The sequence below is a fragment of the Sinobaca sp. H24 genome (genome assembly GCF_023845525.1).
On record NZ_JALBWT010000005.1, the window covers coordinates 1 to 57,671 of the forward strand.

Sequence of the window (57,671 nt, forward strand, 5' to 3'; positions counted from 1 at the left end):
CGTCATGATTACGTTTTTTGTGTCTATTGCCTTGCTTATCGCAGGGTATATTTTTTATGCTTCTTTTGTCGAAAAAGTCTTCGGGATCGATAATAATAAACAGACTCCCGCCTATGAAAATCCCGGCGATTCTGATTATGCGCCGCTCAGCTGGTGGAAAGGCAGCCTAATCCAGCTGTTAAATATTGCCGGACTCGGACCGATTTTCGGAGCACTTTTAGGTGCGCTGTATGGGCCTGTCGCTTTTATCTGGATCGTCATTGGCTGTATTTTCGCAGGAGCCGTCCACGACTATTTCTCAGGAATGCTCTCGCTTCGCCATAACGGAGCCCAGTACCCGACGCTTGTCGGTAAATATCTGGGGAAACCTATGCAGGTCGGTATTAACATAGTGAGTATCTGCTTAATGATTCTAGTCGCCGCCGCTTTTATTGCAGGACCTGCGCAGCTAATTGCTGAGCTGTCCCCGCTTTCATTTGGAGCCGCGATTGCAATTATATTCGTTTATTTCTTTTTCGCTTCGGTACTTCCGGTTAACCGTATTATCGGGAAAATTTATCCGATCCTCGGCGGTATTCTTATTTTTATGGCCGTATCTATTGCGGGGGCTCTTGTTTTTTCCGGGCAGCCGATTCCAAATTTAACGTTCTCCAATCTTCATCCGGAGAGCCTGCCGCTATGGCCGCTCCTTATGGTTACTATTTCCTGTGGTGCTATTTCCGGATTTCACAGCACCCAGAGCCCGATTATTGCCAGAACGATGAAAAAGGAGTCAGAAGGCAGAAAGATTTTCTTCGGTGCGATGATCGCTGAAGGCATTATTGCGCTGATCTGGGCTGCAGCCGGCATGACTTTTTTCGGCGGAACAGACGGATTAGGTACAGCTCTTGCCAACGGCGGACCGGCTGGTGCTGTTAATGATATTTCCATTTCTCTTCTTGGAGGGCTCGGTGGCATCCTCGCTATACTTGGTGTTATTATACTTCCTATTACAACAGGAGATACCGCGCTCCGCTCTTCACGAATGATGCTTGCTGAATTATTAAGCCGTTTTTTCCATACCAAAGGCAGAGTGGCGCTGATGCTGCTTACCATCCCGGTCGTAATTCCTACTATCTTTTTATCGTTGATTGATTACACGTTCTTATGGAGATATGTGGGATGGACCAACCAGCTCGTTGCGACGGTTATGCTCTGGACGGCATGTATGTATCTGCTCAAATCCGGCAAACTTCACTGGATATGCGGGATACCGGCTATGTTTATGACCGCGGTTGTCTGCACGTATATCTTTTACGCACCTGAAGGGCTAGCCATGCCTTACCAGCCTTCCATGCTGATCGGGGGCGGGCTGACGCTTCTCGTACTGGCCTGGTATATTAAACAAATTGTAGTGACTAGAAAAAGACTGGCTCAGGAAGATAAAATCGCCAGAGCTTCCTAAACGAAAGCTGTATATTACTAAAAAGGGGCTGTCCCAAAAGTCCATTAAGAGACGAAACCTTTACATCGTGCTTTGATAAAAAAAGAGAAACAAGGCCAGGCGGAAGCTTTCGGCAGGCCATGCCTCAGCTAAAGAGAAAAACACCTCTTTATCTTCACCGATGGCTGTTCTGCCAGAGTCTCCGCCTGGTCTTTGTTCCATTTAAGGTTTTCCTTCGTTTCAGCAAAGGTACCCACCATGATAATACAAGAAACCTCGTATTCCCTTTGAAAGGAATACGAGGTTTCTTGATGTCCCTTTTTTTCTAATGAAATGGAAAATCAAATCCACAAAATAGGTTTTGGGACAGCCCTTTGATTTATTCTTTTTCTATTCCTTGTATCATTGTTGATTCTACATGCGTTAAATGCTCCAGCATTTTCTCACGTGCGGCGGATGCGTCCCGGGTTTTTACCGCCTCATAGATATTTTCGTGCTCTTCATACAGCCGCTGTAATGTTTTCTTTTCTGAATACAGCCAGATTCTTCGTGTTTCAAACATCGTTTTTTGAAGCGTGTCAGAGAGCTGGTGCATCATATCCGCCATAATGCTGTTACCGGTGCCGGAGGCTAGAGCCATATGAAAGGCCATATCGGCGTTTTCTCCAAGGTTTTCCCCGCCGGAGGCCCGTTCCATAGCAGCAAGGGCTGCTTCCATCGCTTCGAGGTGCTCTTCTTTTCGATTCATGGAAGCCAGTTCAGCCGCCCCGACTTCAATGATCTTCCGAATTTCAAACAGCTCCATCATTTCTTTTTTCGAAATAATACGTTCTGCTTTCATTGAATCAACCACACCGGAAAAATCATATTTATTTACAAACGTGCCGTCTCCCTGTTTGATTGTTACAAGACCGACAGCCCGAAGTGCACTCAACGCCTCCCGGACGGCTGAACGGCTGACCTGAAACTGACTGGCAAGCTGTACAACTGAATCAAGCTTTTCGCCGGGCTGAACGTCGCCGCGTTTAATCATTTCTTCGATCTGCGCCCGTACGATTTCCGATATTTTTTTCGTTTCTATCTGCTTAAATGCCATCCGTCTTTACTCCCTTTTCTGTTGGTTACTCAAAAGTATATCACAGAAGAAATCCCGTTCTACATATCATCAACTAATATATAGCAGGCCCGGACGGGACCGTGAACGCCTACGACCAGATTCATTTCGATGTCGGCGCTGTTACTTGGTCCTGATATGAAGTTGATACAGGAAGGTATTCTTTCTCCCTTCTCCACGCGGCGGTGAATTTCTCCAGCAGCCTGGGTTATTCTCGGCACAATCGTACTGTACGGAATTATTGCGATGTAATATGTTGGCAGCAGGCTGACTGACTGGCCTCTGCCTCCTCCGTTCATCAAAACAACGGTACCGGATTCTGCCAGCGTATAATCTGCAAATGTAATGCCGGCCTCCGCCTGTTCCGTGATCCTAATATTATCCTCATCCGGTCCGCTTCCCCAGATTGTCATATTAGGCCGCTCCAGAAAGGATTCCAGACCGTATTCGGTGAACCTGGGGTCGTCCCAGGCTACCGCTTTATCCGCCCCATACTCTTTCATTACTTCCTCAAGAACGCTTTCCAGATCTGCTTTACTCGATTCTTTTACATCAGTATGAATAGCGAGACATTGTTCTTTTAATACATCGACCAGCTCTTTTGTTGTCGCACCGCGCAGAATATCATGCTGCGGACTGTGTTTATACTGAGGACGCTTTACCCCTTCTGAACGGCGTTCCCGCCCGAGCTTATCTGCAATGTTCTGCAGAAAAGCCTCCTGGTTTTGTACCGTGCCTTTTGCCATTATGACTCCTCCTTGCCGCGGTTTTGAAACCATTTACGAAAGCTTTCTTTTTCCGGAACGGGAAAATCCCTGACGTTCGTCCAGTCTTTTAACGGGCCCGGACCACTTTCTATTTTTCCGTTTTTAGTAAATGGCGACATCATTGCCGGGGCCGCCTGTTCAGCCATATGAAACAAAGCCGGAGAGCTTGCCAGCATGCCAAACCCTTTCATCGCAAATCGTTCAGAGAGCGTCGTCATTTTTTCCTGCTCGGTAATTACTTTTCGGTGTTCGATCAGCAGTTCATGAAGCGGAATTTTCACGGGACAGGCGTCTGTACAGGCAGCGCAGAGGCTTGAAGCATACGGCAGATCTTTATGATCGTCATACCCTTCCAGCAGCGGCGTCAGCACAGCGCCGATTGGTCCCGGATAGATAGAGCCGTAGGAATGCCCGCCGACATGGCGGTATACCGGACAGACGTTAATACAGGCCGCACAGCGGATGCAGTGCAGGGCAGATTGAAAGGCGGTGCCAAGTATGTTGGACCTTCCATTATCAACAATCACCAGATGGAATTCTTCCGGACCGTCCAGATCTCCTTCTTCTCTCGGACCACTCAGCCCTGTCACATAACTGGTCAGCTTTTGGCCGACCGCGCTGCGGCAGAGCATCGTGACAAGAACCTCAAGCTCCTCCCACGTCGGCACAATACGCTCCATTCCCATCACGGCAATGTGGGTTTTCGGAATGGTCGTAGAAAGCCGTGCATTTCCTTCATTAGTAACCAGCGCGACACTGCCTGATTCAGCTACGGCAAAATTACAGCCCGTGACGCCGATATCGGCGGTCAAAAACTCCTCACGGAGCTGTTCTCTCGCAAATTGGGCCAGCTCCTCCGGTTTAGACGTTTTTTCGTATCCTTTTAAATTGGCAAACGTTTCCCTTATCTGCTCTTTATTTTTGTGAAGGGCCGGCGTCACAATATGGGAGGGGGGATCATGATCGTCAAGCTGGAGAATATATTCACCTAGGTCAGACTCAATCACTTCACAGCCGACACTTTCAAATGCTTCGTTCATGCTGATTTCTTCGGTGACCATCGATTTTGCTTTGATGACTTTTTTAGCCTGCTTTTCCTGGGCAATTTTTTTCACATAGTCGTTGGCCTCTTCTCCTGTAGAAGCAAAAAAGACATGACCGCCGTTTTTGGTAACATTTTCACTAAGCTGTTCCAGATAAAAATCAAGATTTTCCAGCGTGTGGGCACGAATTTCTTCCGACAGCTCCCTCCACTCTTCCCAGTGTCCCAGCTGTTCTTCCGCTTTTGCCTTATTGGATTGAAAGCGGGCCTGGGCAGAGCTTACGGCATCGCGCATAAACGTGTTGTCGATTCCCTGCTTGACGCGGTTATCAAAAGACCGTTCGCCTATTTTCATCGGCATGATGCATCTCTCCTTTTCTATTCTCTGCTGTTAAGTACCTGGGCAATGTGCATAATTTTGACGGGTTTTCCGCCACGCTGCAGTCTTCCGCCGATATTCATTAAACAGCCGGAATCAGCGCCAATCAGTATTTCCGCTCCCGTTTCTTCTACGTGTTCTACTTTTTCCTCTACCATCTGCTCGGAAATGGCTCCCATTTTCACAGCAAACGTACCGCCGAATCCACAGCAGTCATTCTTATTGGGAAGTTCATGAAGCGTAAGCCCTTCTACATTGGAAAGCAGCCGGAAAGGCGCCTCGGTTTCCCGGAGAAGCCGCGACATGTGACAGGAGGAATGATAGGTGGCATTGGCATGCAGAACAGCTCCAGTGCTCTCCACCTTCAGCACCCGGACGAGAAACTGGGTGAATTCATACGTTTTCTCTCTGAGCTCCCGGGCTCTTTCCTTCCAGGCTGGATCGTCTTCGAGAAGATGCTCATATTCCCGGAACATCGCAGCACAGGAACCGGAAGGCGCTACTACATATTCTGCCGAATCAAATGTCTTGATCATATGTTTGGCGGCTTTCTTTGCCTCTTTGTGATAGCCACTGTTGTAAGCCGGCTGTCCGCAGCAGGTCTGGGCATCCGGAAACTCGACCTCACAGCCCTGCCTTTCCAGAATCTCCACTACGTCTTTTCCTACTCCCGGGTAAAACACATCGCCGAGACAAGTAATAAATAACGATACTTTCATGTCTTTCTCTCCCTCACTGCATATTTAGTGATAAGGTCATCTGATGACTATTAATGTAAGTGTTTACATCATACAAAATTTCGTTGCATGTTTCAACAATTATTCTTATTCTTCCATGATCCGCTCATCTGATCAATTTTACCTGTACTATTCAGCTCTGATGTTGGTATGATAGAAGATAATACCGTTCTTTCTATTTTTTAAATCAATATGTAACCGTTATCTTATATTAAGCAAAGCGACTATGAAGGAGGATTTATGATGCAGACTTCTCTACTTTATGGAAAACAGCATCTCGAGGTGAACGTTCCGGAGGATGCTTATATTATAGAACCGAATAATCTCCCGGCTTTAGAAGACCAGAATCAGGCTGTACGGGATGCCCTGCGCAATCCAATAGATACGCCTCCATTGCAATCCATGGCGAAAGCGTCTGATAAAGTAGCTATCGTTATCAGCGATATCACCCGGCCGACGCCAAATCACATTCTCGTTCCGCTTCTTATTGAGGAACTATCCCATATTCCCCATGAGCAGTTCGTTATTATCAACGGTACCGGTACCCACCGCGATCAGACGGAAGAAGAGCTTGTCGGCATGCTTGGTCAGTGGGTCGTTGATAACATCCGTATTATTAACAATCACTGCCACGAAAAAGACGAGCTCGTAAACCTGGGCCGCAGCACATTCGGCTGTGATATTTATTTAAACAAGGAATATGTAGAGGCGGACTTCCGTATTAACACCGGCTTTATTGAACCGCACTTTTTCGCCGGATTCTCCGGAGGCCCGAAAGGAATTATGCCGGGAATAGCCGGGATTGAAACGATTATGACTTTTCATAACGCCAGAATGATCGGCGATCCTAAATCGACCTGGGGCAACATGGAAGACAATCCGGTCCAGAACATGACCCGGGAAATCAACCGGGTCTGCCCTCCTGATTTCCTTCTTAACGTCACCCTCAATGGCGATAAGGATATTACCGGCGTATTTGCCGGGGAACTGTTTGCGGCTCACGAAAAAGGCTGTGCGTTTACAAAGGAACATGCAATGATTCAATGCGAAGAGCGGTTTGACGTCGTGATTACAACGAACTCCGGCTACCCGCTTGACCAGAATTTATACCAGGCGGTAAAAGGCATGAGCGCCGCCCATAAAATTGTAAAAGAAGGCGGAGCTATTATTGTGGCCGCCGAATGCTCAGACGGCATTCCCGATCACGGCAACTTTGCGGAAATTTTCAGCATGGCCGACACTCCGCAGGCACTGCTCGATATGATTAATGACCCGGAATTTAAAATGTTTGACCAGTGGCAGGTACAGAAGCAGGCGGTCATTCAAGTATGGGCGGACGTATACGTGCATTCCAAACTGAGCAATGAGCAGATTGAACAGACCATGCTGTATCCATGCAGCGACATTGAAAAAACACTGGAGGATTTAAAGCAGAAATACGGCCCGGACATGAGCGTGGCAGTGCTTCCGCTCGGACCTTTAACGATTCCGTATGTATAATTTTTTATGGTAACGAAAGGAGAGATTCATCTATGATTGAAAAAAAGCTGGAAAAGCTGGAATCCATTCTTCTGGAAATGAAAAGCGTCGTCGTGGCTTTTTCGGGCGGCATTGACAGCACGTTTCTGCTACACGTGGCCAACCGGACGCTCGGACACGAAAATGTACTTGCTGTTACTGCTGATTCGGAGACCTTTCCCGACCGGGAGCTGGCTGACACAAAAGAGCTGGCTGCCCATCTGGACGCCGCCCATGAGATTATTTCCACGTCGGAGCTGAACATTCCGGGCTACGTGGAGAATACAAGCAGCCGCTGCTACCTATGCCGCGATAACCTGTTTGAAAACCTGAAGCCGCTGCTTGAAACACGTCATTATAAAAATATTGTTTTTGGCCTGATCGCAGATGACATGGGCGAACACCGGCCCGGCATTATTGCCGCCAAAGAGCACGGCGTCCGCGGTCCGCTGCAGGAAGCTGATTTATATAAAAGTGAGATTCGTGAGCTCTCAAAGGACATGGGTCTTCCGAACTGGAACAAGCCTTCCTACGCCTGTCTTGCTTCACGAATTGCCTACGAGGAAACAATCACTATTGAAAAACTGAACCGGGTGGATGCGGCGGAACAGTACATCCGCGAACTCGGCATGGCTCAGGTCCGGGTGCGGTCTCATGATGAGATAGCCCGCATCGAAGTAGCACCTGAGGACATGCAAAAGCTCGCTTCCCTGCACAGCCGCATTTCCGAAAAGCTGGAGACGCTGGGATTCAAGTTCGTTACGATGGACCTCGCCGGTTACAAGAGCGGGAGCATGAATAAATCGCTGTCTTTATCCTCTCCTGTTTCCGTTGATTAAAGACAAAAAGGAGACTGCTTGATGACATTCGAAGATCTCGGCCATACAAAAGTCGATTACGACCGGGAAAGCCGGAATGGCTATCCGGAAATTATATATGGTGAAAGCAAAACGGCAGAACAGACAGCTGCTATTATAGAAAAACTGGTCCAAAAGCATGGCAGAGCCATGGCTACCAGAATGTCCCCCGAAAAAGCAGAAGAGGTTCTTGCTCTTCACCCCAACGGTGCATACAAGAAAAACTCCCGCCTGCTTATTTATGGAGAACCAGCTGTATTATATAACGGAAAAATTATCATTGTGTCGGCCGGCACGTCGGATCTGCCTGTTGCTGAAGAGGCGGAATGGACGGCAAAATGGCTCGGCTGTGAAACAGAAACCATTCACGATGTAGGCGTAGCCGGCATTGACCGGCTGCTTTCCTACAGGGATGTTCTCCAGGAAGCCTCGGTTGTTATTACTGTAGCCGGCATGGAAGGAGCGCTTCCAAGCGTCGTATGCGGTCTTGTGAAGCGTCCGGTTCTTGCAGTGCCGACATCGGTCGGCTACGGTGCCCATTTTGACGGGCTCACTCCGCTTCTCAGTATGCTGAGCTCGTGTTCTTCCGGAATGAGCGTCGTAAATATCGATAACGGATTCGGCGCCGCCTACCAGGCCGCTATGATTTTGAAACTGGCATCGGAAGGGGCTTCCTCATGAATACAATCTATCTGGACTGTGTGTCCGGCATTTCCGGGGACATGACGCTGTCCGCCCTTATTGACCTGGGAGCCGATATTTCCTATATACGCACCGAATTGGAGAAACTGCCGCTCGATCCCTTTACGATGGAAATCGTACCGGTGATCAAGCAGGGCATTTCTGCTTCCTATCTGCATCTGGAAATAGAAGAACCTCATCACCATCACCACGATCATGACCATCATCACCGGAAAGCAGCTGATATTCTGGAGATGATTGAACAGAGCGCACTTGCGGCGCGGGTAAAAGACAGAAGCCGGCTTGTATTTGAACATATTGCGGAAGCAGAAGGTCATATTCACGGAATACCTGCCGCTGATGTGCATTTTCATGAAGTCGGTGCCATGGACTCGATTATAGACGTTATCGGCGTCTGTCTTGCATTGGAAAGTCTTGATGCAGCACGAATTATTGCGTCCCCCGTGCCGACCGGCCAGGGGAAGGTCCGGATGGCGCACGGCCTGTATCCCATCCCGGCGCCTGCTACAGCTGAACTGCTGACAGGCATCCCGCTTGCCTCACTCGAAGCAGAGGGAGAACTAACGACGCCGACCGGAGCTGGATTTCTTAAAGCTCTAGCTGAGTCATTCGGAAGCCTGCCCGCCCTGCCTCTTCAAAAAATTGGATACGGTGCCGGCAAAAAAGATTTTGCCCACCCCAATGTGCTACGTGCTGTATTATTTGAAGAACAGGCTGTTTCAGATGAAACGGTCTATACCCTGGAATGCCAGGTTGATGATATATCCGGAGAAGCACTGGGCTCGACGATGGACCGTTTGTTTCAGTCCGGGGCTCTCGACGTCTATTACACCCCGGTCTATATGAAGAAAAACAGGCCGGGTACACTGCTTACTGTATTATGCAGGGAGTCAGACAAAGCTGTATTGGAAACTATACTTTTTAGAGAGACGACTACTTTTGGCGTAAGGAGCAGCCGGTGGGAACGCCGTATCCTTTCCCGCCGTTTTGAAACTCTGGAGACGCCTTACGGCCCTGTTTCCATTAAATTGGGCTTTGAAGGAGACATCCTGTATCAGATTTCCCCTGAATACGACGATGTTGAGAAAGCTTCGAGCCGCAGCGAAAAACCATTTGTTGATGTTTATGCGGAAATTAAAAATCTCGCGCAGCAGACTTTTTCTCCATAAAGCAGCAGCTCCTCTTTTTATGAGGGGCTGCTTTTTCTTTTGAGATAAAAGACGTATACTTTGGAGGGAAAACACATAGAAAGCCGGGGATATTCATGAATAAACGATTCGGGCCGCCAAGTGTTCTACTGGCCATAGCCGCGGGTGCCATGCTCGGAACCCTTCTGCGCTATTCCATTAATGTCGCTGCATTCGATTCTATTTTCCCTTTCGGTACGCTTGTGGAAAATTGGAGCGGAAGTGCGCTTCTCGGGGCTCTGACTGGATTTTTTGCTATTTTTACCGTCAGAGAATGGATCAGCGCCGGTCTGGGTGTCGGACTGTGCGGCGGCTATACTACTTTTTCGACCCTCGTATCAGACACTGTCCTACTGGGGTCTGCCCTCTCCCCACTCTACATAGCAGCCTACATTCTACCTACTATTGTTGGCGGAATTGCCTTCGCCTGGGCTGGGTTTGCAGGCGCCCAGCGTCTTGGTAGAAAACTCCGATCTTCTGAGAGGGGCGGCCGCCGCTTATGATCATTTTATTAATGATCGGGGGAGCAGCCGGGGCAGTCTGCCGCTATCTTCTTGGAAAGTTTATAGACTACACGTTCGCTGATCCTCCTTTTCCAATAGCTATGCTTACGGTTAATATTCTTGGTTCTGCGGGTCTTGGTTTGTTTTTGGCTTTATTTTACGGCTATGTGCCGGGGGATGCCTACGAGGATCCTTTATTTCTTACGGCAGCCGTTGGCTTTTTTGGAGCCTTTACCACATTCTCCACCTTCAGTATGGAGTCATTCCGCCTGATTGAACGAAAAGCATACAAACCTCTGATTCTTTATGTAACGTTAAGCGTTGTTGGCAGCTTTGCAGCGTTTCTGCTGTTTTACCTGCCGTTTTTGTAAAAAGAACTCCTTCTAAAAAAGACCTCTTTTCGAAGAGGTCTTTAATGTTACTTTAAAGAAAAAAAGACACAGTAATTGTAGAAGTTATTCTATTGCGGATAAAAAAATGCAGAAACGTACCATATAAGAAATCATCCCTCATTGTGAATCTATTTTTTCCGCTGATATGATTAAAAACATCGGTCTGCGGAATTCATCCTTCATTTGCGGCATATGTTGCAGCATCTCATCAGAAGGAACCGGCTCTTTGACTGACTTTATACAAAACCCTGCACCAATTAGGCTGTTAATGTACGTCGAAAGCGTTCGATGATATTTAATTACATTTTCTGTAAGAAATGTTGTTTGACGCGGTCCTTCCTCTTGATAATGATCTACAGGCCAGTGCAGGATATTTCCCTGCTTATCGTAATACCAATCTTGTTTATTTTGAGAAGTAAAGACAGGATGTTCTACTGAAAAAAGAAAAGTACCCCCATTTTTCAGCCAACCGTGGACTTTTTGGCACATCCTTTCAAATGGCTCAATGTAGTGAAAAGCTAATGAACTTATAACTACTTCAAACTGGGCACTATCGAATTCTACATCTTCTATTGGCATCTTTATAAATGAAATGGCGGGATCATTCGTGCTGTCACGAGCTTTTTTAAGCATATTTTCGGAAATGTCTACACCTATTACCGAATCAGCCTGCTGTTCTCCTGCATAGCGGCAATGCCATCCAAAACCGCATCCCAAATCGAGAACATTTTTATTACGTAACGCTGGCATTAATGCTTTCAAAACGTGCCATTCACCGGCAGCTTCCAGACCTTTAACAGATCTCGGCATTTTTTGATAAGCAGTGAAGAAATTGGTATCATCATACTTATTTTCTTTCATACTATTGTTACACCTCCATTAACAGAAACGTTAAAAATAATCGAAACTACGTATTTTAATTTAAGAAATAATCCTACCATTTTTACACACTGCAGATGGTTTACTGTGTTCTGTAAAAAGGCTGAATAGGTTATTTTCTTTGTAAAGCAGAAATTCTGCAGGGCCATTTTCCTGTATTCCATAATGCTGTATGTTCATAGCCTTTGCTCCGTTGTAGGTAAGCATCTCTACTAAGTCGATAAGCTCCGGCTCTGTTGTAAACTGGGCTAAGTGAGCCATCATGTACCCTGCCTGAAGCATATTTCCGTTACCAAATGGATAAAAGGGCGTTTTGATATCATCGTGCGCAACACATACATTCACCCCTTGATCTCTTAATGCTTTAACTCTGGTAATTCCTCTGGCCGCATGCCTGCTGTCCAGTGATTTTCCAATAGTCGTACTGTTGATTAAAGGGCAGCTGATAACGTGAATGCCGGCCTGCTTAATTTTTTGTATTGTTTCAGCTGCTTTCGTTTCTTCATAGTAGCTCAAGGCATTAACGTGGCTTATAGTAATGGATGGATTGTGATATTCTCCTTTTACAGCAGCTTCAGCAATTTTGCTTGAAGACATGGAATCCGGATTCTCTGTTTCATCGCAGAAAATATGAATTCCTTTTTTATACTGTTGGGCCAGCCTGAAACATTCCTGAACAGCGGCGTCTTCCTGTTCTTCGGATTCTTCTAAATGTGGTACGGCACTAACTTGATCTGCGCCCATCTGTAGAGCTTTTTCAAGCAGCTCCCTTTTCCATGGTTCTTTCATTCCAAGCTGAGGAAATGCTGTTATTTCTATAGCTAATGTATTTTTGTATTTTTCTTTTACAGCAATTGCACAGGAAAGAGCCTTCAAACCAGACTCTGAGACGTCAATCATCCATCGGGTATATAAAATCCCCTGGCCGATAAATGTAGAAATTAAATCTTCCATTTGAGCTGTAAGTTCTTTTTTAATCAATTGGGACTTAGCGCTGTCCCATATAGCAATACCTTCCTCAATCGTGCCGGACTTGTTTTCTCCGACTCGTTCACCTGCCTTGTACGTGTCGGCATGATGGTGCATTTCTACAAAAGGCGGCAGCACTATGCCGCCTCCCCTTCCACTGTTTTTGATGCCCGAGCTGAAGAGGATACAAACTGAAGGCGGTTATTTTTCACTCCTAAATGAAATAATACGGGACTGCTGTGCGTCCGGACATTTTTAATTAATAAATCAAGCATATATATTTCCTTTCTTCCATACACTGACCGTTTCCTGTCTTTCACTGACCCAGCGGCTGTTTCTGTACACCTTTCTTCCCCCGGGCTGTACAGATAATAATTCTACTTCTCCCTTTCCTTCTATTAAAACAAAATCAGCTTTTTCTCCTTCTTGAATATGATTGGTTTGACCGAATATTTCAGCCGGCTTCGTCGTTATCATTTGAAAGAGCCGGCTGATGTCTTTTTGGCTGGTTAAATGATTTGCATACGCAGCTACCAAAGCTGTCAGCAGCATATCGCCATCTCCAAATGGATGAAACGGATCGTTGACATTATCTGATCCTACCGCTATTACAGCTTCTTTTTCCAGAAAGGATGTAACTCTTGTTGTTCCTCTGCGGACATTTTTTTTATCGTCTCTTCCCTGCAGACAGAGGTTTGCTGCTGGAAGCGTAACTGCGTATATTTGTTCTTGAATCATTTCATCTATAATAGAAAAAGCAGCTTCCTCTTCCATTGCTGACAGCGAACAAAGGTGTCCGGCAGTTGTTTTCTTTTGATAATTATATTTTTTAACCTGCTTTATTATATGACAAATAGATCTTACCTCTGGATCATCCTGCTCATCCGCGTGAAGGGTCGATGAGAAGATCCCGGGAAGAGGCAAACGCAAAGAGATCGTCTATTTCTTCATTGCAGGATTCCGACAAATGAGGTGCGCCGCCGATTCATCAATATTGTTGGAAAGCAGCACGTCCTGCAGCTCGATATTCTTAGTCAACGGTTGAGACATATTTCCAAGCATCGCTATGATCTGCAGATCAAGAATACCTCTGTACTCTTCTTTTATTTTCGAGGCTGCCTGCAGTGCAATATTTCCTGCTTTATCTTCGCCTGCATTAATATGTGTTCTCATTCTGCCGGTGCCGTACGAAACAGCCCGGTCCATTAACCGCCGCATACGCTCCATCATAGCTTCTTCCGTAAATGCCGGAAGCGCAGATTGATAATTTGTGATAGCTTCCCTTAACGTACCTGAGTAATTGGGAACCTGTTCGTACGTAAAAGCTTTATCCAGGTGGGTATGTATATCCGTAAATGTAGGAAGGATGGTCCATCCACGTCCATCTACAGCTTTTTTGTTATCTCCCTCCCAATTCTGCGTAAAGATTAATGCCTCATTTGAAACAGCCGGTATGATAGTATCATACCGGCCGTTCTTAATTACAATATGAGCCTCGTCCAGATCCAGGCCTGGAACACAAACATTTTTTATTAAAAAATTATTCATTATGCGCTTCCTCCAGAAATTCCATATTAAAGGCTTCTTCAATATCTTCATCACTGTCAGTAAGTTCAAGGTGATTCATATTATCCTGAAGGCTTTGCCAGTTGTCTGCTTCCATATATCCAAATCCATTTTCTTCGGCATCTCCCCCATAGACAATCTCATCCATCGCTTCTTTGCTGTATTCCATTTTTTCCTCTGTTAAATCAGGATTCTGCTCCTGCAGATAATTGTTGGTCTCATCCGGATTGTCCCTGTAATACTCCCATCCTGCTACAGTGGCATTCATAAATGCCTGCACTTTTTCCGGGTTGTCTTCGATCATCTCCTCCGTTGTGAATATTACGTTTCCATATGATTCAAATCCGGAGTCACTCACTTTTAAGTAATCAATGTCCACATCCTGCTCGTCTAAAGAGTATGGTTCCGATGTCATATACCCTTGTGTTACTGCATTTTCATTATCTACAAATTCGGCAAGAGAACCTGTATAAGCCCGTTCCTCTACTTCTTCTAATTCATATTCTTCTTTAATATATTCCCAGTATCCAACAGCTGTTGCTGTGAATACGGTTTTCCCTTCCAAATCCTCAAAGCTGTCCACCTGGCCTTCATGTGAAATCAATACATAAGGACTTTCCTGAAAAATAGCTCCTATCGCTACAAGAGGAATTCCTTCGTCTCTGGCAATCACTAAATCTTCGCCGCTCGTATAACCAAAGTCGGCGTCACCGGAAGCTACAATCTGGGTGGCCGAAATCTCCGGTCCTCCCGGCTCGATTTCCATTTCCAATCCCTCTTCTTCATACATGCCTTCCACCAATGCTGCGTAGTTTCCACCGTGCTCGGGCTGAGCAAACCAGTTTGTTACAAGCTTTGCTTCTTCAAGCTCTGAAGAATCCGCCTCTGCTCCTGAATTCTCTTCTTCTGATCCACATGCAGCCAATACGGACAGACTTGTTAATCCCACAGCGTACATCATCCACTTTTTCTGTCTGCTCTTTTTCATTATGAGTATCCCCCGTTTTTTTTTAATCTTTATTGTTTAATTCTGATTCATGCCACGAACCAAGTACCCATTTAGAAAACATATTAATTAATAAGAAAAATACAATACCCAGCAGGGAGGCTGCTATTCCGCATGCAAATAAGTAGGCGGTTTCCATTCTTGCAGCGGACACTGTGATAGCATAGCCTATTCCCCCGCTTCCTCCGCCGATGCCCGCGATATACTCACCAACTATGGCTCCAATAACAGCTAATGTGCAGGAGATCTTCAGCCCTGCAGTAATATAGGGAAGGGCATAAGGAACACGAACTCTCCACATCACTTTCATCTTTGAAGCTTTGTAAAGCTTCATTAAATTGAGCATATCCTTATCTGTGGCATTCAATCCGATGAGTGTATTGGAAAGCATCGGGAAAAACCCAATGAGAAAAATGATAATGACAATAGAATTCATACCGGACCCAAACCAAATAACAATAATTGGTGCAATCGCCACTACTGGAATGGTCTGTAGAATGACCGCATAGGGATAAAGGCTTTTTTCCACCCATTTGGAGCTCGCCATCAGTATAGCTGCGGCCACGCCTCCAATCACGCTGAGCGTAAAGCCAATGACTGCTTCTAGAATAGTGACAGAAACGGCGGTTGTCAGGTTGGCTGCATTCTCTACTGCAGCCGTAACGATAGCGGTAGGCGTCGGCAGAAGATAGTGGGGAATCTGCAGCAGTCTTACAAGAAGCTCCCACCCCCCAACAAATATAATAAAAGCTGCTAAAGGCGGTAAGACTGAAATCAATTTACTTTTTCCCTTACTCATACTTTTCGCCTTCGGCTGTCCGCTTGTTCGTATAGAAGTGGTTTCCACATTACTATTATGCAGGGCATGCTCCTTTCTATTTTGATTAAATAACCTCTCTGGTTTTCGGTATTTTTCCAGGGTTGAGCAGGTCATAAGGATCATAGGCTTTCTTTTTCTTTTTAATTTCATCCATCCTCATGTTTGTAACCTCCAAACCCGAGCAGGTACGTATGAGGATCATTAATTTGAATACCGTGTTTTCTCAAAAATCATAATATCGTAAATACGTTCTTTGGACCGGAATTGAAGGACAGGAAGTGCAGCCGGAGTTATTTCTTCATCAATTTTTATAAATTCAAAATGGAGCTGTACTTCATCTCCATACTCCTCTTTTATCGTATCGATTTGGCTGTGGAGATTATTCTTGTCAAATCTCGCCTGTAAATACGTCATATTCTCCCCGTTTTTATGTGCCCAAAGCGTGGAATGATTCCATGTGAAATCAGAAAGCTTCAAGCCTTTTTGGTACTTTTCTGAGGGAATGAACAAAGACATATTTCCCTTTTGACTTTCCACTATCTTTTCCATAGTTTTTTTCATAATGGTTGATTCTATAATTACAATCGAGCTGCCTTGGTCAATATAGCTTATAAGAGGCTTGTAATGCTGCGGCAGTGGCCACTCGCAGGTAGACAGCAGCCGTAAAGGTACATTTTCCCGTTCAGTTAAGTACTGGCAGCAGTCCACGGCTTCTTGAAATGTGGGAAAGGTAAGCAGATATTGATTCCATTCCATTTTATCTTCGACAGGAAGCTCGGCTTCCAGTAGAATTCCCGTAGTTCCATATGTGTGGATAAATAAAAGAATTTCTTCTCCGCGTATATGAAGAATTTTCGGCTCTTCTTCAATAGTCATCATCTTGACGTACATAACATTGTTATCCCACAGGTTCCCCCATCGAATAGATCCAATTCCTCCCGATCCGCCGCATAAAAAACCGCTTACTGTTGACTTCATAAAAGTACTGGGGAAAATGCGGAGTTCCTTCTCTTTTTTTCTCAGCTCTTTCTCAAGAGTACCCAGCTTTTCCCTGCTTGAACGGTTACAGATGCAGAGGTTCTTTAACAGTCTGATTCATCTGGGTAATGTCGATAATAATTCCGCCGCTTAACGGAATAGACTGACCGTAGTTTCCTGTACCTGAGCCCCTGACCGTTAATGGTATTTTTTCTTTTACGGCAAATGCTACAACCGTTCTTACCTCTTCTTCATTTTTCGGAAAAACCGCACATTCAGCTTTCATGCCGTTTAATTCCTTGTATAAAATTGGAGAATACCAATAGGCATCTTTGGATAAGCGTTCTACCGTATCGTTATCACTAGTTATTTCCGTTTGATCCGCTATAGTGTTTTTTAACCTTTCCACCCACATACACTTTCCCACCTCAGTTTTTTAATTTTTCAGATATCTCAGCCACTAAATTACTGAATTCCGGGGCCGTACGAACATCCGAATTTCTCGGATAAGAAAGAGGAATATCAATCACATCATCTACTTTTCCTGGAGATGCAGTCATGACAGCTACTCTGTTGGATAAATACACCGATTCAAAAACGTTGTGGGTAATAAAAAGCACCGTCATTTTCTGCGTATTCCAAATGCGCAGCAGCTCTTCCTGAAGATTTTGTCTTGTGATCTCGTCAAGCGCTCCAAAAGGTTCATCCATTAAAAGTAATTTGGGTTTAGATACTAAAGCTCTTGCAATCGATACTCTCATTTTCATACCACCCGATAATTCTCTTGGCATGGCACGCTCGTATCCTTTCAGCCCTACTAATTCCAACGTTTCCTGAACCATTTTGTTTTGTTCTTCTTTTTTTATGGATTGAAAGGTCAAAGGCATCCGCACGTTCTTTTCAATATTCAGCCATGGAAGCAGCGTAGCGTCTTGAAAAACATATGCCAGATCCCGTGAATCGCGGTCGCTGGAGTCTATTTCTTTATTGAAGAGATGTATATGCCCTTCCGTAATAGTAGTCAATCCTGCGACCATTTTAAAAATTGTCGATTTCCCACAGCCTGATGGTCCCACAAAAGAAACAAAATCCCCCTCTTTTATAGTCAGGTCAACGTTTTGAACTGCCGTATGCCCGTTGTCGTAAACCTTACTGACATTTTTCATTGAGATCGTTTCAGCCGTATGCTTTTCTTGGTCTGTCTTTTGGATATCTGCCTGCATGGCGAATATAACCTCCTTAAGGTTTTGTTAACTGTTCTATTTCAAAATCTGCCATTTCCAACATTGCGCCGGCCAGTTCTTCACTGACAGCTTTATTGATTTTATCTCCTTTTTCCTTTGTCGCTTTTGTAGCATCTCCAGCAATGCCGGTTTTAGAAATGTCATCCATTTTCCATGCAAAATACCGATTGCCTTTCAAATTCAATGAAGTCTTTTTTTTAGGATCATGCAGAAACTCTTTATCTGCCTTATTCATGTCCACCCAGTTCTCTTTAAAACGAAGAACCATTGAAGTTTCCACGTCGCCTCCATGAATACCGTAGGAAGCTTCCTGCTCTGTAATCCATTCCTTCGTTTGTTCCGAATGCGGGTTTAATCGAAATACCATTAATCCGGTTTCTACTCTAATGTCTCTTGCCATCATATTTAGTAAATCATTATTCCCGCCATGCGTATTTAATATAAGAAGTCTTCTAAATCCACTGACTGCCGCGCTTTTACCAATATCCATCACGATACTCTGAAGAGTTGCTGCAGATAAAGAGAAAGTTCCGGGATGACTGCTGTGTTCCGTGCTCTTTCCATATGGAATAGAGGGCAGAAGCCAAATATTATCTTCTGTACTAAACTTTTCAAATGTCTGCATTAACAAACCTTCGCCAATCAACGTATCCGTAAATACAGGAAGATGCTTCCCATGCTGTTCTACCGCCCCAATATGCAGGACAAGCAAGGCTTTATCTTTTGGTATGTTATTCACTTCCTGTGTACTTAATCTAGGTAAAAAAAATGTTTCAAAGGCTTTTTGAGAGTATCTGGCATCTAACATACTTACTCCTTTCCGCTCCGCTTAAGATATAGTCACATTATAAGGTCAATTTTCTTAAATAACATTAGCGATGCTGTACAAATAATTATTCTCAAATCATAGATACATACAAAAAAAGAGCATTCTATGTCAGATTATTTGCAAAATTAACACTAATTTTATATAACTTACGTTTTCTGCTCATATAAAATAACCCCCACCATTCATTGGCGAGGGTTTATGCTTTGCGGCTTATTATCGCTTTGCTTCTAAATCTTCTTCGAGGCTGTGCGTTGTCTCCTCTGCCGACAATTCTTTCACAGCGAGAACAAACATGGCGTGCGACCAGGTAAGAGGCATAACCCATGCAGGTTCTGCCGTATGCTTATCTATCTGTTCCGGCAGCAGACCGAGATGGTTTGCATGTCCAATGGTCCACTGGAACAGTTCGTGGGCCTCAGCTGGTTTGCCGCTTCGTTTTTTGTAAATGGCAAGCCACAGCGTCGTAATAATCCATGGATTCCCGCCAATATATACATCACCTGGAAAGCGCTCAATACCGCCTATGTGAGCTGACGTACATTCCGCTTCAATCAGATCTGCGGTTTTCTGCATCCGTCTGTCACCGGCATCAAATACGTTAAACGGGTAATTCAACCCGAGCAGGCAGATATCTGTTACATCGTCTTCCCACAAATAGTATATAGGTGTGCCTTTTTGATTGTATTCAATGAATCCTTCTTTGCCTTCTGCTACTGCTTCTTCATATACGCTCGGGCTTACCGCTAGTTTAAGAGCACGCAGAAATGAACCTTTCTTCTCGCTCCACACTCTGGTTTCAAGCGCTGTTTTAATGTTAACCGCCACTTTTTCCCAGGTTTCTGCAAGATGAAACTCCCCTTCTTCTGCAGCCAGCTTCGAAGCACCCATCATTCCTCCATAGACCGCGGCTGCTGAATAGCTGTGCTCTCCATCGCGCTTCTCCCATAGATCTTTAGAAGGCTTTGGCAGATTTGTTTCTTTATCAATGAAATCTTTCAGGAAAAAGGCACCCTTTTTTACTGTCGGCCACATAATTTCCTTAAAATACTTGTCTCCGGTCTGAACATAGTGGTCGTGAATGCCCCAGAGGATCGAGCCTGTTTCGTCTATCTGCACCCCCCAGTTCGGCGCCACCTGCCCATCTGTATAATAGCGCTGTTCCCAGTGTCCGGCGTCCATCTGCCAGCTCGCAATTGTACGGTAATACTCATTCACAAGCTCCGGGTAGCCCGCTGCGTCCACCGCTGCTGCGATAAAGGCTGCATCCCGTCCCCAGCTGTAGGCATAGCCTCCGGAAAAGTCATAATTTTCGTCGCCTTCCGGCCCGGCAATAAAGGTACCGCTCTTTTTGTCTTTCAGCAGATGGAAAGTAAGTATCGACCGGTCATAAATTTCCTGAGTGCGTTCCCCGCCGTAGGAATACCGTTCCGCTTTTTCAAGAACCTTATACCAGTACTCCGCAGTAATTTCTTCAAGGTCCTCTTCTTCCCGCCTGCAGTACCAGATTGAATCGGTAACTTCCCGCTTATTCGTGCCGCATGCTAAATAAATGGAAACCGCATGCTCCTCCTGCGGTTCGATCGTATCAAAATCAAAAAACAGGCTCGATTCCGGATGATTAAACACGCTTCTTCCGTCAAACGGATCAGGAAGCGCCTGCAGATTTAGATTGCCTATGAAGTAATTTGTAATCGGATTAGGGCTGGCAAGAGCCATCCAGTCGCTCCGATTGTATTGATACAGGCAATCGGTATTCTCATCAAAATCAGAGGTCTGAAAATGATGACGCCCCCCTACGGAGCTGTCTGAGTTATACAGCAGCTGCACTTTCCGCGCATAGTCCGCCGTGTTCCTCACTTTAAAGCGCCGGATCCATACATCCCTGTCCGCCAGAACAAAATCTTTTTGTTCTACGACCCAGTTTTCATATTGGTGAACCGTTATAAGAACATTCGTATTTTTCCGATAATACTGCGTATGTTTCCAGCTTTTCCCGTGAAAGAAAAGGGTTTTTTCCGTTTCATAATCATAAAACCCTGCGGACTGCGCGTTGATCTGATCCGTATAGTCGATCTGCGGCCAATAGAGCCGATGAGCCTCGCCATCCTTTGTTAAAGAAATCAGCATATTTCCATTTCCAATGATTGCGTCGGTGACGTATGGTTTTTTTCTCATCGCTTCCCTCTTTCTTAGCTTGAACTTGTTATTAATTATACCTTATAGGAAGTCATAAAAAATGAAAAGAGCCTTTTTGGCACTTCTCGGTTTATTTTCCCTCTTTTACGGCTACTATCTTTAAATAAGGGGGAGATAGCTTTGGGTTTCGACTACAAGAAAGACTTTGACAATATTGATTTCCGTAAACACCCGGAAAAGTACGAAGTTGGACGCGGTGAGCAGGGATTATTAATGGTGGAGCTTACAAAGGGGAAATTCTCCCGCACTGGCGCTTTAAAACGCCGGAGATTGCCAGGGAATCCTCCGAAAAAATTTACGGGATGTTTCTGGAATATAAAAAACAGGAAGATTTTGTCGGAATGGATATGGCCCGCAAATACCTGCAGATGGGCTACACCCGCGCCAGGCGCTACGCCAATTATAAAGGCGGAAAAAAGTACGACAAAGACGGAAATATTAACGAAAGGCAGATTAATGAGGAAAAGGCGGAATCTGCAGCAATTTTTGAAGAAAAGTGGATAAAAGCAAGAGAAGATAAAACGTATCTCGCCTGGAAAAAGGAACATAAAGAGAAGTACGGATAATAGAAAACCCTGCCTTTCCACCCTCTAAATATGGTAACCTGTAAGGGCGGAAAATAGATATCAAGAGCGGAGAGGAAAGGTAAGACCTATGGAGAGAAAACTAATATTTTTTGATATTGACGGCACCCTGCTGGACCATAAAAAGCAAATTCCAGCCTCTACAAAACATGCTATTTTTGAGCTTCATAAAGCAGGCCATGAGGTGGCAATCAGCACCGGCCGGGCGCCTTATTTATTTCAGGACATTCAGCAGGAGCTTAACATTGATTCATTTGTCTGCTTTAACGGCCAGTATGTGCAAAGAAGAGGAGAAGCCATCCTCAAAAATCCGATTGACCTGAAAGCTATTGAAGAAATTAACGGCTTCAGCGAAAAACGGGATCATCCTCTTATTTATATGAGCTACGAGGGTATGCGTGCCAACGTTCCCCACCATAAAGATATCGAAAAGAGCATCGCTACGTTAAAAGCGGCGCATCCGGATCATGACAGCGATTACTATAAGCATCATAACATCTATCAAATGCTTATATTCTGCGGAAAACAGGAGGAAAATGAATACCATAAGTATTTTGACAACCTGAACTTTATCCGCTGGCATGAGCTCTCAATGGATATTCTTCCTCCCGGCGGCTCCAAGGCAAAAGGCATTGAGCGGTATATGTCTGAGACAGGGACAAAACCTGAAAATGTGTATGCATTCGGTGACTATTTAAATGATATTGAAATGCTTAAATTTGTTGAAAACAGCGTAGCGATGGGAAATGCACCCGATATTGTAAAAGAGTCGGCTAAGTACGTTACGTCAGGCGTAGATGAAGATGGCGTTTATAACGGACTTAAATATTACGGACTCGTCAAATAAATCAAGCACAGCCCTGGCTCTTTTATAAAGAGTGCAGGGCTTTCGTCTGCTCTGCTATTCTCCGGGCCGCTTCCTGCAGCTGTTCTTCCGACTCAAGAAGGCTGATCCGAATGTAGCCTTCCCCTTTACTTCCAAATCCGCTGCCGGGTGCCGTAACGATGCGGGCCTTCTCAAGCAGCACCTCCGCGTATGCAGCCGACGTCCATCCTTTCGGCACTGCAAGCCATACAAAGAAAGTGCCTGCGGAAGGTAATGCTTTAATGCCGCCCTTTTCCAGCTCTTCCAGAAACACATTACGGCGATTTTCATATATTACGGCCTGCTCGTATACCTCTGTCTGGTCCGATGTAAGAGCAAAAGCTGCCGCTTCCTGAACAGCTCCAAATATACTCACGTACATATGATCCTGCAGAAGGTTCAGGCTTTCGATAACAGACGCGTTTCCTGCCGCCACAGCTACTCTCCATCCAGCCATATTATAGGTTTTGGAAAGTGTATACAGCTCTACTCCTGTTTCCTTCGCTCCAGGCGTCTGCAGAAAGCTGGGCGGTTTGACGCCGTCAAACCCGAGTGCTCCATAGGCAAAATCGTGAATCACACATACGTGATGCTTTTCCGCGTATTTCACAGTGTCTTCAAAAAACGTCCGGTCAGCGCCGGCGGCCGTAGGGTTGTTCGGATAATTTAAAAATAAAGCCTTTGCTTTCTTCCACGTCTCTTCCGAAATGGCAGTATAATCCGGAAGAAAACCATTTTTCTCCAGCAGCGGCATAAACGCACTTTCTGCTTTTGCCAGCGCAATACCGGATAAATAATCCGGGTAGCCCGGATCAGGAAGCAAGGCTGTATCGCCTTCATTTAATAAACATTGGCTTAATTCCACCAGCCCCGCTTTGGAACCGAATAAAACGGCAATTTCTGTTTCCGGATCGAGATCCACATCGTATTCTTTTTTATAAAAGGCAGCCGCTGCCTGTTTTAAAGAGGCATAACCCCGGAAGGGTGAATATTTATGATTTACCGGATCTGCGGCCGCCTCCTGCATTTTTTCAACGATCGGTGCCGGTGCAGCACGATCCGGATTTCCCTGCCCGAGATTAATAAGCGTTACGCCTTCCTTCTGCAGCTTCTGTACTTTTCTCGTTAAGGAGGCAAAAAACTGCTCCGGGAGACGGTTTAAAAGATGGGACGGTTCAAACACAGCCATATGTATGCTCCTTTTTATTCAATATTGAATAATTATTTATTGTTGAATAACCATCGTCAGATTATCTTTCATCGTTCCGCATTCTGTATACTCTGCCTATTATACTGGTAAACATACGGCAGGAGAATATGCAGCCTGCTTTTTTGCCTGATTCAGCTGTTATTAATACTTGGCACGAATTTTGCAAATATTCTAATTACACATTCATAAGGAGGCTGAAACACCATGAAATCCATTTATATTAACGAAAGCTGGCAGGAAGGCAACGGCCCGGTCCGTTCGATCGTTAATCCCGCTTCAGAAGACGCCATTGCCTCTATTAAAGATGCGGACGCATTGCAGGTCGATAAGGCAGCATCTGCTGCGCTGGAATGTTTTGAGCATTCTTCCTGGCGGTTTGACGCTTCAGCGAGAAAGCAGGTACTCCTGCAGGCCGCTTCGATTCTTTTGAAACGAAAAGACGAAGCTGCCGCTCTGGAAACCCGCAATACCGGAAAGCCGATCCGGGAAGCAGAGCTTGATATTGAGGACACAGCCGCATGCCTGCAGTATTATGCCGGCCTGCTTCCCGACTTTCTTACGGAAACAAGAGAAATGGAAGATGGAACCACAAGTCTTGTAACTAAAGAAGCGATAGGCGCCTGCGGGTTAATTATACCGTGGAATTTTCCGCTTCTTCTTGGTATCTGGAAAGTTGCTCCTGCACTCGCTGCCGGAAATACGATCGTATACAAACCATCTGAACTCACTCCGCTTACTGCTGTTCTGCTCGTTGAAATATTAGAGGAAGCCGGGCTGCCTGCTGGTGTTTTTCAGCTGGTGACCGGAGACGGTACGGTTGGAAAAGCAATAGTTGATCACCCTGCGCTCACAAAGATTTCTTTTACAGGCAGCGTTTCTACAGGCAGAAGCATTTACGCTTCCTGCGCCGAATCGATGAAAAGAGTTTCTTTGGAGCTGGGCGGTAAATCGCCGCTGCTTGTATTCGATGATGTCTCTGTAGAAAAAGCGGTGTCATGGGCCGTCTTTGCCGCCTTTTTTAATCAAGGTGAAGTATGCGTGGCGGCGCCCCGTTTTCTCGTACAGGAAACGATACTGGACTCTTTTCAGGAAAAACTCGTTGAACAGCTGCTGCAGCTGAAAGCGGGTGACCCTCTGCTTCCTGACACTGAACTTGGTCCTGTGATAAGCCGCCGTCATTATGAGCAGGTATCCACAGCTGTAGCACAGGCCGAAGACGCAGGCGCGCAGCGTTTATGCGGCGGCCGGAAACTAGACGGACCCGGTTTCTATCTTGATCCTGTCATATTAACCGGCGTTACTCAATCAATGGACATTGTTCAGGAAGAAATTTTCGGGCCGGTGGCTACTATTCAGTCCTTTGCTGATCCCGAGGAAGCAGTGGCACTTGCCAATGGCACTCCATACGGACTGGCGGCCGGAATATTGACAGAAAATAAACAGCTCGCTGATTGGGTTCAGGCACGCCTCCAGGCCGGAATTATCTGGATTAACAGTTATCATACTCCCTATGTAAATGCCCCATGGGGCGGCGTAAAAGCAAGCGGAATCGGACGCGAACTCGGTCCGGAAGGTCTTACTTCTTATACGGAATACAAACATACGAATTATTCAAGCAGCCTGTCTTCACCGGGCTGGTACCATTTTGAAAAATAAATGCACATGGAAAGGATGAGCTGTACATGGAAGCGAAAAAGAAAAGGTTTGGCACAGATGATATTCGTCCTCTGCAGCCGCATGAGCAGAAGGTCAGTAATTTTGGGATATTCGCCATCTGGATTGCGGCTAACTTTGTTATTACCACAATCCTGACAGGTATGCTGTTTATTCCTGATATTTCGTTTCAAACTGCCGTTACGGTAAGTCTTCTCGGTTCAGCTGTCGGGGCGGTACCTCTTGCACTGATGGGCCGGATCGGCACGCGCACCGGTCTTCCCACCATGGTACTTTCCCGGGGCGCATTCGGTCAGAAAGGGGCGGTGCTGCCGGCGCTGGCAAATACTATCGTTCTGGTCGGCTGGAGCTGGATTCAGGCCTACATGGCCGGGCTCAGCCTGAATTATGCAGTGAATACGGTATTTGGCTACAGCAACATTAATTTATTTACCATACTTACGCAGGTCATTGTGGTCCTGATTGTTATTTACGGTATCCGGGGAATCGAATGGACGCAGAAATTCATCTCCGTAGCTATGCTCGTTCTGTCTTTCGTTGTTTTTTATCAGTTGTTTACTGTCTATCAGCTGAATGATTTAATTATGATGCAGTTAAACGAAAATCCTATTACTACCGCAGTCATTGCGTTTTGATATTGTTATTGCGACTGCATTCTCCTGGATGTCTTCTGTCTGCGACTACACCGGAGCGCTAAAAGTGAAAAAGGGGCAATGACGGCGACGTTCAGCGGCTATATTATCGCTTCTGTTATTGCTTTTGGCCTCGGGGCGGCTGTCGGCGGATACAGCATTATTGAAGGGATGCCGCAGACATATGATCCAACTGTTCTTTTAGCCCAGCACGGCTTCGGCCTTATCGCAGCAACGGTCGTTTTCTTTTCTGTTTTATCTACCAATGCCATGGCGCTTTACAGTGCCAATATGTCCTTTTTAAATATATTTCCGAAGCTCACGTTTTGGAAGCCGGCTCTCGCATTTGGTGTTATCACAACTTCAGGAGCGCTTTTTAAAGACATGCTGATGGCTAACTTCTTTGACTTCGTTCTGCTGATTGCAACGCTCTACATTCCCATCTTTGCGATCATTTTAACGGACTACTATTTAATTCATAAAGCAGAATACGAGGCAGAGGAGCTGATTTCCAATGCCCGCGGGACGTATCAGTACCGGAAAGGGGTTAACATATTCTCCTATTTGGCCTATGTTCTCGGAGCAGGCTTTGCTTTATACTTTACGTATATTGCTCCACTCCCTATCGGTTCCACCATTCTCACTTTTTTCCTGTCAGGTCTTCTCTACTGGATCTTTATGACGCTGGCACCTAAAGAAAGGACAAGTACCGTATGAAAGATACTCAAATAGCATTGATTCAGGATCATTACTCTGTAAACGAAGAGCAGAAAAATATAGAGAGGATAAAACAATCCGTGCAGAGAGCCAAAGAGCTCTCCCCGGGCCTTGGAGCGGCTGTTCTGCCGGAAATGTGCGTGTCCGGCTATCAGGCGGGACATGCATATGCCCCTTCTGCCAGCCACGCGGAAGGCAGCCATTATGACGAGCTTTCCGCTCTTTCGAAGGAACTCAACATTTACCTGTTTTATGGATTTGCTGAGGCGATTCCCGAAGAAAAGCAGGTATACAATGCAGTCAACGTTGTCGCCCCAACCGGAAAACTTGCCGGCACCTACCGGAAAATCCACTGCACGAGCGGTGAACCATCTTTCAAAAAAGGAAGCACTCCTTTGCTGCTTTCACGGAAAAGGCCGCATCGGGGTGATGATCTGCTGGGATCTGGCTTTTCCGGAGCATGCGGCTTTTCTCGCCAGGGAAGGGGCTGACATGCTTGTGGCCCCAAGCGCCTGGGAGGAGCCGTACCAGCATGCGTTTCACGGATTTGCTTCTTCCCGCGCACGTGATCATTCCCTTTATGTCGCAGCCGTGAACCAAACCGGAGAAAGCGGTCCTTTTTCATTCTTTGGAGAATCTTCTCTCTATGCACCGGACGGAAAGCTTCAGCAGCAGCTTCATTCCGGAAAACCGGATATTGGCAGCCCTCATTTAGACAGAGCGTATCAGGATTCCTGCCGGCAGACATTTTATACGATGAATCAGGAACGCCGTACCGATATTTTTTCTTAACGCATGCTATTTCCTCCGTCTACAGGCGGAGGAATTTTTAAGCTGTGCATTATTCAATAATGAATAATTTAAGGATGAAAGGATGGAAGATATGAATAATACGACGATCAATGCAGAAAATGAAGCAATCTTAAATGCTATTAAGGACGATCTGTTAGTAACCGATATTCACGGTGTGATTACAAAAGTAACACCGGCAATGAAACAGCTTTACGGCCTCCACGACGACGAAGAGCTGGTGGGCCGCTCTGTATATGACCTTGAGCAGGAAGGCCTTTTCACCCCTATTGTGACGCCTCTTGTCAAAAAGCAGGAGGAACGGGTTACGTTAATTCAAACAACGAGGGAAAACAAAAAATTTCTTGTGACCGGGGTCCCTGTATTTAATACAAAAGGGAAGCTGTGGCGGGTCGCCACCTATTCACATGATGTGACCGAACTCGTTAATATGAAAAGCTACCTCGAGGACATGGAAGGAGAGATGGAGCGCGTGCTTCATGAACTCACCCATCTGCGCAGCAGGCACATGCAGGAGCACGGCTTTATTGCTAAGTCGCCGGAGATGAAGCGCTGCCTGGAGATGGCAAAACAAGTAGCCGACGTTGATGTTAATGTGCTGCTTCTCGGCGAATCCGGAGTTGGAAAAACCCAGATCGCCAAGATGATTCATAAAGAAAGCACGCGTACTGAAGGACCTTTCATAGAAGTAAACTGCGGCGCCATTCCAGCTTCCCTGTTTGAAGCGGAGCTCTTCGGCTATGAAGGCGGCGCTTTTACCGGGGCGCAGCGTCAGGGTAAAATCGGCCTCGCAGAGCTGGCGGAAGGGGGTACGCTTTTTCTCGATGAAATCGGAGAGCTCTCTCTCGCCGATCAGGTAAAGGTACTGAAATTTATCCAGGAAAAACAGTTTTACAGGGTAGGCGGCCGAAAAATGAAGTCCGTAGATTTTCGTTTGATCAGTGCCACCAACCAAAAACTAAATGACATGGTCGAAGCGAATACCTTCCGTGAGGATTTATATTTCCGCCTGAATGTTGTTCCTATTACGATCCCTCCGCTCCGGGAGCGCTCTTCTGACATCATTCCGCTGATTCATCATTTTCTTCAGGAGTTTTCTGAAAAGCATCACCGGGATATCTCATTTGATAAAAATACGCTCTATCTGCTAAGTGAACTGGAATGGAAAGGAAATGTCCGTGAGCTGATGAACATGATCGAGCGTCTGATCGTTACAAGCTCTTCGCGCGTTATAACAGCAAACGATATTACCATTCCACGCTCTTCTGCTGCCAAAAAAGAAATGTACGATACGTTTTCCAAAACGCTGCCGGATACGCTTGCTGAAGTTGAAGCGTCCATTATGCAGGAAGCTGCTTTAAACTGCCGGACCACCACCGAAATGGCAAAGTGGCTCGGCATCAGCCAGCCTTCCGTTGTGCGTAAATTAAAAAAATACAACATTCGTTCCTGATATTGGCATGGTTTTTGCAATATGTATAAGTGAAAACAATTGCAAAGGATGTGGAAAATATGGAATCGAATAAAGGAGCGGATAGGCACAGCTTAGAAACTACCTGGACGAAACGGAATATGTCCAAGGCACTGATTGCTTCTATTGTCAGTTTGTTTTTGTTTCTGCTCCCTGTTCCTTATCAGGGACAGTGGACAATAGGCATTGGTATCGCTGCCGAATCCCTCCAGCTTGTATTTCAGGATGGTCTCGCTGGTTTTATGACGCTGCTTCTCGTCTTGTCAGGGGTTATGACGCTCGCGATAGCCGCTGATAAACAAAATGCTGCCTGGCTGCAGCGTTTTCCGTTCATTCGTGAACTGTTTGCGGTCAGCTGGATCTGGGCGGGCTTTCGACTCTTAGGAGCCGCTTTTGCCGTGATGGTTTTATTCCAGATAGGACCTGAGATGATATGGTCCGACCTGACGGGAGGGACCGTACTGTATGATTTAGTGCCTGTATTAACTACATGGTTTCTCGTGGCAGGATTCCTCATGCCGCTTCTGCTGCAGTTCGGCTTAATGGAATTTATCGGCACACTCGTCCGCTCCCTGATGCGTCCATTATTCAAGCTCCCCGGCCGATCTTCCATTGATGCGATGGCTTCCTGGATGGGAAGCGGTACAGTCGGCGTGCTTATTACTACCCAGCAGTACGAAGGCGGCTTTTATACAAAAAGAGAAGCTTCTGTCATTGCCACTAACTTCTCTGTGGCTTCTATCGCTTTCAGCCTTGTAGTTATTCAGTTTATCGGGCTCGATCATATGTTCATCCAATTTTACCTGACAGTAGTAGTTGCCGGTCTTGCCGCAGCCATCATCTGTCCTCGTATTCCTCCGCTTTCACGGAAATCCGACGTATACTATGAGCCTGTCGGCAAACAGATTTCCGAAGATGTACCGGAAGGTAAAACAAGACTGCGCTGGGCTGCTGAAAAAGCAGTGGCTAAAGCGTCAGAAGTAACCGGTCCTAAAGAACTCGCCGTAAATGGTACTAAAAATGTACTCGATATCTGGTTCGGTCTAATCCCACTCGTTATGGGACTGGGAACCCTGGCTCTTTTAACGGCAGAATTCACGCCTATTTTTACGATTTTATCCTATCCGCTTGTACCGGTTCTGGAGTGGATGGCCATTCCTGAAGCAGGCGCTGCGGCTCCGGCTATGATTGTAGGATTTGCAGACATGTTTCTTCCGGCTGTTATTGGAAGCGGGATTGAAAGTGAATTGACCCGGTTTGTTATTGCTGCCCTTTCCATGACACAGCTTGTGTACATGTCGGAAGTAGGAATTCTGCTGCTTCGTTCCAAAATTCCATTGTCCCTGCTTGACCTTATTATTGTCTTTATTCAGCGGACGATCATTACGCTGCCAATTATTGTTGCTATGGCTCATCTTTTCTTTTTCTAATATGACATTCTAGGAGGATTACATATGTACAGACCAAAGGATTCTTCATTAAGCCCCCGTTATACCGGGGTCCGCACGTTTATGCGTCTGGAAAATATCCGCACAACAAAGGACGTTGATTTCGTAGTTGTCGGCAACCCTTTCGATACCGCGGTATCTAACCGGATTGGAGCGCGAGGAGGCCCTCAGCATATCCGGAACTTTTCCATCCTTCTCCGTCCGTATAATCCGGACCAGGAAATTGATATATTCGACTACTGCTCGGGCGTCGATTATGGAGATTTCGATACGGTTCCGCAGAACATTCACCGCTCTTATGAACTGGTTGAAGAACAGCTTTCCACTATTCTTGCAGATGATGTTACTCCCGTTATATTAGGCGGGGATCATTCTGTAAGCCTCGGTCATCTGCGTGCATTTGCCAAAAAATACGGCCCTGTCGCTCTGATTCATTTTGATTCCCACAGCGACACATGGGATAACTATTTTGGCGAGAAATACATGCACGGCACTCCTTTCCGCCGGGCCGTTGAGGAAGGGTTGATTGACACCTCCCGCTCTATCCAGGTCGGCCTCCGCGGACCGCTTTACGGACCTCACGACGTAACCGATCCTGAAGACCTGGGTTTTAAAACCATTCCGATGCGGGACGTGCATAAGCTGGGCTATGAAGAAGTGCTCCGCAGGTACGGGAACGGGTCGGCGATGCTCCTGCTTTTGTTTCCTACGACATTGATTTTGTGGATCCTGCCTATGCCCCCGGTACAGGAACTCCGGAAGTCGGCGGCCCTACAAGCCACGAAGCGCTTGAATATGTCAGAGGATTATACGGATTAAATATTAAAGGATTTGACCTGGTGGAAGTGCTGCCTGCCTATGATCATGGAGAGATTACCGCGGCTCTCGCTTCTGCTGTTGCTTTTGAAATGATTACGCTCGTTGCCATGCATAAACGTGACCAGTTGAAATAGCAAAAAAACCACAGCCCAGTTAAAAAGGGCTGTGGTTTTATTTGTATTCCCATTTTTCTGCATGAAAGACCAGACCGCGGGCATCTGCCTGCATTCGGATTCCCTTACTGTTTTCGTTCGGAAAAATCCGCGAAGTAAAGACACGTTCTCCGTCATTTGCGAATATTTCTATGGAAGAGACATCCACGAATATTCTAAGAGTGGAAAGCGGGTGGGAAAGTAATGCAGCTCTCGTCGTACCATACTCTTCATTTAACGGTTCGCCGCTGTCTGATCGATCCAGGACCAGCTTCCTAATCCGGGGATCATAGTGCAGCGTTGTTCTCTCCTGTCTGCCTTCCCGTACATGCAAAGAAAAAGGCGCCTCCGGCAGTGATTCAAAACGAATATCGAGTTCATATGCTTGTCCATTCATCAGCTCATCTGCGTTATTCCAGGTTTGATGCTCTGCTTTATTTCGTTTATTCTTCAGCTCTTTCACCGGCTGCTGCCGGAGTTCCCCGTTTTCAAAAACAATTTCTCTTGGAAGCGTCAGACAGTGGGCCCATCCAAAACGATCGGTCGGATAGCTTTGATCCGGCAGCCCCATCCAGCCGATTAATATCCTTCTGCCATCCGGACTTTCCGATGTCTGCGGGGCATAAAAGTCAAAACCGTGATCCCATTCTCTGAAAGCACCGTGTTCCAACCGCCCTGAGACTAAATTCAGCGGCTCACCCATAATATAGCCGGACTGATAAATATTCTGAAAGCTGTTGCCTTCAGCTTCGATGCCCTGAGGGGAAAACATTAAAATTCCGTTTCCCTGTATTTCAAAATAATCCGGGCATTCCCACATGTACCCAAACGACGGCAGGCTCGTTTGAATTTCTCCTTTGCATTCCCAGGTTTCCAGATCAGCGGATACGTATAGAAGAATGGCGCCCGTAAGGTCAACACGCTGGCCTCCAATGACTGCATAATACATGCCGTTCTCTGCCTGCCATACTTTCGGATCTCTGAAGTGGGATGTATAGCCGTCCGGAGCCCCTTCCATCAGCACCTGTTTCTCTTCAAATGTTCCATCCGTCCTCATTGTACAGGAGCATTGGAAAGGCACCCTCTCTCCATTATCCAGCTTCGTGTTGCCGGTATAAAACAGATAAAGCTTTTCTTCTACTGCTAAGCCGCTGCCGGAATAAACCCCATGACGGTCTTCATAGATATCAGGAGCAAGCGCTGCACCGTGGCTTTTCCAGTCCACTAAATTCTCCGATGTCAGATGATACCAATGCTTTAACCCATGCACCGGACCAAATGGATACCATTGGTAAAACAAATGATATTCGCCATTAAAAAGGCGAAACCATTCGGATCATTTAACAGGCCGCTTTCCGGCTGAATATGAAATATCTGGCGCCAGGGGGAATCCGCTACCTGCTTTTTTATATATTCAAGTTCTTTACTGTTTTCAGGAGTAAGACGTTTGTTTTTATTTGTCAGAAGCCAATTCATTCATTTACCGCCCTTCCTTTATTTCATTAATGGAATCGATTCCACAAAACGTAATCTTATCGTACAGTTTGTATGTAAGCCTTGTCAAGACAACACGGAAGATATTTCTTGAAATAAGAACTGCATTTCGTTAGTTTAAAAGGATATCCCATTATATTAAAGGAGTGATATGTTTGGCTCTACATCCTTTTATCGTTACCACGCAATGGCCGGAAGGCCGCAGCAGCGTTGGAACATTGTCTTCAGAACACCTGGAAACGGCTATCTCTATTCCTGCAGAAATGGATGGACCCGGCGTTGGAACCAATCCAGATGAAATGCTTCTTGGAGCCGCTGCCACCTGTTATATTATAACCTTTGCCGCTATGCTGGAACGAGCGGGTATCAAAACGGAAAAGCTCTCTATGGAAAGTAAAGGACTCGTCGATGTAACTAACGGCGTTTTTACGTACAAAGAGATTATCCATTATCCGAATTTACTGCTTGCATCCTCTGTCACCGAAAAAGAAGAGGCAAAAGCCATGCGGCTTGCCGACAAAGCAGAAAAAAGCTGCATGATCTCCAGGGCAGTTGCCGGAAACATATCTGTTTCCGTCCACCCTGCGATCCGCCGCTTTTCCTGACCTATTCTTCATAAATCATTTTTTTGTCATTCCTCCGTCTATAACCAGATTCGTCCCTGTTACAAAATCATTGGTTTCTTCGGATAAGTAGAGACAGGCTTTCGCTACATCTTCCGGCCGTCCTACCCGATTTGAAAAATGCTGTGTATGATCATGAATAGACAGCTTTTCGTAATCCCCTGTTTCAATCCATCCCGGTGAAACAGCATTCACTGTAATATTATAAGGACTTAACGAAGCCGCAAATGAATGGGTCAATCCGATGATTCCCGCTTTAGAAGCCGCATATGCTTCAGAGTGGGGCTCTGACATCATTGCTCTAGTTGAAGCAATATTAACGATGGCTCCACCATTCTGCGTCTGTCTCATTACTTTAGCTGCTTCCCTCGTGCCCAGGAAGACGCTCCGCAGGTTCGTGTGCATTACATTTTCCCATTCTTCCAACGTGATTTCGAACGGGGACAGAAAAGCTTCCATCCCTGCATTATTTATGAGCACATCAATCGTTCCGTATATTTCGTACACTCTATTCATTAAGTAGGATACTGAACTTTCGCGGGTCACGTCTGTTTTGATGAAAATGGCTTTGAGGCTTCTGTTCTGCATTTCCTCTGCTTCAGCCTGTCCTTTCTCATCGATATCAGCCAGTACTACCGCAGCTCCTTTTTCAGCATACATCCGGGCTGCTGCCAGTCCGATTCCTTTAGCTGCACCTGTTACTACTACTGTTTTATTTTCAAAAGACATAGCATCCTCCTATTAAATCCTCGTAATCTAAGTATAAAAAAACCCGGCTCCCGCCGGGGATGTTATTAGCGTGTAGTATCAGATGGGCGCTTTTTTGATTTGTATTTGTTATAGCCCTTCTTAATAAATGGTGCTGCCATCACGCCATATTTAAATAATCTTCTTACCATTCTAAACATATGCAAGTTCCCCTTTAATTAGATAGAGTTATAATAGCTTGATTTAAACGTAATACTACTCGAGACGTCCTGTTGTTTCCTGAACTTCCGGCTCTTCTCCGAGCTTTCTGTCTCCTTCAACATCCACATCGTCTACAAACATTTTTACTTCTACTACTTCAAGCCCCGTCATCTGTCTTACATTTTCAGTAATTTTTCTTTTTACTTCCTGGAATACCTGCGGTACGTTAGCGCCATACTTCGCGATAACATTCAGTTCAATTGCTGCCTGCTTTTCGCCGGTTTCTGCACTTACTCCCTTAGTCAGGCTTTTACGGCCCAGACGCTCCGCAAATCCTTCAGCTACTCCGCCGCTCAATGATAGAATTCCTTCTACCTCGGAAGCGCTCAATGCTGCAATTTTCTTAATTACTTCGTTACTGAACTGAAGTTCTTTTTCTTCCTGGTTGTTCTGGTTATTTATTTCTGCCATGTTATTAGCTCCTTTATACGTAATATCGTTATGGTATCTCCTTTCCCTTTTTTATATAGTTGTAATCCTATTTCCGTAGAAAGTCCTTCTCCTTTAAAGCGTTTCAAAATGCCAAATAAGGGAGATAGTATACAAAAGAAAAATAGTACTGCGCTCGTAGTTATAATGTGGAAAATGGAGGAATTTATGCAAAATCAATCAGATTTTCTGGAAATGCTCCTGCCTTATAAAGGCCGGATCGTTGGCCTAACAGCCGCTATTGCTGCCGGAATCGTTTTTCTGCTTTGGGGATTTGGAGAGGCCCTTCTAGTGACCCTGCTGCTGGCAGCTGGAATTATTATCGGCCGCCGTCTGGACGGCAGAAAGGACTTCCGGGGAAATATGAAGTCTTTCTTTAAATGGCTTACAACAGAACGATAAATAACAGCCGGCTGCGCTTCTGCGCGGCCGGCTGTTATTTTCTGCTGTATTACAGGCGTCCTGCACCAATATAGCGCTGGGACCAATAGCTGTTGTTCATGCTTGCAATCGCTACTCCCGTAGAAGCTCCTGCATGGATGAATTGATTGTTTCCAATATAGATACCAGCGTGTGTAGGGCCTCCTCTAGTATCATAGAAAACAATATCTCCTACAGACGGACTGGAAACCTTTGAAGCTGCATTGTACATCTGTGCCACTGTGCGTGGAGTATTTACCCCATGCTGGCGAAGAACGAACTGAATATAGCCGCTGCAGTCAAATCCTCTGGTTGTAGTTCCACCCCATACATACGGAGTGCCGATATATCTTTTCGCTGTATTTACTACGCCGCTCGATGAGGCGGAAGTAGAAGCTCCTGCTACTTTTGAAGAGCTTGAAGACGAACTGCTGGAAGAAGCTTTAACGCTTCCTTTAAGAGCAGCAAATGTTTTAGATCCTGCTACGCCGTCTACGCCAATTCCTGCAGCAGACTGAAAGGAGCGTAGTGCACGTGCAGTACGTGAACCAAATACCCCGTCTGCTGTGCCTGCGCTGAATCCTTTGCTGTTAAGTGCGCTTTGAAGGGCCTTCACATCGTTTCCACGGCTTCCCTGACGAAGCGTACGGGAAAAGTCGCTGCTGCCAGTGGAAGCAGATTTCACAGTTGTTTTCGAAGAAGAACTTGAAGACGATCCGGAAGATTTGAGTTTCATCTTGCCGAAGGTTTGGTTACCTGCGATGCCATCAGCCGAAATACCTGCGCTTCTCTGATAGGAAATAAGCGCGCTTCTTGTTTTTGGTCCGAAAGACCCATCTGCTGAGCCTGCATTGAATCCTTTGTTATTCAGCCATTTCTGAAGTTCAGACACATCAGAATGTTTCATACCGGAACGAAGGGTCTGGTCGCCAAGAGCTGCATCCGCCATGGATGGAGTAAATAGAATAGCTGTTGCAAGTGCACCGCTGATAAGATATTTTTTCATAGTATAGTTGACGCCGTTTTTCTCTCGTTATGTAGGTATGTCGTTAGAACAGGGTTTTGTTAATTGTTCTATGTATAAAGCTTTATGTATGGAAGGTAATTCTTATGTTTTCCAACGACATGTTTATTATTATGTAGTGAGAGTGAAACGAACGCACACCTCCTTGTTTTTTATTAATTTGTTTTATTATGTTTGAATTATATGACGATAGGGAAAGATGCCACAATACTCTTTCGTGTTTTGTTACACAACTGTAACGTAAGTCCCATATACGTAATATAAGAACGGCTTTATGTAATATAAACATGATAAAATACCTATTCCTATTTTTAATAAATGCTATTATCTAAGACTTTAGATTTGATGTTTAAGATTTTAAAGAATAATCTCCTGGATAACCGAGATAAAAGTACCCCCATCCAATCTCGCGGAATATTTCAGGTTTATTGCATAAAAAAGGCTGATTTTGCAGAGAATCTAATGGATTCTTTACAAAATCAGCCTTTTATTAGAGCTGAAGCATCTTTTCGCTTTTAATATACTGTATAGTTTTTTCTACATTACTGTTATCTGAAACCACATATCGGCTTTGATGAATTTCCGGTTTTTCAAGCAGCCCCAGTCTGACGCAGTACCGGAACAAAAGCGTAATAAACTGCCTGAGTGTCGAAGTCTGGTAAGTAGACTTCTCACTCAGCATTCCTCCAAACGCTTCATAATAATCTTTAGAAGAAAAAGGAGATTTATTTTTCCATTCTATTAGATTCTCCAAAAAGGCCCTAAAAAAATCAATGCTTACCGCGTATGTCTGAGGCGACTTTTTAACTTAATTAAATTCTTCTATATAATAAAGCAAGCATGTCTCTTTTAGAAGCAGCTGCACCCTGCCGGGATGCAAATTCACTGCTTCTGGCTCCGCTGTCTTCCGGCACCGGAGCCAGAAGGTCCACCGTTCCCTGATTTACAGCAGTAGGGCTGTCTGGAATAATCCCCCCCGCGGCCTGCCTTCGATAAAAGCTTCCAGCTGGGCAAGGTTTTTTAAATGAACGACGGCCTGCTCCGCTAATTGAAACTGCTGCTTTTCAACAGATCATTTTAGTGCGTCTTTAAGCTGCTTTGTAGTATGGATGACATAGGCTTTAGTGCCCCTTTCTATTATCTTATATTATTTTACTAAATTATGTCTGATTTTCCATATATAATAGTATGTTTCATCATTTATCTATTTCCTTATACTAAGTAAATACTGCGAGTGCGGCACTTTTTTCCTGCCAGTGGCTTTCTTTAATGTCCAGAATGGCAGAAAATCCTGGAAGAATTCCTGCATGGACAGATATTTTTTGTGTATTTGAAGTAAAGTGGGCTGTTTTCAATTATGCCTCCGCCGAAGACAATCATTGAAGGGTTCAGCAGATGAACAGATGCCGCAGCCGCCTGGGCGAGCCGGGAGGCAGCGTCCTGCAGCAGTTGTTCATAATAAGGGTCTCCCTTTTCTGCAGCTGATAAGATATCAGGCATCAAAAGCCGCTTCTGTCCATTTTCCCACTGCCACTGCAGCGCCTCCTGCTCCATCGCTTTTCCTGAAGCGTAAGCTCTGACGCAGCCATTATTCCCGCAGGGACACGAACGTCCTCCAAGCTCTACGGGAATATGCCCTATTTCACCGGCCATTCCACCAGCCCCATTGAATATACTTCCGTTAAGTATCAGCCCTGAACCAATGCTCGTACCTACAGAAATATAGAGCAGAGACTCTTTCTGATAAAAAGCCGCTTCTGCAAAAGCTGCCGCATCGGCATCATTATAAAGAGAAACAGGGACGGCAAATGCTGCGGCCAATTCATCTGCAAGCTTGAGCTGATGAACATTCAGACTCTGCGAATAAACGATCGTTCCTGTTTTTGTATTAATTAACCCGGCACACGCAATGGACATATGCCCAATCGTGCCGGCTTCCGTCTGTCTACAGAGATAGGAGGCTGTTTTATAAAGAGCCTCCTTCCAGTCAAGTATTCCATTTTCATTAAACGTTGGATATTGGCATTCTTTCACTATTCTATGTTCAGCATCCACCAGCAGACCCAGTATTTTCGTGCCGCCGATATCGATGCCTATTTTATATTCTTTTGTATACATTGGATTCATCTCCAAATCAACTGCTATCATCATAACACATTAAAATTATCGGATAAGAAGCCTTTATTCTATATTTTTTGTTTTAAAAACACAATTAAAAAAACCGGAAACAACAAAATAGTCTGCTGTTCCCGGCACAAAGTCCGGCTTATTATCCGTCCTTCTTCTGGCCTTCTATTTATTTGGTTTTAAAATAATAACAATAAAGCTGATATCTGCATTAAAATCCCAGTCCAAAAAGATATTTTCAATAGAGGAAGGCAGAATTTCTTCTAATTCTGTTTTGCGGATTAAATTTTTCTCCAGAGGCCGTTTAGTAATTTTTAACTCTTCTTCAAATCCCGATTTGATGAGTTCTTTTTCGATTCTTACGAGAATCCCGGTACGCATAATAACGAGAGTCCGGTCGTTTAAATAAAAAGAGTCTACATACATAGGTGTCTTCTCCGCATGACGGCTCATTCTGATAATTTCTTTATGCACATTTTCTTTGCCCGGATACATGTCCCACGTTTTTTCTTTAGACGCTTTCCCTTCAGAAAGCACACCAAGAATCATCCCTGATTTTGTATCAAGGGACCAGTCGTAATAAACCTCTTGTATGGAAAAACCCGCATTGGCACTCAAATATTCTTTTATTTCCGGGATTAATTCCATCATAAGATAATCGCGCGTTTTTTCTACGTTTGTCTGCTTATCCTGGTTGATCAGCACCTGTTCAACTGGTGTGACAAACTCTTTTAAATAAATTGTGATAAAGGGATTTTTTACGGACACAAAAACGGAGCCCGGTCCCTTGCCAAAGTGATCTCTTAACAATTTGCCTATATAGCTTGCAAGCTGCGTCTGTACAGATTGTATGTTATTCATTATTCACTTTCCTTTGCAATGAATCGTCGAATAGGTTTCTTCTACATTATACATTATAAAAAAGTAAGACGATACATAAGCTGTAAATACATATAAAAACAGCCTCTTTCTTTGAGAAAGAGGCTGCCTCGATTAGATTTATTATACGCGGCCGGCTCCGATATAGCGCGGGCCCCAATATGAACTATCCATGCTTGAAATAGTTACGCCTGTAGAAGAACCAGCGTGGATAAACTGATTGTTACCAACGTAAATACCTGCGTGGGATGGACCGCCTCTTGTATCAAAGAATACAATGTCTCCAACGCTTGGGCTGGATACTTTAGTGCTTGCGCTGTACATCTGGGAAACAGTACGCGGCACGTTTTTGCCTGCCTGCTTAAAGGAATACTGAAGGAATCCACTGCAGTCAAAACCGCTTGGAGATGTTCCTCCCCATACATATGGAGAGCCAATGTACTGCTTAGCTGCTGATACAACGCTGCTGCTGGATTGTGTAGTAGAAGCTCCGGCTACTTTTGTATTAGATGAGCTGCTTGAAGCAGTTGTATTTGAAGAACTGCTTGATCCGCTTAGGGAACTAAGCGTCTGCGGTCCAACTACGCCGTAGTAGCTTCCAGATGGAGAAGAAATTCCTTTGTCACGCTGATAAGCTTTTACAGCACTTAGCGTTCTAGGTCCGAATGTAGAACCGGTATAGCCTTTGAAATATCCCTGTGATTTTAGTTCTTCCTGAAGTGCATTAACAGAAGAGTTAACGTCTCCTTTGTTTAAGCTTCCGTGATCGTCAATTGATGCCGCGTCAGAAACGTTTGGTACTGCGAATAGTGCTGCTGCTGCGAATGCTGAACCTACTAGATATTTTTTCATAATTGATTTTCGTCTTATTTATACCCTATACATGTATAAGGTATATTGAACGGCGCATGATACCTTTATCGATTTTTTCACAGATAAGATTTGTTGTATTTCTTTATTACTTTAAATCATTCTATGTATGTCTGTATCGTTATAAAGTATATGCCGTTCTTTAGACGAAAAGTCACCCCCTGATATTTTTTTTATTACTGTATGTTTTTTTCACTTGTCTTTGTCTGCCTGATCAACACTCTGAATTATAGAGTCCAAAACGTTATTCCTCAACCCTTTTTAGCGTTTTGTGATACAACTGTAAAAAAAATTAGTACAGTGAAATGTTTATTTTGCTTAAAAATCGGGTATTTAAACCAATATAGTGTGTTAAATCCGCAGTTCTACAGTGTTCTGTTTTTCAAAACCTAAATTATTCCAAAATTACAGTGTAATCTTAATGTAATATTTTCAAATTTTAGATACTTCATTCATAAGGCCTATTTGATTCAAAAAAAGCAATAACCCAGCCATAATTATACGGCTGGGTTATTTTTTTATACAAATGCCCTTAAATCTGCTTTATCATATACTGTTTCCTGCTTACTGCCGTTTATATACACTTCTATTGCTTCAGATACTTGATGCAGTACATACGTTTTAGCGGACCAGCACGGCGTATAGCCTGCATGAATATCTTTTTCTTCTATTGAAATAATGTCGTTGTCCCGTGAAATAGAGATGCTTTCTGAAAAATATTTCTCGTTTTGATGGTTGAGCGTTTCTCCATCATCTTCATAAATGCGTTTAGACAGGCTCCCCGATTCACCTAAATACACATGGACCCTCAGGCTTTCTTGTTTGGCGTCTGCGTTTTGTTTTACGCTGCCTTCAAGAATCGCGCTGTTTTCTCTAATAAAAATAGGAAGAGTGTCCAAATCAGCCTCAGCCATAATATAGCGGCCGCCTTCATAAACCTCATTATCATTCCAATAGTTATACCACGTGCCTGCCGGCAGGTAGACAATCCTGTGCTTGGCAGCCGACTGAGTGACCGGTGCTACCAGCACATCTTCACCAACCATAAACTGGTCATGCAGCTTCAGCGTATTTGGATCCTCAGCGTAATGCATCATCATCGGTCTCATAATCGGCATGCCTGTTTCGGAAGCTTCCTGAAACAACTCATAGAGATGAGGCATCCATTTATGACGGAGTTCAATATATTTTTTAATCGTTTCTTCCGTTTTTTCCCCGAAAGCCCATGGCTCTTGAAACACGGTACCGATATTACTGTGATTCCGGAAAAAGGGGGTGAATGTTCCAAGCTGGGTCCACCGCGTTAACAGCTCGGCGTTCGTGTCGTGGGCAAAGCCTCCTACGTCGTTACCTGCAAAAGGAACACCAGAGACTCCTAGGTTAAGGGTCATGGGAACCGCCATCTGCAGATGTTCCCAAAAGCTTCTATTATCTCCCGTCCACACTGCTGCGTAACGCTGAATACCTGCAAACCCTGCTCTTGTAAGAACAAATGGTCTTTTACCACCTAGTTTGTTTTTTAAGCCTTCAAAGCTTGCCTGGCTCATATGAAGACCATACGCGTTATGAAGTTCCCGGTGTGTTTTGAATACCCCATTCTCTTCATGAAAGACGTCATTGTCCATTGTTTTCTTTTCATTGAACACTGCAGGTTCATTCATATCGTTCCAAACGCCTTCTATTCCCATATTGGTATAGTAGGCCTGCTGCTCTTCCCACCATTTTCTTGTTTCCCCGCGGAAAAAGTCAGGAAAGGCACTTTCGCCCGGCCATACATCCCCGTAGTAGACAGAGCCGTCGGAATAAGAGCTGAAATGATTTTTTTCCATTCCTTCCTGGTAGGGAAGATACGTTTCATCACGTTTGACTCCCGGATCAACAATAGGGACGATTTTAATTCCTTCTGCTTTTAAATCCTGAACGAGTTTTTCCGGCTCAGGGAATTTCTGTTCATCAAACGTAAATACACGGTATTCATCCATATAATGAATATCCAGGTGGACGGCATCGAGTGGAATGTTTTTCCGTTTGAATGCCTCCACCAGTTCGCGCACTTCCGCTTCGCTTCTGTAGCTGTAACGGGATTGATGGTATCCCAGTGCCCATTTCGGAGGCAGTTCCATTCTGCCGGTAAGCGATGTGTACTGGCGGATCACGTCTTTAGGAGCCGGTCCTGCTAAAATATAATAATCCAGCGCTCCTCCATCTGCAGTAATGGAATAAGTCTCGTAAGAGGTTTTCAGGTCAAATTCCGTCTGGAATGTATTATCCAAATAAAGGCCATATGCTTTCCCGTTCCGAATGGACATAAAATAAGGAATTGATTGATAGAGTGCATCTATTTCGGGATTATGAGGGCAAATACGTCTGTATTCCACATTCTCATCTTTTCTCCGCGTTTTTCCAGAAAACCTGTTTTTTCGCCAAAGCCATAAAAATGATCTTCCGGCTCCATTTTCTTGCGGACCCGGACTTCTCCTCTTGAGGAAAACGACATTCCATCCTGCTGTTCGTCAGTAATGGCCTCCCCATCTTTATCGTACATGGTAATACGGCAGGGATATTTGGAAATAGAGAGCCGGATCTCCTTTGTTTTAACAGCCAGCACCTCTTCCATTTCCTGTACCGTTATCTTTTCAGGCTGCTGCTGCTTTACAACCGCTGCGGTGCTGGTATCTTCCGGCATTTTTTTAGGATCCATTTTCACTCTGGCAATACCTGGTGCAGGGAAACTAATCCTTACATACCCATACTCGCACGTCAGACTGACCGCTTCACTGCCTTCTGAAACGGCTGTGACGTTTCCAATATCCTGAAATGTAACTTCTTCTGCTGTCTGTTGATGATCCGGATGTATAGCAAAACTAGTGTCTTTCATAAATCCCCCTTATTCTTTCTGTACTGCTCTTCTCTTTTTTTACTCACGATGAATAGTATAGAAATAACCAGGCTTTTACGCAACCGTTTGCGTTCATTTCTTTTTAATTATTTCTTTCTTTTTTCTGTTTCTTCTATTATATAAATCATTGTTCAGATAAAATAATTGAATTAATTTTGGTATAGACATCTATACTATATGGTGATATATTTATGTAAGCGTTACCGAAATATTAGTCACTATATTTAAAATAATAATGCAGAAGATAATCTGACATTGGTATAGACATCTATACTTAATGGTGATAAATTTTGACTAGACTATTTTAGAAAAGGAGAAACGCTATGATCAATATCCAGTCTATTAAGACCGAAAGCAGAAATGTAAAAACATTGGATATAGATGAAAAATCAACGTATGAAATGATGTCCATTATTAACGAAGAAGATGCCATCGTTCCCCTGGCGGTTTCCAGGGCTCTTCCTGCTGTTGTACTGGCAGCTGAAAAAATTACAGAAGCTTTTCAAAAAGGGGGAAGACTTATTTACACGGGAGCAGGCACCAGCGGCAAATTAGGATTGCTCGATGCTTCTGAATGCCCGCCCACCTATGGAGTGGATCCATCGCAGGTAATTGCGCTTTTGGCAGGAGGAGATGAGGCATTAAAATCCACACGCGAAGATGCGGAAGATAATCTAGAAGCCGGACGCTCAGACATTCTTTCTGTAAAAGTAACAGAAAACGATGTTGTAGTCGGCATAGCCGCCAGCGGACGTACTCCCTATACGCTCGGAGCTATAGAAGCGGCGAACAGGCAGGGTGCCTTCACTATAGCTCTTGTCTGCTCCTCAGGCTCCCTTATGGCAGCTGAAGCTTCACATGCTATTGAGCTTATACTCGGCCCTGAAATCATCACCGGTTCCACCAGAATGAAAGCCGGCACCGCTCAAAAGCTCGTCCTCAATATGCTCTCTACTGTTTCCATGATAAAAATAGGCAAAGTGTACAGTAATCTGATGGTCGACGTGCAGCCAACAAATCTAAAGCTGCAAGAGCGTGCTCTCTCGATCGTTATGGAAGCATCGGGAGCAGACAGAAATGAGGCTGTCACCGCTATGCAGGAACAAAAAAAATAATACAAAAGCCGCTATTGTTCAATTAATTACAGGCGAAGGTGGTGACTACCCTGAACAATTATTAGATAAGCACAACGGCCATCTTCGTGAGGCAATTAAAAACCACTTACATTTCACTGAAAAATCTAATTAATTTAAGGAGGGTTTCATATGCTTGGTTTTTTTACAACAAATAGGAAAAGCTTTAATGCTTCCTATAGCAACACTGCCTGCTGCGCTTTACTTCTCCGCCTGGGAGCTGAAGACATTCTTGATATCCCATTTATGGCTGCCTCAGGCGCTGCACTATTCGATAACCTCCCGCTTATATTTGCTATTGGTGTTGCTATCGGCCTGGCAAAAGACAACCATGGCGCTGCCGGTTTAGCAGGTGCTATTGGTTATCTGGTCTTAACGAATGGAACCGCAGCAATTAACGAAGCGGTTGATATGTCTTTTTTAGGAGGTATTATCAGTGGTATTGTTGCCGGCTTAATGTACAACCGGTTTTACAATATTAAGCTTCCGATGTGGCTGGCCTTCTTCGGGGGGAGACGTTTCGTACCAATTGTTACAGCAGCATCAATGATTTTTTTAGCCTTTTTATTCGGCTATGCATGGCCGCCTGTACAGGCAGGTATAGATTCCCTGGGAACGATGATAATAGACGCCGGCATGATCGGTGTAGGAGCATATGGCTTTTTAAATCGACTTCTTATACCAATCGGCCTTCATCATGTTTTAAATAGCTTTTTCTGGTTTGAATTTGGATCGTTTGAAGGAGCTACCGGCGATTTAAATCGATTCTTCGCGGGTGACCCGACAGCTGGTATATTTATGACTGGATTTTTCCCAGTTATGATGTTTGGGCTGCCAGCCGCGTGCCTTGCTATGGTAGTTGCTGCCAAGCCGGAAAAAAGAACGCAGACGGCCGGTATGCTGGGCGGACTTGCATTAGCTTCGTTTCTTACTGGTATTACAGAACCGATTGAATTCACCTTTATGTTTCTTGCACCAGTCCTTTATGTAATTCATGCACTGCTGATGGCAGCTTCCATGATGGTTACTTACGCTGCAGGAACGCTGAGCGGATTTGGGTTCTCCGCTGGATTTCTGGATTACGTCCTCAGCTACGGGTTAGCTACCGAACCAATACGGCTGCTGCTTATAGGACTCGGTTTCGGCGCTGCCTACTTTGTTATCTTTTACTTCGCTATTGTTAAATTCAATCTACAGACTCCCGGCAGAGAGTCGGATGATACTGCCGTTGTTTCTGCAAAAGGGGATGATAAATATGACGTCCTTGCCAACGGTTATGTAGCTGCACTCGGTGGATATGAAAATATTAAAAATATAGATAACTGCGCGACCAGGCTGCGTTTACAAATTCATAATATGGATAAAATCGATGAACCTGAAATCAAACGCCAGGGTGCTAAAGGCGTAATGAAAATGGATAAAACAAACCTTCAGGTGATTGTAGGAACAGACGTAGAGTTCCTTGCGGATTCCATTAAAAATCAAGATCCCAATAAGAGCGCTTAAAACAGAGTCCTCTCTCTAAACGTATTGTTACTAAATTTCACCCATTTCTTCAGGAAAATAAGAAGGTAAACAAATCACCTCGTTTTCCCTTTCATAGGGATACGAGGTGATTTTAAATGAGCAGTTGTTTTCACTGGTGAATCCTGCATAAAAATCCTCCTCCATCGTTTCGAAACCATGGAGGAGGATTTTTATGCAGAAACGCTGGAAAATTTACTTTTGTTCATTTCTCGGCATTTGAATACTGAACTTATACCTATCGCCTCTGTAGGCCGACTTTACATATTCAAACGGAGTTTTATCCTGAAGATGAGTAATTCTTGAAATCAGTAGAACAGGATCGTTCAACTCTATCTCCAAAAGCTCAGCTTCCTTTTTCATAGCAAGAGCGGCTTCCAATGACTGTTCTCCGTATCCAATCGCCAGGCCTAGCTCTGCTTCTACATATTCATAGATAGAATTCTGAACGATGTTTTTGTTAAGCCGGGAATCAGTGCTTTTGAAATATACGTGGTTTCCATTGCCATCGGTGAATGGTCTGCCAGCCGGATCCGCTGTATTTCATAGACTGCTTCTCCGTCATTGAGCCCGAGTACTTAGCTGTTTTCCCTGCGGCTTCCTTAACATTAAAGCTGACCAGACGGCTGCTTGGTTTCAGTCCTCTCTCTTTCATATCTTCTGTAAACTTGTAAGTCCCTGCAGCGTCTGCGTGAATTTCTGCTCCGCAACAAAAGTTCCCCGCCCTTTTTCCCGGCGGAGAAGACCTTCGTTTACAAGCTCTGTGACCGCCTGTCTCACTGTCATTCTGCTTACTTCGTACTGCTCTGCAAAAATCCGTTCTGAAGGCAGGACATCGCCTGTCTGCCATTCCTTTTTGTCTATTTTTTTGCGGATCAGCTCCTGAATTTGATAGTAAATCGGGAGCGGAGACTGCTTATCAATCATATGGCGCCCTCCTGACATATTTTGATGCGGATGTGTGGTCTTTAGGAAAGGAGCGAGGCTGCTTCTTTATCTGCAATGATCGTTACATCAGGATGGCTGTGAAGAATAGACGCTGGAAAATCTTCCGACACCTCTTCGCTCATTAAACGTTTCAAAGCCTGCGCTTTTCTTTTTCCTGAAACAATCAGTATAATGCTCCGACTGTTCATAATCGTGCCGATTCCCATCGTGATTGCTTTTTCAGGGACATCCTCCATCTGCTTGAAATATTTTGCATTAGCGGCTCTCGTTTCTTTATTAAGTGTAACAACATGCGTCTTTGCATGAAAAGAGGTGCCGGGCTCATTAAAACCAATATGCCCGTTTTCACCAATTCCTAAAAGCTGAAGATCTACTCCGGAAGATTCCTGCACTAATGATTCGTAGCGTGCTGCCTCTTTTTCACCGTCGCCCGCTTCGCCGTTTGGAATATGGAACTGCGTCTTATTGAGCTGCAGGGGCTGCACAAATTTTTTCTCCATATATTTATAATAACTGTTTGGATGAGACGGAGAAAGTCCTGCATATTCATCAAGATTAAATGTCTGCAGGCGGGAAAGGTCAACTGGCTCCGCTTTCACCTTTCGAACAAGCGCCGCGTATGTTTCTTCAGGCGTGCCGCCGGTGGCCAGACCAAGCACGGCATCCGGTTTTTCTGCTACTTTCTCATAGAGCAGACGCGCTGCGGTTTCGCTCATTTCATTATAGTCACTTACTTTGATTAAGCGCATTGTTATTCTCCTCTCTGGAAAGCCAGATTTCCTCTGCACCATGTTTTATAAACAGTCCCTTCCTTATCCATTAACACAAAGTCGGCATCTTTACCTGCTTCGATACTTCCTTTTCGATCAATCACTCCAGCTAACGATGCCGGGTTCCATGAAGCCATCCATACCGCTTCCTGAAGGGAGCAGCCGCTGAAAGCTGTCATGTTTTTAACTGCTTCATTCATTGGCAGAACGCTTCCGGCGATCGTCCCATCTTCTAAATAAGGTTTATTTCCTTTGACTGTTACCTCCTGGCCCCCGAGATCGTATTTCCCGTCCGGAAGTCCTTTAGCACGCAGCGAATCGGTGATAAGCAGCGTAGCGGCTGCCCCTTTTAAACGATAGGCAAGATTCACCATATCCGGGTGAATATGCACTCCGTCTACGATCATTTCTATTGTCATCCCTGAGTTAAGAAGGGCTTCTGCTGCCAGTCCGGGTTCTCTATGATTCAGTCCGCTCATCCCGTTGTATAAATGCGTAGCATGGGAAATTCCCTGTTTCTGCGCGGTTCGGACCAGGTCTGCCTCTGCATTGGAATGAGCGGCCGATGCGGCTACCCCTGTTTCTTTTAAATAAGAGGTAAGCAGAAATTCCGGGTCCTGCTCCGGGGCGAGTGATACTATTTTTATTTTCCCGGATGCTGCTTTCTGCCACTCTTTGAAAAGAGAAACATCTGCCTGGCGGAGGTGTTCGACTGGCTGAGCCCCCGCTTTTTCTTTTGTGAAAAAAGGGCCTTCCACATGGGCTCCGAGGCATTCGGCTTCCGCCTGCTCTTTTGCTTTATAGCTGCCCACCTGTTCCAGCGCCTGCCTGATTTTATCGGGATGCTGGGTCATAGTCGTAGCTAAAAAGCTTGTCGTCCCTTCACTGGGAAGAAAAGAAGCCATCGTTTGAAGCGCTGTTTCTGTTCCATCCATCACGTCACTTCCGTTGGCTCCATGAATATGGACGTCTACAAAACCCGGTACGAGGAAAGTATTTTTATCTTTGGAAAAATCCAGGACTTTGTCCTTTTCCACCGTTATTTCATTTTTATATATTTCCCAATCCGCCATCGGGGCGGTTTTTACAATTTTATCCTGCTTTATATGAATAAATGACTCACTCAGCTCTTGATCCGGATTGACAATACGTACATTTTTTATAATCCAGTCTCTGCTCATTTCTCCACTCCTTCTTATCTGCTCATAGGTTAATTGTACAATTAAATGTTATAGTTGTCTATACCAATAAAGCAAAAAAGAACCACCAGATCCAGTTCAGTCTGGTGGTCAGTTCCATTTTGCTGTGACCCTACTGCGTTACTACTTCCCGAACGGTTTCTTTCAGCGTTTTTACTAGAAAATCAAAGTCTTCGCGGGTAAGACTAAGCGGGGGTGAAAGCGTAATATTATTAAAGCCGTTTACCGTATCGGCTGTTTTTCCAATAATTATGCCTTTGTCTTTGCAGCGTGCTACTATCTGCGCTACTTTCGCCTCTTCCCACGGCTGTTTGTTTTCTTTCGTTTCTACAAATTCAATTCCGGCAAGCAGCCCTCTTCCTCTGACATCTCCTACATGAGGAAGAGAAAGCAGTTCCTGAAGTGACTCCTGAAGTTCTCTGCCCAGCTCTTCTGAGCGTTCGCTGAGCTTCTCTTTTTCCATTATTTCCAGGTTAGCAAGCGCCGCCGCACATGATGCCGGGCTGCCACCAAACGTATTCACATGGCGGAAATGATCATGAGCTTCCGTTCCCTGAAACGATTCATAGATTTCCCGCTTCACGGCAGTGGCCGACAGCGGCAGGTAGCCGCTTGTAATGCCTTTCGCCATCGTTACAATATCCGGCTGCACATCGAAATGCTGAAAGCCAAAAGGTTTTCCGGTCCGGCCGAATCCGCAGATCACTTCATCTGATATTAACAGAGCCCCGTTCTTCCGGCATGCATCCTGCACCCGCTTCATATACGTATCTCCAGGTACAAGAACGCCTCCACCTGTAATAATCGGCTCCATAATAACCCCGGCGATCGTTTCACCAAGCTCCCAGTTCATAACGTTTTCCATGTCCTGTACGGCCTTTTCATTGCTCTGTGCTTCTGTTTCCATTCCTGAGCGGTAATGATCCGGCGGGGACACATGAACAAAACCGGGGAGTCCCGGGCCGTATTTATATTTGCGCTGGGCCTGGCCGGTGGCGGCAAGCGTCGCCATCGTGTTTCCATGATACGAGCGGTAGCGCGAGATGAACGTCTGGCGCGCCGCCTCCCCTTTTTGGTGAAAATACTGTCTTGCTATTTTAAAAGCCGTTTCGTTTGCTTCCGAGCCGCTGTTGGAGAAAAAGATAACATAGTCTCCCCCCAGCCACTCATTGAGCTTCTCTGCCAGCTGTATAGCCGGCTTATGGCTTTGTGTCAGAGGGTAAAAGGGCATTTCCAGCAGCTGCTCATATACGCTTTCCGCAATCTCCTTACGGCCGTAGCCTGCATTCACACACCAAAGGCCTGCCATCGCATCAAGATAGCGGTTTCCGTCTATATCTTCGAGCCACGCCCCTTCTGCTTTTGACGCGATAAAGGAGCGTTTTTTGCTGCCGGGACGCATGGCATGCCAGACCAGCTCCTCGTCTTTTTCATACCATTCGGCTGGACTGACTGCTTCTGCTGTAAATTTTTCATTCATGTTTGTTCCTCCCTTTCCATATTTCCTGATTTATCATATACGCCGGTTTTTGCCCTTTGAGTACCTGCAGGGCGTTATCCGCTGCCAGCAGGGACATGTTATTTTCATTTTCAGCTGTGGCCGACCCTAAATGAGGAAGCGTAATAACCTGCTCCATCGTCAAAAAAGGGTGATCCTGCTGTATCGGCTCCTGATGGAATACATCAAGCGCCGCTCCCCGGATTTCTCCATTCCTCAACGCATGAACCAGCGCTTCTTCATCTACCACCGCGCCTCTGGAGGCATTGATAAAAATGGAGTCCGCTTTCATTCTCCTGAATTCCTCCGTCCCCATTAATCCTTCCGTCTCCGGAGTCAACGGCGTCATAAGCACAACAAAATCGGACTGCTCCAGCAGGTCTGGCAGTTCTTGATAAACCGCCCCGTACTCGTTCTCTGCTTTTTCTTTTCTTGAGCGGGTGTGATACAGCACTTCCATATCAAATCCGAGGGCGGCACGCTTTGCTATCGCTTCCCCTATACGTCCCATGCCAATAATACCGATTTTCTTATGGTGGACATCCACACCAAATTTTTCATCCGGCATGACGCCATTCCACTTTTTTTCTTTTACGAACCGGTCCATTTCCGGAATTCTCCGCGCGGAGGCAAGCACCATTCCAAACACGGCATCTGCTACCGTATCATTAAGGACGCCCGGTGTATGACAGGCAGCTATCCCTCTTTCAGAAAGCGCTGTCACGTTAAGGTTATCGTACCCTACTGCTACATTGCTGACAACTTTCAGCTCCGGAGCGTGATCGAGCAGTTCTTCGTTCACTTCCAGTTCCACTCCGACAATAGCTTGGGCCTGCTGCAGTACTGCACGAAAGCGTTCATTTTCCAGGTTTTCCCCGTTCGCAAAGTAGACCGTTTCGTACTCACGGCTCAGCTTTTCCAGGGCTTCTTCACTAACTCTTCCATATGCTAAAATATACGGCTTCTCCATTTTATCCCACCTATGTATCTTTTCCTTAATTAACGTACCTCTTCTATACAAAGAACTTCCTTTCCTTCCTTGTTTAGAAAAAGAAATAAATTCTCTCTGAATATATTAATATTTTAGTACAAATACTTTAACATCCAATAAGTTGAATCAGCAGATACAGGCTGATCTCCAGACCTTTTCATTGTAAATCCATGTTCGCATCTTGACATGTTCTTCCATAGAGATTATGTTTATAGTAGTATTTTGTTATCGCTTACATGAATGACTATTCATTCATTATTTAAAAAAGGAGGATTCATTTATTGACTACACTTGTGGATTATTTAGAGGACGTAGCAAAGAACTCTGCTGAGTCTACTGCATACATATGGCAGGACCAGCCTTTTTCCTATTCCTCTCTTACTGAAGACATTAACCAGGCCGCCGGCACACTAGAATCTCTCGGTATTCAAAAAGGAGACCGCGTGGCTCTTCTGCTGGGCAATTCTCCTGAATTTGTGATCTCCTATTACAGTATTCTCCGTATCGGCGCTGCTGTTGTTCCAATGAATCCTATGTATACAGCGAGCGAGCTTGAATTTATTCTTTCGAACTCGGGAGCAAAGGCGATTGTCGGTATTGGGAAAATGAAAGACCCGCTCCTGCAGGCAAAGGATAAACTTTCCTCCCTGGACCACGTTATTTTGACTGGAGAAGGCTCTGATTCTTCTTCCAGCTATATTCCCTTTTCTTCCCTGCTCGATAATAACCAGGCTCCTCTGGGCTCCGTATCGCTTACAAAAGAGGATACGGCGGTTATTCTTTACACGTCAGGTACGACCGGCCGGCCAAAAGGAGCAATCTTAACGCATGAGAACGTGCTGTCCAATGCGCTCGCAACGGCAGAGGCTATGGAATATGAAGAAAAAGATGTATCCATGGCCGTACTTCCCATGTTTCACGTATTCTGTATGACCGTATCGATGAACGCTTCTCTTATCAAAGGTGTACCTATCGTTATTATGCCGGCCTTCAGCCCAAAAGAAACGGTAACGGCCATACAAAAGCATCAGGTAACCTTATTTGCAGGGTACCAACGATGTACAACTTTATTAATCAGATGCCTGATATTGGAAAAGAAGAGCTTTCCTCCATCCGCCTCTGTATTTCCGGCGGTGCTTCCATGCCCGTTGAACTTCTCAAACGTTTCCAGGAGCGATTTGATGTCCCTATTCTTGAAGGCTACGGCCTCTCGGAAAGTGCACCGGTCACCGCCTTTAATCCCCTGAATGGAGAAAGAAAAGCTGGTTCTGTCGGCGTTAACTTCCCCGGCATAGAAAATAAGGTCGTAGATCCGGAAGACAGAGAAGTTCCGTCAAATGAAGTAGGTGAGTTGATTGTGAAAGGCCCCAATGTGATGAAAGGCTATTTGAACCTTCCGGAAGAAACCAGTATGACCATCCGCGATGGCTGGCTTCATACCGGGGATCTCGCCCGCATGGATGAAGAAGGCTATATTTACATTGTAGACCGCAAAAAAGATTTAATTATTGTCGGCGGATACAACGTATATCCCCGCGAGGTAGAAGAAGTCATTTATCAGCATCCTGATGTCGTGGAGGCAGCCGTGCTTGGCGAACCCGATGAAGCCTACGGAGAAAAAATCAAAGCTTTTGTTGTTACAAAAAATAAAGAATTAACTACAGAAGATATGCATGGTTTCTGCAGTCAGCATCTGGCGAAGTTTAAGCTTCCTGCCGATATTGAATTTATTGAAGAACTTCCGAAAAAACGCTACCGGGAAAATTTTAAAAAGAGCTTTAAAAACAAGCTCTTAATTTCACCCAAAACCACTCTAAAAAAGGAGTGGTTTTTCTGCGTTAAAAAAGAATTTTTATATTTTTAAAATCCTTTGTATCTACTGTCGGAAGCGCTCTAGAAGAGTTATCTAAATTTCCTGAACTTTATTGAAATTCTTCTATTGACAGCGCTTGAAAAATGGTTTAATTTTCACTTATAAGCAATTTATTTTCCCGCTGTTTATACCGTTGTTTTAATTAACAAAATCGTATGTTTGCGAAGAAAACACAGCGGGAAAACTGTTTATAAGAAGATAAAAAGGAGGGTTATTAATTGACACTAATGTACACAAAAGCTAGAGAGCTTTACGGCAAAGACGCTGAGCAGCAGAACAAAACAAATCCTGTTGTAAAAGCTGTGAAAAAGCCGCTTTTCAAGAAAAGAAACAAAAAAACAAACGTATAATAATGACAATTAAATAATTTCCTTTCTTAAAGGAAGTTACCAGAATGCAGGGATCGGATACCTGCTCGGCTTACCCTGCTGCAAGCGTAGAATTCTTCGTTTGATGTATCCCTACCCTGCTATATATACATAGTTATTTATTAAAAAGCCTGACTTTTAGAAGCCAGACTCTTTTTTTTGCTTTTTTTGCCATTTATTTAATTTTCTATCGTTTATTTTTACAATTATTAAAAAATAAAGTTATATTTCAAATTGTTACTATTAATTATTAATACTTCTCTATTTCTGCCGATATATAGTTTAGACGCATTATATAGACCGGGGGATAAAGAAATGAAGATGGCAGCTAATTCACACCAGGTGCTGAATCAGCAATATGTTCTTGCTTCTTTGGAAAAATCTCTTGCTATGATTGAATTTGAGCCGGATGGCACGATTCTATGGGCTAATGATTTATTTGCCGGGGCTGTAGAATACCCTGCCGAAAAACTAAAAGGCATGCATCATCGAGCGCTGTGCCTCCCTGAGTTTGCGGGAAGCATTGATTACATGAATTTTTGGAAACGATTGCGTACAGGCGTGTCTTTTCAGGATAAAATTCAGCGTGTGACGAGCAGCGGCAGGATGATTACATTAGAAGCTACGTATATGCCTGTATTCGATAACAATAACAAAGTAAATGCCGTTATTAAAATTGCTACAGATATCACTTCCCGTGAAGCCGAAATGACGGAGATGTCTTCGCGTATACAGAACATGTCCGAAGATCTGCTAACCCGTGCTCTTGGAGGCGTCGAGAAAAGCAGAGAGCTGTCTGATAACGCCACTATTATATCTGAAGAAGCAGATAACAACCTCAGTATCCTGAAATCTCTGGAAGACCAGGCCGACTCCATAAAAGACATCGTTCAGACTATCAAGGAGATCGCTGCCCAGACTAACCTGCTCGCATTAAACGCTGCTATAGAAGCAGCCAGAGCCGGCGAACATGGCCGCGGCTTCACTGTGGTGGCAGATGAGGTACGAAAGCTCGCAAACCGGGCCCAGGAGTCTACAAAAGAAGTTAATATGCATGTGGAAGGCATAACCCGTGAAGTAGATAAAATAAGTAAAGGGACCGTTCGTTCCCAGCAGGGAGTAAAAAACAGCCGCCTGCAGATAAAGGAAGCCGCCGATAATTTTCACACAATCAGCCAGGCCGCCAAAGAGCTCGAGGAACAGTCCAACCTGTTTCGTGATTTAATATAATAAAAAAAGGCTGCGCCCTGTTATAGGGAACAGCCTTTTATGATTTAGTTTTCGCTGCTTTTTTCTGTCGCATGACCACCGAATCCGTGGCGCAGGGCTGCCACTACTTTACCGGTAAACGTGTCATCCTCCTGCGAACGATACCTCATCATTAGAGCCATCGTAATGACAGGCGCCGCCATTTCCATATCGAGTGCGGACTCTACGGTCCACTTGCCTTCTCCGGAAGAATGCATAACTCCTTTTATATCATCAAGCCTTGCATCTCCTTTGAATGCTTCTTCCATCAGCTCCATCAGCCAGCCGCGGATGACCGATCCATTATTCCAGACTTTCGCAACCCCTTCATAGTCATAATCAAATGGACTTTTTTCGAGAAGGTCAAATCCTTCGCCAATGGCTGCCATCATGCCGTATTCGATGCCATTATGCACCATTTTCAAGTAGTGGCCGCTTCCGCCTTCTCCTGAATAATGATAGCCGTCTGGAACGGATAAATCATCCAGTACCGGTTCAATGTGGTCAAAGGCGCTTTTGGCGCCTCCTACCATGAAGCAGGCACCATGCCTTGCGCCGGAAATGCCGCCGCTTGTTCCCATATCCATAAACCGGATGCCTTGTTCAGCAAATGTCTTATGACGCTCCAGCGATTCTTTATAATGGGAATTTCCGGCATCAATTAAAATATCATCTTTATCCAGATGCCCTGCTATTTCATTCAACACTTTTTCTGTCGGTTCGCCGGCGGGAACCATTACCCAGACAACGCGGGGTGTTTCCAGCTTCTGCGCCAGATCTTCCAGACTTTCAGCTGCCGTTCCTCCTTCATTTTCAAAGGAAGCCGTAAATTCTTTATTCACATCAAAGGCCACTACCTCGTGCTGCTTTTCCAGCATCTGTGCGCCTATGTTAAATCCCATTTTCCCTAAGCCAATCAATCCGATCTTCATGATCATTGTCCCCCTCTTGTTTTATACGAAAAAGCTGATGATAAATACAACTGTAAATCCGACAACGCCAATAATAGTTTCCATTACGGTCCATGATTGAAGCGTTTGTTTTTCCGTTAATCCGAAATAGCGGTTTACAAGCCAGAAACCAGAATCGTTCACGTGGGATACGACGGTCGCACCAGAAGCGATTGCAATAACCAAAAGGCCAAGCATAGGATCACTGACGTTATAGGTATCTAAAAGCGGTGCTACCAGTCCGGCTGCTGTTATCATGGAGACTGTGGCCGAACCCTGGGCAATTCTCACAATCGTTGCTGTGATAAAAGCAAACAACATCAGCGGCATCTGCGCATTCTGCATGGAATCAGCAAGTACATCTCCTATACCCGATTGAATCAGCATTTCACCAAATACACCGCCGGCACCTGTAACGAGAATAATAATTCCCGCCGGTTCAAGCGCTTTTTGTTGTAATCTGCTGGATCTCCTCTTTTTTATATCCGCGGCGAATACCAAAGATATAAAATGTCAGAAGAGCAGCCATCGTAAGCGCCACAAATGGATGGCCTATGAAAGTAAGTATTACCTGAAGTGTACTTCCATCTTCGAGTACAAGATCAGCGGAGGTATTAACCAGAATCAATACAAGCGGAAGCGTGATAATGGCTACTACGCTCCGAAAACTTGGAAGATCGCGGTCATAGTCCATTTCTTTCATTTGTTCCATCATGTACTCCGGTACACCCACCTGGATCTTGCCTGCAATGTATTTACCAAAAATCGGGCCGGCAATCGCCACTGCCGGGATACCGGCAATAACACCAAACAGAATAACCCATCCAAGGTCTGCTCCGAGTAAAGCTGCCACCGATATAGGACCCGGAGTCGGCGGAATAAAACTGTGGGTAACTGCAAGACCAGCCAGAAGCGGCATCCCAAAATAAAGCAGGGATTTGCCGGTGCGCTGGACTAAACTGTATAGAATCGGTACTAAAATAACAAGTGCAACGTCCAGAAAGACAGGTATCGATATAATAAAACCGGTCAAAGCAAGTGCCCATGGCACATTTTTCTCTCCAAATTTATCCATCAGCGTTAAAGCAAGTCGTTCAGCCCCGCCGGAAACACGGAGCATTTCCCCGAACATTGCTCCCAGGCCGATAATGACAGCGATAAAGCCGAGTGTGCCTCCCATTCCTGCTTCAATGGTTTCTATAATTTCTCCAGGCGGCATCCCAACAGCAAGTCCTACGATAAAACTAACAAGCAGTAATGCAATAAATGCCTGCAGCTTCGTTTTCATTACTAGAAATAAAAGCAGAACAACTGCTAATACCGCAACGATAACGAGCCACGGTGTTGATGTTGTCATAATATTTCCTCCTCATTATCTGCTGAAAGCCTTCTTTTTCCTTCGGCATGGGAACGCTGCACGTCGGATATTGCTTTAAATTCATCCTGCAGGTCTCTTGCCATTCGCAGAAAAATAGGCTTAATATCTCTATAAGCAGTCACATTTTCGTTAACCGGGTATTGCTTTTCATCAATTGAAATAGTCTGTTCAATACTATCCAGGCTGTCCACTATGCCAAGTGCATCCATCGCCATCCAGGCGGCCCCGTAGCAGGATCCCTGATGACTTTCCGGAATAACAATTTCTGTTTCGAACATATCTGCCATCATCTGTTTCCATGTCTGCGAGCGCGCAAATCCACCGCCCGCCCTGAACTGCACAGGCTCTACGCCGGCTTCCATTAAAGCAATAACAACAGAATACATCTGCATCATGACGCCTTCCATAACGCTTCGAAGCATATGCTCCCTGCCGTGATGAAGTGTCAGGCCGAAGAACATTCCCTTTGTATCAGAATTCCAAAAGGGAGCTCTTTCTCCTATTAAGTAGGGAAGAAAAATTAAACCGTCCGATGCGGGTGCTACAGAATCAATTATCTCGTTGAGA

52 protein-coding genes and 7 pseudogenes (1 of these 59 running past the window's edge) are annotated in these 57,671 nt (G+C 45.0%); 23 read left to right on the plus strand and 36 right to left on the minus strand.

Going from position 1 to position 57,671, the window contains the following annotated elements; genetic code table 11:
* The first annotated feature begins 4 nt into the window (after window positions 1-4).
* Window positions 5-1,444 carry a carbon starvation CstA family protein gene (locus MMY81_RS08690; RefSeq protein ID WP_252312724.1) on the plus strand — a complete coding sequence of 480 codons (1,440 nt, stop codon included), beginning with the start codon at window positions 5-7 and terminating at the stop codon, window positions 1,442-1,444.
* Between the two features lie 60 nt (window positions 1,445-1,504).
* Here the strand turns inward: MMY81_RS08690 and MMY81_RS08695 are convergent, their stop codons facing one another.
* From MMY81_RS08695 to MMY81_RS08715, 5 genes are all read right to left on the minus strand, one after another.
* The gene (locus MMY81_RS08695) at window positions 1,505-1,645 is read right to left on the minus strand and encodes a hypothetical protein (protein WP_252312530.1); all 141 of its coding nucleotides are present in this window, start codon (window positions 1,643-1,645) and stop codon (window positions 1,505-1,507) included.
* 157 nt (window positions 1,646-1,802) lie between these two features.
* Window positions 1,803-2,519 (minus strand): FadR/GntR family transcriptional regulator, encoded by a 717-nt coding sequence (locus MMY81_RS08700; RefSeq protein ID WP_252312531.1) that lies wholly within the window; start codon window positions 2,517-2,519, stop codon window positions 1,803-1,805.
* Window positions 2,520-2,578: 59 nt separating this feature from the next.
* Window positions 2,579-3,283: a LutC/YkgG family protein gene (locus MMY81_RS08705; protein ID WP_252312532.1), complete on the minus strand. Its 705-nt coding sequence runs from the start codon at window positions 3,281-3,283 to the stop codon at window positions 2,579-2,581.
* The gene (locus tag MMY81_RS08710) at window positions 3,283-4,707 is read right to left on the minus strand and encodes a LutB/LldF family L-lactate oxidation iron-sulfur protein (protein ID WP_252312533.1); all 1,425 of its coding nucleotides are present in this window, start codon (window positions 4,705-4,707) and stop codon (window positions 3,283-3,285) included. The genes MMY81_RS08705 and MMY81_RS08710 overlap by 1 nt, the downstream gene beginning before the upstream one ends.
* Window positions 4,708-4,724: 17 nt before the next feature.
* Window positions 4,725-5,444, minus strand: coding sequence for a (Fe-S)-binding protein (locus MMY81_RS08715; RefSeq protein WP_120191576.1), 720 nt, complete (start codon window positions 5,442-5,444; stop codon window positions 4,725-4,727).
* A gap of 261 nt (window positions 5,445-5,705) precedes the next feature.
* On the opposite strand from MMY81_RS08715, the gene larA reads away from it, so the two are divergent.
* The 6 genes from larA to crcB all read left to right on the plus strand — a co-directional run bounded on the left by larA (window position 5,706) and on the right by crcB (window position 10,600).
* Window positions 5,706-6,962 (plus strand): nickel-dependent lactate racemase, encoded by a 1,257-nt coding sequence (gene larA, locus MMY81_RS08720; RefSeq protein ID WP_252312534.1) that lies wholly within the window; start codon window positions 5,706-5,708, stop codon window positions 6,960-6,962.
* Between the two features lie 32 nt (window positions 6,963-6,994).
* The gene (gene larE, locus MMY81_RS08725) at window positions 6,995-7,819 is read left to right on the plus strand and encodes an ATP-dependent sacrificial sulfur transferase LarE (protein ID WP_252312535.1); all 825 of its coding nucleotides are present in this window, start codon (window positions 6,995-6,997) and stop codon (window positions 7,817-7,819) included.
* A gap of 21 nt (window positions 7,820-7,840) precedes the next feature.
* On the plus strand, window positions 7,841-8,518 hold the full coding sequence (gene larB / locus MMY81_RS08730) for a nickel pincer cofactor biosynthesis protein LarB (protein ID WP_252312536.1): 678 nt from the start codon (window positions 7,841-7,843) through the stop codon (window positions 8,516-8,518).
* Window positions 8,515-9,708, plus strand: a complete 1,194-nt coding sequence (larC, locus tag MMY81_RS08735; RefSeq protein ID WP_252312537.1) for a nickel pincer cofactor biosynthesis protein LarC — start codon at window positions 8,515-8,517, stop codon at window positions 9,706-9,708. The genes larB and larC overlap by 4 nt, the downstream gene beginning before the upstream one ends.
* A 95-nt stretch (window positions 9,709-9,803) precedes the next feature.
* Window positions 9,804-10,229 carry a fluoride efflux transporter FluC gene (locus tag MMY81_RS08740; RefSeq protein ID WP_252312538.1) on the plus strand — a complete coding sequence of 142 codons (426 nt, stop codon included), beginning with the start codon at window positions 9,804-9,806 and terminating at the stop codon, window positions 10,227-10,229.
* Complete coding sequence (crcB, locus tag MMY81_RS08745; protein ID WP_252312539.1) at window positions 10,226-10,600, plus strand: fluoride efflux transporter CrcB; 375 nt, start codon at window positions 10,226-10,228, stop codon at window positions 10,598-10,600. The genes MMY81_RS08740 and crcB overlap by 4 nt, the downstream gene beginning before the upstream one ends.
* 138 nt (window positions 10,601-10,738) lie before the next feature.
* Here the strand turns inward: crcB and MMY81_RS08750 are convergent, their stop codons facing one another.
* The 11 genes from MMY81_RS08750 to MMY81_RS08800 form a co-directional block, all read right to left on the minus strand.
* Window positions 10,739-11,482, minus strand: a complete 744-nt coding sequence (locus tag MMY81_RS08750) for a class I SAM-dependent methyltransferase (RefSeq protein WP_252312540.1) — start codon at window positions 11,480-11,482, stop codon at window positions 10,739-10,741.
* A 60-nt stretch (window positions 11,483-11,542) separates the two neighbouring features.
* The gene (locus MMY81_RS08755) at window positions 11,543-12,607 is read right to left on the minus strand and encodes an amidohydrolase family protein (protein ID WP_252312541.1); all 1,065 of its coding nucleotides are present in this window, start codon (window positions 12,605-12,607) and stop codon (window positions 11,543-11,545) included.
* Between the two features lie 129 nt (window positions 12,608-12,736).
* Entirely contained in the window at window positions 12,737-13,399 is a 663-nt protein-coding gene (locus MMY81_RS08760) for an amidohydrolase family protein (protein WP_308215280.1), read from the minus strand.
* A gap of 9 nt (window positions 13,400-13,408) precedes the next feature.
* The gene (locus MMY81_RS08765; protein ID WP_252312542.1) at window positions 13,409-14,017 is read right to left on the minus strand and encodes an amidohydrolase family protein; all 609 of its coding nucleotides are present in this window, start codon (window positions 14,015-14,017) and stop codon (window positions 13,409-13,411) included.
* A complete protein-coding gene (locus MMY81_RS08770) occupies window positions 14,010-15,023 on the minus strand; it encodes an ABC transporter substrate-binding protein (RefSeq protein WP_252312543.1) in 1,014 nt (337 codons plus the stop codon). Before MMY81_RS08770 ends, MMY81_RS08765 begins: the two co-directional genes overlap by 8 nt.
* A gap of 22 nt (window positions 15,024-15,045) precedes the next feature.
* Window positions 15,046-15,840, minus strand: coding sequence for an ABC transporter permease (locus MMY81_RS08775; RefSeq protein ID WP_252312544.1), 795 nt, complete (start codon window positions 15,838-15,840; stop codon window positions 15,046-15,048).
* A gap of 222 nt (window positions 15,841-16,062) precedes the next feature.
* The gene (locus MMY81_RS08780) at window positions 16,063-16,839 is read right to left on the minus strand and encodes a hypothetical protein (RefSeq protein ID WP_252312545.1); all 777 of its coding nucleotides are present in this window, start codon (window positions 16,837-16,839) and stop codon (window positions 16,063-16,065) included.
* A gap of 85 nt (window positions 16,840-16,924) precedes the next feature.
* Window positions 16,925-17,254: an FAD-binding oxidoreductase gene (locus MMY81_RS08785; RefSeq protein WP_252312546.1), complete on the minus strand. Its 330-nt coding sequence runs from the start codon at window positions 17,252-17,254 to the stop codon at window positions 16,925-16,927.
* 13 nt (window positions 17,255-17,267) lie between these two features.
* On the minus strand, window positions 17,268-18,062 hold the full coding sequence (locus MMY81_RS08790) for an ABC transporter ATP-binding protein (RefSeq protein WP_252312547.1): 795 nt from the start codon (window positions 18,060-18,062) through the stop codon (window positions 17,268-17,270).
* Between the two features lie 16 nt (window positions 18,063-18,078).
* Window positions 18,079-18,891 (minus strand): creatininase family protein, encoded by an 813-nt coding sequence (locus MMY81_RS08795; RefSeq protein ID WP_252312548.1) that lies wholly within the window; start codon window positions 18,889-18,891, stop codon window positions 18,079-18,081.
* A 234-nt stretch (window positions 18,892-19,125) separates the two neighbouring features.
* Window positions 19,126-21,087, minus strand: a complete 1,962-nt coding sequence (locus MMY81_RS08800) for a glycoside hydrolase family 15 protein (protein WP_252312549.1) — start codon at window positions 21,085-21,087, stop codon at window positions 19,126-19,128.
* Window positions 21,088-21,228: 141 nt separating this feature from the next.
* Between MMY81_RS08800 and MMY81_RS08805 the strand changes: the two are divergent.
* Both MMY81_RS08805 and MMY81_RS08810 read left to right on the plus strand, forming a co-directional pair.
* Window positions 21,229-21,674: pseudogene (locus tag MMY81_RS08805) on the plus strand (DUF4385 domain-containing protein).
* Window positions 21,675-21,762: 88 nt separating this feature from the next.
* Window positions 21,763-22,539 (plus strand): Cof-type HAD-IIB family hydrolase, encoded by a 777-nt coding sequence (locus MMY81_RS08810; protein ID WP_252312550.1) that lies wholly within the window; start codon window positions 21,763-21,765, stop codon window positions 22,537-22,539.
* Between the two features lie 22 nt (window positions 22,540-22,561).
* Here the strand turns inward: MMY81_RS08810 and MMY81_RS08815 are convergent, their stop codons facing one another.
* A complete protein-coding gene (locus tag MMY81_RS08815; RefSeq protein ID WP_252312551.1) occupies window positions 22,562-23,746 on the minus strand; it encodes a pyridoxal phosphate-dependent aminotransferase in 1,185 nt (394 codons plus the stop codon).
* Between the two features lie 225 nt (window positions 23,747-23,971).
* On the opposite strand from MMY81_RS08815, the gene MMY81_RS08820 reads away from it, so the two are divergent.
* From MMY81_RS08820 to speB, 7 genes and pseudogenes are all read left to right on the plus strand, one after another.
* The gene (locus tag MMY81_RS08820; RefSeq protein ID WP_252312552.1) at window positions 23,972-25,423 is read left to right on the plus strand and encodes an aldehyde dehydrogenase family protein; all 1,452 of its coding nucleotides are present in this window, start codon (window positions 23,972-23,974) and stop codon (window positions 25,421-25,423) included.
* Window positions 25,424-25,449: 26 nt separating this feature from the next.
* Window positions 25,450-26,790 (plus strand): annotated as a pseudogene (locus tag MMY81_RS08825) (purine-cytosine permease family protein).
* Window positions 26,787-27,281, plus strand: a complete 495-nt coding sequence (locus tag MMY81_RS08830; protein ID WP_252312553.1) for a carbon-nitrogen hydrolase family protein — start codon at window positions 26,787-26,789, stop codon at window positions 27,279-27,281. The pseudogene MMY81_RS08825 and the gene MMY81_RS08830 overlap by 4 nt, the downstream one beginning before the upstream one ends.
* Complete coding sequence (locus tag MMY81_RS08835; RefSeq protein WP_252312726.1) at window positions 27,220-27,582, plus strand: carbon-nitrogen hydrolase family protein; 363 nt, start codon at window positions 27,220-27,222, stop codon at window positions 27,580-27,582. Before MMY81_RS08830 ends, MMY81_RS08835 begins: the two co-directional genes overlap by 62 nt.
* 82 nt (window positions 27,583-27,664) lie before the next feature.
* Window positions 27,665-29,053, plus strand: a complete 1,389-nt coding sequence (locus MMY81_RS08840; RefSeq protein WP_374561571.1) for a sigma-54 interaction domain-containing protein — start codon at window positions 27,665-27,667, stop codon at window positions 29,051-29,053.
* 59 nt (window positions 29,054-29,112) lie between these two features.
* Entirely contained in the window at window positions 29,113-30,501 is a 1,389-nt protein-coding gene (locus tag MMY81_RS08845; RefSeq protein WP_374561573.1) for a YjiH family protein, read from the plus strand.
* A gap of 24 nt (window positions 30,502-30,525) precedes the next feature.
* Window positions 30,526-31,472 (plus strand): annotated as a pseudogene (speB, locus tag MMY81_RS08850) (agmatinase).
* A 37-nt stretch (window positions 31,473-31,509) separates the two neighbouring features.
* Here speB and MMY81_RS08855 read toward each other — a convergent pair.
* A complete protein-coding gene (locus MMY81_RS08855; RefSeq protein WP_252312554.1) occupies window positions 31,510-32,790 on the minus strand; it encodes a glycoside hydrolase family 32 protein in 1,281 nt (426 codons plus the stop codon).
* Window positions 32,748-32,966, minus strand: a complete 219-nt coding sequence (locus tag MMY81_RS08860; RefSeq protein ID WP_252312555.1) for a hypothetical protein — start codon at window positions 32,964-32,966, stop codon at window positions 32,748-32,750. Before MMY81_RS08860 ends, MMY81_RS08855 begins: the two co-directional genes overlap by 43 nt.
* 173 nt (window positions 32,967-33,139) lie before the next feature.
* Between MMY81_RS08860 and MMY81_RS08865 the strand changes: the two genes are divergently transcribed.
* A complete protein-coding gene (locus MMY81_RS08865) occupies window positions 33,140-33,589 on the plus strand; it encodes an OsmC family protein (protein ID WP_252312556.1) in 450 nt (149 codons plus the stop codon).
* A 15-nt stretch (window positions 33,590-33,604) separates the two neighbouring features.
* Here MMY81_RS08865 and MMY81_RS08870 read toward each other — a convergent pair whose 3' ends face one another.
* Both MMY81_RS08870 and MMY81_RS08875 read right to left on the minus strand, forming a co-directional pair.
* Window positions 33,605-34,336, minus strand: a complete 732-nt coding sequence (locus MMY81_RS08870) for an SDR family NAD(P)-dependent oxidoreductase (RefSeq protein ID WP_252312557.1) — start codon at window positions 34,334-34,336, stop codon at window positions 33,605-33,607.
* Between the two features lie 234 nt (window positions 34,337-34,570).
* Window positions 34,571-34,987 carry an Asp23/Gls24 family envelope stress response protein gene (locus tag MMY81_RS08875; RefSeq protein WP_252312558.1) on the minus strand — a complete coding sequence of 139 codons (417 nt, stop codon included), beginning with the start codon at window positions 34,985-34,987 and terminating at the stop codon, window positions 34,571-34,573.
* 186 nt (window positions 34,988-35,173) lie between these two features.
* Between MMY81_RS08875 and MMY81_RS08880 the strand changes: the two genes are divergently transcribed.
* A complete protein-coding gene (locus tag MMY81_RS08880) occupies window positions 35,174-35,407 on the plus strand; it encodes a DUF2273 domain-containing protein (protein WP_252312559.1) in 234 nt (77 codons plus the stop codon).
* 49 nt (window positions 35,408-35,456) lie between these two features.
* On the opposite strand, the gene MMY81_RS08885 is transcribed toward MMY81_RS08880, so the two are convergent.
* From MMY81_RS08885 to MMY81_RS08915, 7 genes are all read right to left on the minus strand, one after another.
* A complete protein-coding gene (locus tag MMY81_RS08885; protein WP_252312560.1) occupies window positions 35,457-36,431 on the minus strand; it encodes a C40 family peptidase in 975 nt (324 codons plus the stop codon).
* A gap of 508 nt (window positions 36,432-36,939) precedes the next feature.
* Complete coding sequence (locus tag MMY81_RS08890) at window positions 36,940-37,203, minus strand: hypothetical protein (RefSeq protein ID WP_252312561.1); 264 nt, start codon at window positions 37,201-37,203, stop codon at window positions 36,940-36,942.
* A gap of 512 nt (window positions 37,204-37,715) precedes the next feature.
* The gene (locus MMY81_RS08895; protein ID WP_252312562.1) at window positions 37,716-38,567 is read right to left on the minus strand and encodes an ROK family protein; all 852 of its coding nucleotides are present in this window, start codon (window positions 38,565-38,567) and stop codon (window positions 37,716-37,718) included.
* A 174-nt stretch (window positions 38,568-38,741) separates the two neighbouring features.
* Window positions 38,742-39,437 (minus strand): Na-translocating system protein MpsC family protein, encoded by a 696-nt coding sequence (locus MMY81_RS08900; protein ID WP_252312563.1) that lies wholly within the window; start codon window positions 39,435-39,437, stop codon window positions 38,742-38,744.
* A gap of 141 nt (window positions 39,438-39,578) precedes the next feature.
* Window positions 39,579-40,307 (minus strand): C40 family peptidase, encoded by a 729-nt coding sequence (locus MMY81_RS08905; RefSeq protein ID WP_252312564.1) that lies wholly within the window; start codon window positions 40,305-40,307, stop codon window positions 39,579-39,581.
* 536 nt (window positions 40,308-40,843) lie between these two features.
* The gene (locus MMY81_RS08910; RefSeq protein ID WP_252312565.1) at window positions 40,844-42,598 is read right to left on the minus strand and encodes a glycoside hydrolase family 31 protein; all 1,755 of its coding nucleotides are present in this window, start codon (window positions 42,596-42,598) and stop codon (window positions 40,844-40,846) included.
* A gap of 65 nt (window positions 42,599-42,663) precedes the next feature.
* Window positions 42,664-43,203 (minus strand): alpha-glucosidase domain-containing protein, encoded by a 540-nt coding sequence (locus MMY81_RS08915; protein WP_252312566.1) that lies wholly within the window; start codon window positions 43,201-43,203, stop codon window positions 42,664-42,666.
* A 344-nt stretch (window positions 43,204-43,547) separates the two neighbouring features.
* On the opposite strand from MMY81_RS08915, the gene murQ reads away from it, so the two are divergent.
* Both murQ and nagE read left to right on the plus strand, forming a co-directional pair.
* Window positions 43,548-44,339 carry an N-acetylmuramic acid 6-phosphate etherase gene (gene murQ / locus MMY81_RS08920; RefSeq protein ID WP_252312567.1) on the plus strand — a complete coding sequence of 264 codons (792 nt, stop codon included), beginning with the start codon at window positions 43,548-43,550 and terminating at the stop codon, window positions 44,337-44,339.
* 187 nt (window positions 44,340-44,526) lie between these two features.
* A pseudogene (nagE, locus tag MMY81_RS08925) lies at window positions 44,527-45,863 on the plus strand (N-acetylglucosamine-specific PTS transporter subunit IIBC).
* A 213-nt stretch (window positions 45,864-46,076) separates the two neighbouring features.
* On the opposite strand, the pseudogene MMY81_RS08930 reads toward nagE, so the two are convergent.
* The 5 genes and pseudogenes from MMY81_RS08930 to MMY81_RS08950 all read right to left on the minus strand — a co-directional run bounded on the left by MMY81_RS08930 (window position 46,077) and on the right by MMY81_RS08950 (window position 51,266).
* Window positions 46,077-46,808, minus strand: a pseudogene (locus MMY81_RS08930) (GntR family transcriptional regulator).
* 41 nt (window positions 46,809-46,849) lie between these two features.
* Window positions 46,850-47,578, minus strand: coding sequence for a glucosamine-6-phosphate deaminase (gene nagB / locus MMY81_RS08935; protein ID WP_252312568.1), 729 nt, complete (start codon window positions 47,576-47,578; stop codon window positions 46,850-46,852).
* Between the two features lie 2 nt (window positions 47,579-47,580).
* The gene (nagA, locus tag MMY81_RS08940; protein ID WP_252312569.1) at window positions 47,581-48,780 is read right to left on the minus strand and encodes an N-acetylglucosamine-6-phosphate deacetylase; all 1,200 of its coding nucleotides are present in this window, start codon (window positions 48,778-48,780) and stop codon (window positions 47,581-47,583) included.
* Between the two features lie 130 nt (window positions 48,781-48,910).
* The gene (locus MMY81_RS08945) at window positions 48,911-50,278 is read right to left on the minus strand and encodes an aspartate aminotransferase family protein (protein ID WP_252312570.1); all 1,368 of its coding nucleotides are present in this window, start codon (window positions 50,276-50,278) and stop codon (window positions 48,911-48,913) included.
* A complete protein-coding gene (locus tag MMY81_RS08950) occupies window positions 50,271-51,266 on the minus strand; it encodes a 2-hydroxyacid dehydrogenase (RefSeq protein WP_252312571.1) in 996 nt (331 codons plus the stop codon). Before MMY81_RS08950 ends, MMY81_RS08945 begins: the two co-directional genes overlap by 8 nt.
* A gap of 302 nt (window positions 51,267-51,568) precedes the next feature.
* Here MMY81_RS08950 and MMY81_RS08955 point away from each other — a divergent pair.
* The 3 genes and pseudogenes from MMY81_RS08955 (at window position 51,569) to MMY81_RS33580 (ending at window position 54,758) form a co-directional block, all read left to right on the plus strand.
* Window positions 51,569-53,083: pseudogene (locus tag MMY81_RS08955) on the plus strand (long-chain-fatty-acid--CoA ligase).
* A 295-nt stretch (window positions 53,084-53,378) separates the two neighbouring features.
* Complete coding sequence (locus tag MMY81_RS33310) at window positions 53,379-53,510, plus strand: hypothetical protein (RefSeq protein WP_256497875.1); 132 nt, start codon at window positions 53,379-53,381, stop codon at window positions 53,508-53,510.
* Window positions 53,511-53,843: 333 nt separating this feature from the next.
* Window positions 53,844-54,758, plus strand: coding sequence for a methyl-accepting chemotaxis protein (locus tag MMY81_RS33580; protein WP_274622833.1), 915 nt, complete (start codon window positions 53,844-53,846; stop codon window positions 54,756-54,758).
* A 44-nt stretch (window positions 54,759-54,802) separates the two neighbouring features.
* Here the strand turns inward: MMY81_RS33580 and gnd are convergent, their stop codons facing one another.
* The 3 genes and pseudogenes from gnd to MMY81_RS08985 form a co-directional block, all read right to left on the minus strand.
* Window positions 54,803-55,708, minus strand: coding sequence for a phosphogluconate dehydrogenase (NAD(+)-dependent, decarboxylating) (gene gnd / locus MMY81_RS08975; protein ID WP_252312572.1), 906 nt, complete (start codon window positions 55,706-55,708; stop codon window positions 54,803-54,805).
* A gap of 21 nt (window positions 55,709-55,729) precedes the next feature.
* A pseudogene (locus MMY81_RS08980) lies at window positions 55,730-57,083 on the minus strand (GntP family permease).
* A protein-coding gene (locus tag MMY81_RS08985) for a gluconokinase (protein WP_252312731.1) crosses the window boundary here: on the minus strand, window positions 57,080-57,671 show its 3' end. It continues 974 nt past the right edge of the window; the window shows 592 of its 1,566 coding nt (coding positions 975-1,566); its start codon lies off the right edge, out of view; its stop codon occupies window positions 57,080-57,082. The pseudogene MMY81_RS08980 and the gene MMY81_RS08985 overlap by 4 nt, the downstream one beginning before the upstream one ends.

Coding starts and splice junctions, on each gene's coding strand:
- MMY81_RS08690 (WP_252312724.1), top strand. CDS start 5: ATGATTACGTTTTTTGTGTCTATTGCCTTGCTTATCGCAGGGTATATT.
- MMY81_RS08695 (WP_252312530.1), bottom strand. CDS start 1,645: ATGGAACAAAGACCAGGCGGAGACTCTGGCAGAACAGCCATCGGTGAA.
- MMY81_RS08700 (WP_252312531.1), bottom strand. CDS start 2,519: ATGGCATTTAAGCAGATAGAAACGAAAAAAATATCGGAAATCGTACGG.
- MMY81_RS08705 (WP_252312532.1), bottom strand. CDS start 3,283: ATGGCAAAAGGCACGGTACAAAACCAGGAGGCTTTTCTGCAGAACATT.
- MMY81_RS08710 (WP_252312533.1), bottom strand. CDS start 4,707: ATGCCGATGAAAATAGGCGAACGGTCTTTTGATAACCGCGTCAAGCAG.
- MMY81_RS08715 (WP_120191576.1), bottom strand. CDS start 5,444: ATGAAAGTATCGTTATTTATTACTTGTCTCGGCGATGTGTTTTACCCG.
- larA (WP_252312534.1), top strand. CDS start 5,706: ATGCAGACTTCTCTACTTTATGGAAAACAGCATCTCGAGGTGAACGTT.
- larE (WP_252312535.1), top strand. CDS start 6,995: ATGATTGAAAAAAAGCTGGAAAAGCTGGAATCCATTCTTCTGGAAATG.
- larB (WP_252312536.1), top strand. CDS start 7,841: ATGACATTCGAAGATCTCGGCCATACAAAAGTCGATTACGACCGGGAA.
- larC (WP_252312537.1), top strand. CDS start 8,515: ATGAATACAATCTATCTGGACTGTGTGTCCGGCATTTCCGGGGACATG.
- MMY81_RS08740 (WP_252312538.1), top strand. CDS start 9,804: ATGAATAAACGATTCGGGCCGCCAAGTGTTCTACTGGCCATAGCCGCG.
- crcB (WP_252312539.1), top strand. CDS start 10,226: ATGATCATTTTATTAATGATCGGGGGAGCAGCCGGGGCAGTCTGCCGC.
- MMY81_RS08750 (WP_252312540.1), bottom strand. CDS start 11,482: ATGAAAGAAAATAAGTATGATGATACCAATTTCTTCACTGCTTATCAA.
- MMY81_RS08765 (WP_252312542.1), bottom strand. CDS start 14,017: ATGAATAATTTTTTAATAAAAAATGTTTGTGTTCCAGGCCTGGATCTG.
- MMY81_RS08770 (WP_252312543.1), bottom strand. CDS start 15,023: ATGAAAAAGAGCAGACAGAAAAAGTGGATGATGTACGCTGTGGGATTA.
- MMY81_RS08775 (WP_252312544.1), bottom strand. CDS start 15,840: ATGAGTAAGGGAAAAAGTAAATTGATTTCAGTCTTACCGCCTTTAGCA.
- MMY81_RS08780 (WP_252312545.1), bottom strand. CDS start 16,839: ATGAAGTCAACAGTAAGCGGTTTTTTATGCGGCGGATCGGGAGGAATT.
- MMY81_RS08785 (WP_252312546.1), bottom strand. CDS start 17,254: ATGTGGGTGGAAAGGTTAAAAAACACTATAGCGGATCAAACGGAAATA.
- MMY81_RS08790 (WP_252312547.1), bottom strand. CDS start 18,062: ATGCAGGCAGATATCCAAAAGACAGACCAAGAAAAGCATACGGCTGAA.
- MMY81_RS08795 (WP_252312548.1), bottom strand. CDS start 18,891: ATGTTAGATGCCAGATACTCTCAAAAAGCCTTTGAAACATTTTTTTTA.
- MMY81_RS08800 (WP_252312549.1), bottom strand. CDS start 21,087: ATGAGAAAAAAACCATACGTCACCGACGCAATCATTGGAAATGGAAAT.
- MMY81_RS08810 (WP_252312550.1), top strand. CDS start 21,763: ATGGAGAGAAAACTAATATTTTTTGATATTGACGGCACCCTGCTGGAC.
- MMY81_RS08815 (WP_252312551.1), bottom strand. CDS start 23,746: ATGGCTGTGTTTGAACCGTCCCATCTTTTAAACCGTCTCCCGGAGCAG.
- MMY81_RS08820 (WP_252312552.1), top strand. CDS start 23,972: ATGAAATCCATTTATATTAACGAAAGCTGGCAGGAAGGCAACGGCCCG.
- MMY81_RS08830 (WP_252312553.1), top strand. CDS start 26,787: ATGAAAGATACTCAAATAGCATTGATTCAGGATCATTACTCTGTAAAC.
- MMY81_RS08835 (WP_252312726.1), top strand. CDS start 27,220: ATGATCTGCTGGGATCTGGCTTTTCCGGAGCATGCGGCTTTTCTCGCC.
- MMY81_RS08840 (WP_374561571.1), top strand. CDS start 27,665: ATGGAAGATATGAATAATACGACGATCAATGCAGAAAATGAAGCAATC.
- MMY81_RS08845 (WP_374561573.1), top strand. CDS start 29,113: ATGGAATCGAATAAAGGAGCGGATAGGCACAGCTTAGAAACTACCTGG.
- MMY81_RS08860 (WP_252312555.1), bottom strand. CDS start 32,966: ATGAATTGGCTTCTGACAAATAAAAACAAACGTCTTACTCCTGAAAAC.
- MMY81_RS08870 (WP_252312557.1), bottom strand. CDS start 34,336: ATGTCTTTTGAAAATAAAACAGTAGTAGTAACAGGTGCAGCTAAAGGA.
- MMY81_RS08875 (WP_252312558.1), bottom strand. CDS start 34,987: ATGGCAGAAATAAATAACCAGAACAACCAGGAAGAAAAAGAACTTCAG.
- MMY81_RS08880 (WP_252312559.1), top strand. CDS start 35,174: ATGCAAAATCAATCAGATTTTCTGGAAATGCTCCTGCCTTATAAAGGC.
- MMY81_RS08885 (WP_252312560.1), bottom strand. CDS start 36,431: ATGAAAAAATATCTTATCAGCGGTGCACTTGCAACAGCTATTCTATTT.
- MMY81_RS08895 (WP_252312562.1), bottom strand. CDS start 38,567: ATGTATACAAAAGAATATAAAATAGGCATCGATATCGGCGGCACGAAA.
- MMY81_RS08900 (WP_252312563.1), bottom strand. CDS start 39,437: ATGAATAACATACAATCTGTACAGACGCAGCTTGCAAGCTATATAGGC.
- MMY81_RS08905 (WP_252312564.1), bottom strand. CDS start 40,307: ATGAAAAAATATCTAGTAGGTTCAGCATTCGCAGCAGCAGCACTATTC.
- MMY81_RS08915 (WP_252312566.1), bottom strand. CDS start 43,203: ATGAAAGACACTAGTTTTGCTATACATCCGGATCATCAACAGACAGCA.
- murQ (WP_252312567.1), top strand. CDS start 43,548: ATGATCAATATCCAGTCTATTAAGACCGAAAGCAGAAATGTAAAAACA.
- nagB (WP_252312568.1), bottom strand. CDS start 47,578: ATGCGCTTAATCAAAGTAAGTGACTATAATGAAATGAGCGAAACCGCA.
- nagA (WP_252312569.1), bottom strand. CDS start 48,780: ATGAGCAGAGACTGGATTATAAAAAATGTACGTATTGTCAATCCGGAT.
- MMY81_RS08945 (WP_252312570.1), bottom strand. CDS start 50,278: ATGAATGAAAAATTTACAGCAGAAGCAGTCAGTCCAGCCGAATGGTAT.
- MMY81_RS08950 (WP_252312571.1), bottom strand. CDS start 51,266: ATGGAGAAGCCGTATATTTTAGCATATGGAAGAGTTAGTGAAGAAGCC.
- MMY81_RS33580 (WP_274622833.1), top strand. CDS start 53,844: ATGAAGATGGCAGCTAATTCACACCAGGTGCTGAATCAGCAATATGTT.
- gnd (WP_252312572.1), bottom strand. CDS start 55,708: ATGAAGATCGGATTGATTGGCTTAGGGAAAATGGGATTTAACATAGGC.